Below are 56,159 nucleotides of genomic sequence, written 5' to 3' on the forward strand. Positions count from 1 at the left end.
CCGACCTCCCGCCCCGAGGCCGCACCGGCTGCGGAGCGCGCGGGAATCGTCTTCGTCGGACGCCTCACCGACAAGAAGGGCGTCCCGGATCTGCTCGAGGCGGTCGCCGCCCTCCCCGGACCAATCCGCGACGTCCCCCTGACCGTCGTCGGCGACGGCCACCTGCGGGGGGCGCTCGTCGAGCAGGCGGCGCGGCTGGGCCTGCAGGTGACCTTCACCGGCTCCCTGCCCCCCGCCAAGGTCGCCCGCATCCTCGCCGGCGCCGCGGTCTTCTGCGCACCGTCGCGGACCGCGGCGACAGGCGACTCCGAGGGCTTCGGCATGGTCTTCCTCGAGGCCGCGCTCGCAGGCGTCCCTGTCGTCTCGTACCGCCACGGCGGCGTCCCGGAGGCGGTCCAGGACGGCGTCACCGGGCTGCTCGTCCCGGAGGGGGACGTGCCCAGCCTGACCGGGGCGCTCGCCGCCCTGCTCCGGGACCCGGACCGCGCGGAGCGGATGGGCGCGGAGGGGCGGGAGCGCGTGCTCGCCTCGTTCGACCTCGCCGAGCGGATCCGCGACCTCGAGGACCTCTACGACCGGGCGGCCGGCCGATCGATGCCGACGACGACGGACGGAGATCGCGGATGAGCCGCGCCGAGCACCGCGCCGACGATCCGCGACCGGGCCTCCGTCCGGCCTCCGCCGGGCGGGAGAGGTGAGCCTGCGCCGGAGCACCGTCGACGCGACCGCCTGGACGGCGGTCTCGTTCGCCGTCGCGCTCGTCGTGCAGCTCGGGCAGTTCGCGCTCCTGGCGAGACTGCTGGACCCCTCCGAGATGGGGATCATCGCGATCGTCGCCCTGCTCAACGCGTTCGTCGACATCTTCCTCGGAATGGGGGTCGCCCAGGCGATCATCCAGCGCCGGAGGGCGACCAGCTTCGAGCTCTCGTCGGTCTTCTGGCTCAACCTCTCCGTCGGGCTCCTGGTCACCGTCGCCGTCCTCCTGGGCGCCGCACCGATCGCCTCCCTGCTCGGGTCCGCCGCCGCGGCGCCGGTCCTCACCGTCGCCTCGCTCGTGTTCGTGGGCAGCGCAGCCGGGCAGGTGCCGAGAGCGGTGCTCGAGAAGGGGATCCGGTTCCGAGCGGTCGCCGTGTCCGAGACGATCGCTCTCGTCGGCGGCTTCGCCGTGACGGTCTGCCTCGCGGTCTCGGGCGCGGGGGCGCTCTCCTATGCGTGGGGGCTCGTCGCGACCGCGGCTCTGCGCTCCGTGCTCGCCCTCGTGCAGGCCCGCCGCTGGTTCCGGCTGCGGTTCCGGTTCCGGATCCGCGAGACCGCCCGCTTCCTCTCCTTCGGCGTCTTCCAGACCCTCGACGGCATCGTCAACTACCTGGGCTCGAACGCCGGCTCGCTCGCGATCGGCCGCCTGCTCGGACCGGCCCAGCTGGGCGGGTACACCCTGGGATACAACCTCGCCGTGAACCTCCCCGCGCGGGTCAACCCGATCGTGACGCGGGTGATGTTCCCGGTGTTCTCCTCGATCCAGCACGACCGTGAGCGCGTCGCGCGGAACCACCTCCGCGTCACCGCGGTGCTCAGCATGGCGAGCATCCCGACGCTGATGCTGGTGGCGCTGCGCTCCGAGGAGATCGTGCGGCTGTTCTACGGACCCGGCTGGGGCTGGATCGCGGGCATGACGAGCGCACTGACGGTGGTGGGCGCGGTGCGGGCGATCGGCAATCCGGTCGGCTTCATCCTGATGGCGATGGACCGGGTGCGGTTCGGGCTGGTCGTGAACATCGTGAAGACCGCGATCACGGTCCCGATGATCGTCGGCGGGGGAGTGCTGTTCGGACTCGACGGCTTGATCGGCGGGCTGCTGCTCTCGAGCGCTCTCGGCTTCGCCGTCACCTGCGCCGTGCTGCGGGTGGTGCTCGGAGTGCGCCTCGGCGCGTTCCTGCGCGCGTGCGCCGCGGGGCCGCTGCTCGCCGCACCGATGGCGACCGTGCTGCTCCTGCTCCGCCTGCTCCCCGAGGGCGCGCCCCTGCGGCTGCTCCCGGTGGAGCTGGCGCTCGCGGGCCTCGTGTTGGGAGCGACCGCCCTCCTGGCGCCGGGGCGCGACATCGCCGAGGCGCGATCGCTCGTCCTGTCGCGACTGCCCGCCCGGCTCCGGCTCGGCTCCGCCGCCCCGGTCGAGGTCGCCGTGGTGCTGGCCGCCGAGGAGCGCTTCGACGGCAGCGGGGGAGCCGTGGCGACCTGGGTCCGCGAGACGGTGTCCCGGTCCTCGCTCCGGATCGCCGTGCACGCGCCGTGGTCGTCGGCGTCACCGGGCGTGGACGTCAGGCCCCATCGTCTGTACCGGCGGATCTACGCGGTTCAGCGGCGCGCGGCACTCCTCCTGGCGCATCGGCGCGACAGCGACCCGGGCGCCGAGCTGCGCCGGCTGTCCTTCGGCGGGCGCTTCTGGCTGCTGGTGCTCGCTCCGTCGCTGCGCCGTGTCCCGACGGTCTGGATCCACAACCGCCCCCGCTACGCCGTGCGCCTGCGCCGCCTGGGCTACCGGGGGCGGATCGTCGCACACCTGCACAACGACCTGCTCGATCACCTGCCACCCGATCCCGCCGCCGCACGGCGCTACCTCGACGCGGTCGACGAGTGGATCTTCTGCAGCGAGTTCCTGCGCGCCCGGGCGGTCGACCGGTACGGCCTGATCGCCACAGCCGTCCTGTACAACGGGGTCGTCCCTCCGCCCGAGGTCCCGCCGGCGCCGCTCGGCGGTACTGCGGAGGCGGTCTTCGCCGGGAGGCTGGTGGCCGAGAAGGGAGCCCGCGAGGCCGTCGAGATCGTGAGGCGGATGCGGACCGAGCACGGCGCCGATCTGCGACTGGTCATCGCCGGCGCATCGGGCCTCGGGGACGATGCGACGCCCACCCCGTACGTCCGAGCGCTCGACGAGGCGGTCGCCACCCTGCCCGGCGCCGTGCGCCGGCTCCCGTTCCTCCGGCACGAGGACCTGCTGGAGCTGTTCGGCTCCTCGGCGCTCCTGCTCTACCCCTGCCGCTGGAACGAGCCGTTCGGGATGGTGGTGGTGGAGGCGCTCTCGCGGGGGATCCCCGTCGTGACGGTCGAGCGCGGAGGCCTCCCCGAGATCCTGCGCACCTCCGACGGAGTGGTCGACGGATCCGTCCTCGTCCCGCCGGGCACGGAGGAGGAGGTCGCGGACGCCGTCCTCGCGGAGCTCCCCACCCTCATCGCCTCGCTGCGCGATCCCCGGCGGCGCGCGGAGGTCGCTGCTGCGTCGCGGCGTCGAGCGGAGGACTTCGGCTGGCCGGGCATCGCCCGCCGCGCGGACGAGCTGCTGGCAGACCCCCGTGGCTGAGGCGCGGGGCCGCCGCGCGCACGCGGATCGACGTTCCGCGCCAAGCCCGTCGAGGCTCGTGCCGCGCGATTAGTGTCGGCGCGACATGCCACCTGCATCCCCTCTCCCGCCCGCGTCCGCCGACGCCACCGCCTCTCCCGTGCTGCTCGATCCGCCTCCCGCCCCGGACCGGCGCCCGCGGACGACCCTCCCGCCGCGAGAGGTCGGCCCGTCGTCCCGGAATCGGCGCGCCGCTCCTCCGCTCCGCCAGACGGAGGCCGCCACCGGCACCTCCGCGGAACGGCTCTGACATGGGCCGCCACGCCGACGACGCCCTCCTCCGCCGCCCGACCGCCTCTCGTCCCTCCGTCATCGCCGCGACCCGCGTCACCGACGCTCCGGAGACCCGCGGGCGGCCGTCGCGCGCGCCGGCGGATCCCGCTCAGCGGCGGCACGAGCGGATCGTCCTCGTCTTCCTCGCGGTGCTCCTGGCGCTGAGCGTCGTGCAGCTCTACACCCTGGGCCCCGTCACCGCTCCGGTCGCCTGGAGCCTGCTCTTCCTCCCGTACTCCGTGGCGCGGCTGCGCGGCGGGCGGATCGACCGGTTCGTGGTCGTGGTCCTCCTCGTGATCGCCGGCACCCTCTTCGCGCTCACCTACTCCGGAGCACGCGCGGCCGCGCTGCGCGACGTGGTCTCCGTCGTCTCCTTCCTCACTCCGTACCTGGCCGTCCGCGGGCTCGGCGACGGCGCCTGGCGTGTCGTCGGCCGCGCCCTCAACTGGGCGGCGCCCGTGTTCCTCCTCCAGGTGACGCTCACGATCCTCTTCCAGCTCGATCCCGTGCAGGAGACCGCCTACCTCCGGTGGCCGGAAGCGGTGCTGTTCTCCGACATCTACGTGCGGGACATCTTCACGACGTCCTTCAACAACGTCCTGCAGGAGAAGTCGGGAGGGTTCTTCCTCAACGGCAACATCGCCTCGATGTACATGGCCACGACCGGCGCGCTGGCCTTCGCCGTCTGGAGACGGCAGCGGGGGAGGCTCCTCCTGCTCGTCGCCGTCGCCGGGCTGGTCGGCGCCCTCTTCACGCTGTCCAAGACCGCGATCGTCCTCGCGATCGTCCTGCCCCTGCTGGTCGCCGCGATCCGCGGACTCAAGGGACGCAGCCTCGGTCCGGTCGCTTGGATGATCACCATCCCCTCCGGGATCACGGCCGTGTACGCCGTCGCCGTGTCCTTCCCTCAGCTGGCGGAGGCGGGCCTGCTCACGCTCGGGGCCCGCGGCGACTTCCTGCGCCTGGCTGCGAGTGCGTTCCCCGACAACTGGCTGCTGGGGCTGGGGTACGGCGGATGGCAGGAGCTGTGGCTGGCGCGCGGGTCGCAGTTCACCCAGCACAGCGAGCCGCGCCCGCCTCACAACCTCCTCGTCACCGCGTGGACCAACGGCGGGCTCCTGATCGCGCTCCCCGTCATCGCGTTCCTCCTCCTCGCCACCATCGCCGTCGTGCGCCTGCTCCTCCGGGTCGCCCGGAACGAGGCCGTCGCCGTCGGGGCGCTCGCCGTCGCCGTCCTCTGGACGTTCCTGCACGGGATGGCCGACAACACCACCTGGTTCGGCGATCAGCACTCGCTCGCGACGCTCGCCGTCTCCGTGGCGCTCGTGGGCGTCCTGTCGGCGGAGGCGCCCGCCACGCCGGGCCGAGTGCCTCACGGAAGCGCTCCGGCGGCCTCGGCCGGCGCGGGTCGGGCGCCGCTGCGACGGCCGCCGAGCCCCGGCCTCGGGCGGCGCTGACGCGACCGCCGCGCCGCAGCCGGTCCGGACACGGACCGCGCCGGTATCATCGACCCGTTATGGCACGCATCTACGACTGCTCCGTCGACACGGACCTCCTGACCGGCACCCGTCTCGCGCGGACGGCCATCGGCCGCGGCGAGCTCGTGGTGATCCCCACCGACACCGTCTACGGCGTCGCGGCCAACGCGTTCGACGCCGCCGCGGTCCAGCGCCTGCTCGACGCGAAGGGACGGACGAGGCAGTCGCCGCCGCCCGTCCTGATCGGGGACGTGGCCGCCCTCGACGCCCTCGCCGAGAACGTGCCGGAGGCGGTGCGCGACCTCGCGCGCGAGTTCTGGCCCGGCGGGCTCACCATCGTCCTGCACGCCCAGCCCTCACTGGTCTGGGACCTGGGCGAGACGCGCGGGACCGTGGCGCTGCGCATGCCGGACAACCCGGTGACGATCGAGCTCCTCGCCGAGACCGGCCCGCTGGCGGTCTCCTCCGCCAATCGCACGGGGCAGCCCTCGGCCACGACCGCACAGGAGGCGTTCGACCAGCTCGGCGACTCCGTCGACGTCTATCTCGACGCCGGCGCCGCCGGATCGCGCTACAGCGACCGCCCCGCGGGCGCCAGCGAGTCCTCGACGATCGTCGACGCGACAGCGCTGAGCTTCGAGGGCGGCACCCTGCGCATCCTGCGCCAGGGCGTCGTGTCGGCCGAGCGGATCCGCGAGGTCGTCGGAGACCTGCTGCCGGATCCGGACGCGCCTCGTGCCGAGACGTCGGAGCCCGACGCCTCCACGGCCGGCGCGGCGCAGGCCGGGTACCAGCAGGAGCCCGCCGAGACCGCGACCGGCAGCGACCCGTACGCCTTCGAGCGGACCCCGACCGCGCGCCCCGACTGGGCCTCCGGCGCCCGCCTGCAGGACGACTCCGCGCCCGGCGACTCTGCGCCCGTCGATTCCGCCGATGCGCCGGACACGGGCTCGTCGAGCACGAACGCGCCGACGCCCAACACCGGCACCGGCGCCGCCCGCACCGACTCCGCTCCGGGTGAGTAACCGGTGATCACCTTCGCCCTCGTCTCGCTCGCGGTCGCGCTCGTGACCGGAGCGCTGTCGTGGGTCATCTGGAAGCTGAGCCTGAAGTACCGGCTCTACCCGAAGATCCGCGTCAGGGACATGCACACGCGGCCGACCCCCCGCCTGGGCGGCATCGCGATGTTCCTCGGGATCCTCGTCGGCTTCGGCATCGCCTCCCAGCTGCCCTACTTCCGGCTGGTGTTCGCCAATCCCGAGCCGATCCTCGCGATCCTCGGCGCGAGCCTGCTCATCGTCCTCATCGGCGTCGCCGACGACATCTGGGACCTGGACTGGACCACGAAGCTGGCCGGTCAGCTGATCGCCGCCGGCCTGATCGCCTGGAAGGGCGTGCAGATCGTCTCCCTGCCGATCGGCGGCCTGACCGTCGGCTCGCCGTGGATGTCGCTGATCATCACCGTGCTCGCGATCGTCCTGGTCACCAACGCTCTCAACTTCATCGACGGCCTCGACGGCCTCGTGGCGGGCGTCGCCCTGATCGCCAACGGGGTCTTCTTCCTCTACAGCTACCTGCTGGTGCAGCAGACCTCGCCCACCGACTACTTCAACCTGGCCTCGCTCATCGCGGTCCTGCTCGTCGGCGCCTGCGCCGGATTCCTCCCCATCAACTGGCGTCCGGCGCGGATGTTCATGGGCGACAGCGGCGCACTGCTGATCGGGATGCTGATGGCCACCTCCGCGATCGCGGTCACCGGCCAGATCGACCCGGCCCAGCTCGCGGCGAAGGAGCTCCTGCCCGCGTTCATCCCGATCATCCTGCCGTTCGCGATACTCGTGGTGCCGCTGATGGACTTCGGCCTCGCTGTGATCAGGCGCCTGCGCGCGGGAAAGTCGCCGTTCAGCGCCGACCGGAAGCACCTGCACCACCGCCTGCTCGACATGGGGCACTCCCACCTGCACGCCGTGCTGATCTTCTACGCGTGGACCGCCGTCGTCGCCGTCAGCTGCCTGCTGATGTTCGTGGTCGACGTGCTGTGGGTCCCGCTCGTCTTCCTCGGAGTCGGTCTGCTGGTCTGCACCGTCGTCACGCTCGCCCCGCTCAGCCGCCGCAAGCGGCTCGAGGCGGCGGCGCAGTCCGCGGAGGCCTCACCCGTCCTCGACCCCCTCGACCGCGCGTCCTCGACGGAGCTGCTCCGTCCGCCGGCCGGACTCCCGATCGACCGGGACACGACAGCGCCGACCACGGCGCGGAAGGAAGCATCATGACCGGAGCCTCCCCGGCCACCCCCCGTCCGCAGCCCGCGTCCGTCCCCGTCCTGCGCCGCGCGCTGGTCGTGGGCGGCCTCTTCGTGCTCGCCCTGGCCGTTCTCGGCACCGTCGTCGGCGGGATCGCCGCCGGGGGAGAGGGCGCGATCGGAGCCCTCCTCGGCGCGATCGTCGGCGGCGTGATGGTGCTCCTCACCGCCGCGAGCATCCTCGTCGCCAACCGCCTCGACATCGGCGGGTTCTTCGCCGTCGTCCTCGGCACGTGGCTCGCCAAGTTCGTGCTGTTCGTGATCGCCGCCCTGGTCCTGCGCGATCAGCCGTGGCTGAACAGCACCGCGATGTTCGTCACGATCATCGTCGCCGTCCTGGGGTCCCTGGTGATCGACGTCCTCGTCGTCTCGCGCTCGCGCATGCCGAACGTCAGCGACATCGCTCGATGAGGACGAGCCGAACGGTTCCTGAGAGGACCACGATTCGGCTCTCAGGCCGTTCTGTTGCTACAGTAGGGACGAATCCCGCAGGCGAACGTGTCCTCAGATCGTCTCATCGTTGATGGCGGTCGTCGAGCACGATCGCCGTCCGAGCGGAAAACCCCACCTTTCGTCGTCGCGAGAGCGTTGCGTCCGAATGATTCGATTCGGTCGGCTGCAACGTGCCACGCCCCGAATTCCAGGAGCTAGCGCTGTTTGCTAACGCTGTGACCCTGTTGGTCTCGTCCTCGACCGGTGAGAGTGACTTCCACACCCCGTCGATCTCCGAGTTCTTCCCGCCCGGTTTCCTCTTCGAGGGAACCCCTTTCGAGATCAACCGCGTCATGCTGGTCCGCTTCATCGCGGTCATCGCACTGATGCTGTTCTTCTGGCTCGGGACGCGCAAGCTGCGCCTCGTCCCCGGCCGCTTCCAGAACGTCGTCGAGCTCGCGTTCGACTTCGTCCGCGTCACCATCGCCAAGGACATCCTCGGCGAGAAGGACGCGCGCCGGTTCCTCCCGATCCTCGTGACGATCTTCTTCGCGATCATCTCGATGAACCTGACCGGCATCGTCCCGTTCCTGAACATCGCGGGGACCTCCGTGGTGGGCATGCCGCTCTTCCTCGGCCTGGTCGCCTACGTGACGTTCATCTACGCGGGCATCAAGGACCGGGGGATGGGCTTCTTCAAGAACGCCCTGTTCCCGCCCGGAGCGCCGTTCCTGATCTACTTCATCCTCACGCCGATCGAGCTGCTGCAGACGTTCATCATCCGTCCGCTCTCGCTCGCACTGCGGCTCGTGATGAACATGATCGTCGGCCACCTCCTGCTGGTGCTGTGCTTCTCGGCCACGCAGTTCTTCCTCTTCAGCTCCCAGATCGACCCGGGCTTCAAGCTCTTCGGCGTCGTGACCTTCGCCTTCGGCGGTGCGTTCACGCTCTTCGAGCTCCTCGTCGCCGTGCTGCAGGCCTACATCTTCACCCTCCTCGCTGCGGTCTACATCCAGTTGGCCGTCGCCGAGGAGCACTGACCCCACTACTCACGGGCTCCCGCCCGTTCTCACGATCACCCCACTGAAAGGACCCACTCGTGGACTCAGTCACCGTTCTCGCCGAACTCACCGGCAACATCGCGACGGTCGGTTACGGCCTCGCAGCGATCGGCCCCGGCATCGGTGTCGGCATCGTCGCGGGCAAGACCGTCGAGGCCATGGCGCGCCAGCCCGAGATGGCCGGCCGCCTCCAGACCACGATGTTCCTCGGCATCGCGTTCACCGAGGTGCTCGCGCTCATCGGCCTCGCCACCTACTTCATCTTCGCGGCGTAGTCGTGTTCAGCACCGCTGTGAACATCGCTGCGGAAGAAGGTGACGTCCCCGCGGTCATTCTGATCCCGGAGTTCTACGACTTCTTCTGGTCGGGGGTGATCTTCCTCATCCTGCTGTTCTTCTTCTGGAGGCTGGTCCTGCCGCGCCTGCAGAAGATGCTCGACGCGCGCTCCGCCGCGATCGAGGGGAACATCGCGAAGGCCGACGAGGCCCAGCGACAGGCCGAGGCCGCCCTCGAGAAGTACACCGCCCAGCTGGCCGAGGCCCGCGCCGAGGCCGGAGTGATCCGTGAGAAGGCGAACGCCGACGGCAACGCGATCGTGGCGGCGAAGAAGGAGCAGGCGCAGGTCGAGGCCGAGCGCATCCTCCACAACGCGCACGCCCAGATCGAGGCGGACCGTCAGGCCGCCGTGGTCTCGCTCCGCTCCGAAGTCGGAACCCTCGCCATCGACCTCGCCTCCGGCGTGATCGGCGAGAGCCTCAACGACGACGCGAAGGCGTCCGCGATCGTGGACCGCTTCCTCGCCGACCTCGAGGCCTCGGAGAAGGCGAACAACTGATGGGCAGCGCGTCCAGGCAGGCACTCGCATCGGCGAAGGCGGAGCTCTCCGCCCTCGCCGGTCAGGCGTCCCTCGACACGGCCCAGCAGCTCTTCGAGGCCGCACGGGTCATCGACGGCCAGGCGCAGCTGCGCGCGGCCCTCGCCGACCCGAGCGCCGACTCGAGCAGCAAGCAGGCTCTCGTCGCCCGCGTGTTCGGTCCCTTCGGCGAGCCGGCCAAGCGCCTGCTCACCGTGATCGTCGGCCACCGCTGGTCGAGGCCGAGCGACATGGTCGCCGGGGTCGAGGAGGTCGGGGTCCGCGCGATCGCGTCGTCCGCTCCGGAGGGCGTCAACCTCGAGAAGGAGCTCCACTCCTTCGGCGAGGTCGTCGCCTCCGACGCCCAGCTCGAGCTCGCGCTCGGCAGCAAGCTCGCCGCCGCCGACTCGAAGGTCGCGCTCGTGCAGCGCCTCCTCGAGGGCAAGGCCGCGGCCGAGACGCTGGCGATCCTCCGGCAGCTGATCGCGCACCCGCGCGGTCGCCGCATCCCGGAGCTCGTCCGCTTCGCAGCAGGCGTGGTCGCCGACCAGGGCGGGTTCATCCTCGCCACGGTCTCGGTCGCCGCACCGATCGCCCCCGAGCAGCTCGACCGGCTCCGCTCGGCGCTCACGCGCCAGTACAGCCGACCGGTCTCCGTCAACGTCGTGGTCGATCCCTCCCTCCTGGGCGGGATGCGCCTGCACGTCGGCGACGAGGTCATCGACGGAACCGTCTCCGCACGGCTGTCCGACCTGAAGCTCCAGCTCGCGTCCTGACGGGCGCACGTATCCTCAGAGGGCACTGCCCTCGACCCCCGCACCATCCAGGTCAGGCCCCGACGACCTCTTCGGCTCGCACGGACCCAACGAATAGGAATTCCCATGGCAGATATCACCATCAGCCCGGATGAGATCCGCGACGCGCTGAAGGACTTCGTCTCGTCGTACGAGCCGGGCAAGGCCTCCACCACCGAGGTCGGCTACGTCATCGACGCCGCCGACGGCATCGCCCACGTCGAGGGCCTCCCCGGCGTCATGGCCAACGAGCTCATCCGCTTCTCCAACGGTGTCCTGGGCCTGGCCCAGAACCTCGACGAGAACGAGATCGGCGTCGTCGTCCTCGGCGAGTTCTCCGGCATCGAGGAGGGCATGGAGGTCACCCGCACCGGCGAGGTCCTCTCGGTCCCCGTCGGCGACGGCTACCTCGGCCGCGTCGTCGACCCGCTCGGCAACCCGATCGACGGACTCGGCGAGATCGCCTCCGAGGGCCGCCGCGCCCTCGAGCTCCAGGCTCCCGGCGTCATGTCGCGCAAGTCGGTCCACGAGCCGCTGCAGACCGGCATCAAGGCCATCGACGCGATGATCCCGGTCGGCCGCGGCCAGCGCCAGCTCATCATCGGCGACCGCCAGACCGGCAAGACGGCCATCGCGATCGACACGATCATCAACCAGAAGGCCAACTGGGAGTCGGGCGACACGAACAAGCAGGTCCGCTGCATCTACGTCGCCATCGGCCAGAAGGGCTCGACCATCGCCTCGGTGAAGGGCGCGCTCGAGGACGCCGGAGCGATGGAGTACACGACCATCGTCGCGTCCCCCGCCTCCGACCCCGCCGGCTTCAAGTACCTCGCCCCCTACACCGGCTCGGCCATCGGCCAGCACTGGATGTACGGCGGCAAGCACGTCCTGATCATCTTCGACGACCTGTCGAAGCAGGCCGAGGCGTACCGCGCCGTGTCGCTCCTCCTGCGCCGCCCGCCGGGACGCGAGGCGTACCCGGGTGACGTCTTCTACCTGCACTCCCGTCTGCTGGAGCGCTGCGCGAAGCTGTCCGACGAGCTCGGCGCCGGCTCGATGACCGGTCTCCCGATCATCGAGACCAAGGCGAACGACGTCTCGGCCTACATCCCGACCAACGTGATCTCGATCACCGACGGCCAGATCTTCCTCCAGTCCGACCTCTTCAACGCCAACCAGCGTCCCGCGGTCGACGTGGGCATCTCGGTCTCGCGGGTCGGCGGCGACGCGCAGGTCAAGTCGATCAAGAAGGTCTCCGGCACGCTGAAGCTCGAGCTGGCGCAGTACCGCTCGCTCGAGGCCTTCGCGATGTTCGCCTCCGACCTCGACGCCGCCTCGCGCCGTCAGCTCGCCCGCGGCGCCCGCCTCACCGAGCTGCTCAAGCAGCCGCAGTACTCGCCGTACCCCGTCGAGGAGCAGGTCGTCTCGATCTGGGCCGGAACGAACGGCAAGCTCGACGAGGTCCCGGTCCCCGACGTGCTGCGCTTCGAGCGCGAGCTCCTGGACTACCTGGGCCGCAACACCCAGGTGCTGAACACCCTCCGCGACACCAACGTGCTCTCCGACGACACCGTCGCCGAGCTCAACCGTGCCGTCGACGGCTTCAAGCTGGAGTTCCAGACCGGTGAGGGCAAGCCGCTCGCCTCGGTCGGGCGCGAGGAGCACCAGGCCATCGCGGCCGACGAGGTCGGCCAGGAGAAGATCGTCAAGGGCCGTCGCTGACCAGCGGCACCCCGACGATTCGCCACTTATAGGACAACAGGAGACACATGGGAGCGCAACTCCGGGTCTACCGGTCGAAGATCCGCTCGGCCCAGACGACCAAGAAGATCACTCGGGCCATGGAGCTGATCTCGGCCTCGCGCATCCAGAAGGCGCAGAACCGCGTCGCTGCCGCGGCGCCGTACTCGAACGCGATCACGCGCGCCGTGTCCGCTGTCGCGACCTACTCGAACGTGGAGCACCCGCTCACGACCGAGCGCGAGAAGCTGGACACGGCCGCGATCGTGATCTTCACCTCCGACCGCGGCCTCGCCGGCGCGTTCTCCTCGAGCGTGCTCAAGGAGGCCGAGGAGCTGGCCGCGCTGCTGCGCAGCGAGGGCAAGGAGGTCGTCTTCTACCTGGTCGGCCGCAAGGCGAACGCGTACTTCTCGTTCCGGAAGCGGGCCAGCGTCCGCGTCTGGACGGGCGGCACCGACCAGCCCGTGTTCGAGACGGCGAAGGAGATCGCGGACGCGGTCGTCGAGTCGTACAACCTCGATGACGAGGAGGGCGGCGTGGACGAGATCCACCTCGTCTACAACCGCTTCGTCAGCATGGTCACCCAGCAGCCGACCGTCGTCCGGCTGCTGCCGCTCGAGGTCGTCGAGGGCGCCGAGGAGCAGAACAGCGAGCTGTACCCGCTCTACGAGTTCGAGCCCGACCCCGAGACGGTCCTCGACCGCCTTCTGCCCGTGTACGTCGAGAGCCGCATCTTCAACGCGATGCTGCAGTCGGCGGCCTCGGAGCACGCGGCACGCCAGAAGGCCATGAAGTCGGCGAGCGACAACGCGGACACGCTGATCAAGACCTACACGCGTCTCGCCAACAACGCCCGCCAGACCGAGATCACGCAGCAGATCGCCGAGATCGTCGGCGGCGCCGACGCCCTGTCCTCCTCCAAGTAAGAGGGCTCCGCTCCACACAGTTTCGACTCCGCCCTCCGGGAGCGGTGAGACCACAGAAGGAAGTAGCAATGACACTGACCGCACCTGAGGCGGCGACCGGGACGTCGGGCGGGGCCATCGGCCGCATCGCCCGCGTCACCGGCCCCGTCGTTGACATCGAGTTCCCCCACGACGCGATCCCCGAGGTCTACAACGCGCTCTACACGCACGTCGAGGTCGAGGGCGTCTCGAGCAAGCTGACCTTCGAGGTCGCGCAGCACCTGGGCGACGACCTCGTCCGGGCCATCTCCCTGAACCCCACCGACGGACTCGTCCGCGGCCAGGAGGTCCACGACACCGGCCTGCCGATCTCGGTCCCGGTCGGCGACGTGACCAAGGGCAAGGTCTTCAACGTGATCGGCGAGGTGCTCAACGCCGACGCCGACGGGAAGATCAACGGAGAGTCGTTCGAGATCACCGAGCGCTGGCCGATCCACCGCAAGCCCCCGCAGTTCGACCAGCTCGAGTCCAAGACCGAGCTGTTCGAGACCGGCATCAAGGTCATCGACCTGCTCACTCCGTACGTACAGGGCGGCAAGATCGGCCTGTTCGGCGGCGCGGGCGTCGGCAAGACCGTCCTCATCCAGGAGATGATCCAGCGCGTCGCGCAGGACCACGGTGGAGTGTCCGTGTTCGCCGGCGTCGGCGAGCGCACCCGTGAGGGCAACGACCTCATCGCCGAGATGGAGGAGGCGGGCGTCTTCGACAAGACCGCTCTCGTCTTCGGCCAGATGGACGAGCCGCCGGGAACGCGTCTGCGCGTCGCCCTGTCGGCCCTGACCATGGCGGAGTACTTCCGCGATGTGCAGAAGCAGGACGTGCTGCTCTTCATCGACAACATCTTCCGCTTCACGCAGGCCGGCTCGGAGGTGTCGACCCTGCTGGGCCGCATGCCCTCCGCGGTGGGCTACCAGCCGAACCTCGCCGACGAGATGGGTGTGCTCCAGGAGCGCATCACCTCGACGCGCGGACACTCGATCACCTCGCTGCAGGCGATCTACGTCCCCGCCGACGACTACACCGACCCGGCGCCGGCGACCACCTTCGCCCACCTCGACGCGACCACCGAGCTCTCCCGCGAGATCGCGTCGAAGGGCCTCTACCCGGCCGTCGACCCGCTCACGTCCACCTCGCGCATCCTCGACCCCCGCTACCTGGGCGCCGACCACTACCGCGTGGCGACGAACGTGAAGCAGATCCTGCAGAAGAACAAGGAGCTGCAGGAGATCATCGCGATCCTCGGTGTCGACGAGCTGTCGGAGGAGGACAAGATCACGGTGTCGCGTGCGCGCCGGATCCAGCAGTTCCTCTCGCAGAACACCTACATGGCGAAGAAGTTCACCGGTGTCGAGGGATCGACCGTCCCGCTGAAGGACACGATCGAGTCGTTCGACGCGATCACCAAGGGCGAGTTCGACCACGTGGCCGAGCAGGCGTTCTTCAACGTCGGCTCGATCTCGGACGTCGAGGAGAAGTGGACCCAGATCCAGAAGGAGAACGGCTGATCATGGCCGGGACCCTGAAGGTCAGCGTCGTGTCCGCGAACGCCGAGGTGTGGTCCGGAGAGGCGAAGCAGCTCACGGCTCGCACGGTCGAGGGCGAGATCGGCATCCTCGCCGGCCACGAGCCGATGCTCGCGATCCTCGCCACCGGCGAGGTGCGCGTCACGGCCCTGGACGGCACGCGTCTCACCGCGCAGGCCGACGACGGCTTCCTGTCCGTCGAGAACGACGTGGTGACCGTGGTCGCCCGTCAGGCATCGCTGGTCTAGTACACCGCGGCTCGGAGGGGCCGGACGATCATCGCGATCGTCCGGCCCCTCCGTCGTGCCGCCCGTCCCTCTTCTCCGAAGGAGTCCTGTGCACGTCCTGCTGCCACCGTCCGAGACGAAGCGCGACGGCGGCGACGAGCCGTTCGTGCTCGAGTCGCTCGCCTTCCCCGAGCTCCACGCGAAGCGGCGCGAGCTGGCGGAGGCGCTGATCGCGCTGGCCGGGGACCCCGAGCTCTCTGCCCGGGCGCTGAAGCTCGGTCCGCGTCAGTTCGGCGAGATCGATCGCAACGCGGGGCTCGCGACCGCGGCAGGTCTCCCCGCGGTCGACCGCTTCGACGGGGTGCTGTTCGATGCGCTCGACGCGCGCAGCCTCGATTCCGGTGCACGGGAGGTGCTCGGTCGGACGGCGATCGTGCAGTCCGCGCTCTGGGGGCCGATCCGCGCCCTCGACCTGATCCCTGCATACCGTCTGTCCCACGACTCCCGTGTGCCGGGCAGACCGCTCAAGCGGTGGTGGGCGGCGGAGGCCGGGCGGGTGCTGAGCGCGCTCGACGGGCTCGTCCTCGATCTGCGGAGCGAGGCGTACGCGGCGCTCGGACCGGTCCCTGCGGGCGAGGGGCGGTTCTTCGTCCGCGTCCGCTCGCGCGGGGCCGACGGCGTCCTCCGGTCGCTGAACCACTTCAACAAGCAGGGCAAGGGACGCTTCGTCAGGGCGCTGGCGGAGGACCGGGTGGCGACGGAGTCGCTCGGCGAGCTCTCGGCGTGGGCGGCCGGGCGCGGGTTCCTGCTCGCCGAGAACCGGCACACGGGAGAGCTCGACCTCGTCGTGCCGGAGTCGTAGGCGTCAGCGTCGGCGCCAGCAGCCGGTGAGGTGGTCGTCGACGACTCCGGCCGACTGCATCAGCGCGTACGCGGTGGTCGGTCCGACGAAGCGGAGCCCAGCGGCCTTCAGCGCTCGCGCGAGCGCCGTCGACCCGGGCGTCGTCGCAGGGACGTCGGCGGCTCGGACCACCCGGTCCTCGACGTCCGGATCGTGGAAGGACCACACGAGCTCGTCGAGCGCGCCCTCGCCTCTCTGCTCCAGGAGCGCGAGCACGGCCCGGGCGTTGTCCCGGGTGGCGATGATCTTCGCGCGGTTCCGGATGATGCCGCTGTCCTCCATCAGCCGCTCGACATCGGTGTCGTCGTACCGGGCGACGCGGGCCGGATCGAAGCCGTCGAAGGCCTCGCGGAACCTCGGCCGCTTGCGGAGGATCGTGATCCAGGAGAGGCCGGACTGGAACGCCTCGAGGGAGACCTTCTCGAACAGCGGGCGATCTCCGTGCAGCGGGGTGCCCCATTCCTCGTCGTGGTAGCGGCGGTACTCCGGATCCGCGCCGCTCCAGGCGCAGCGGACCAGGCCGTCCTCTCCCTCGACGAGTCCGTCGGCCGTGCTCATCGGTGGGGGATCCCCTCGTGATCGAGAAGCCAGGCTTTCGTGGCGACGCCCTCGCCCGCGCTGAAGCCGGTGATCCGTCCGTCGCTCGCGAGGACGCGGTGGCAGCCCACGATGATCGGCACCGGGTTCGCACCGACCGCTCCGCCGATCGGCCGGCCCGCTCGGGGGCGACCGGCGGCCGTGCCCAGTGCGCCGTAGGAGGTGATCTCCCCGAAGCCCAGAGCCTGGAGCCGCTGCCAGATCTCGAGCTGGAAGGGCGTGCCGCGCAGAGCGACCGGCAGATCGAAGGAGCGGCGGGTCCCATCGAAGTACTCGTCCAGCTGCTCGACGGCCCGCAGGAGCACCGGGAGATCCGACTCCGGGAGGTGCTCGTGCGGGAGCAGACCGGCCTGCTCGATGGCGAGCGAGACGATCGCATCGCCGTCGCTGCCCACCTCGATGCGGCCGAGGGGGCTCGTCGTCCGTCGGACGTGAAGGGGAGTCGTTCTCATGCGTCGAGAGTATCCGCGGTACTCCCCGCCGACCGGCGGGAACCGGACACCGGTGCAGGACTCTGCCGATCGGGCCCTGTGGAGGGATTCCTGGCTCGAGGGCGCCATCCATGCGCCGGCGATTCGGTGTCGATGGGACCTCTTCCTCCACAGGCGACGATCTCGAGATCCTTCCGATGATCCCGGAGGACCGTCGCTCCCGGCGGGTGCGGTGGTCGGCAGGATCGCAGCATGACCTCCTCAGCGCTCCTCCTCCACCCCGCTCCCGCCTCGCGTGTCCCGGCTTCACCCGACGACGCCGCACTGTTCCATGCCGCTCACGGATCCCGGCGGGGTGCGGCGGAGGCGAGCCTCGTGCTCGTCCCGTTCCGGGCCGGCGCGCCGAGCGGCTCGCTCCGCTTCGAGCTGTCGGGGGCGGATCCGGCCCTGGTCGCGCGGGCCTGCCTCGGTGCGCTCGGCCGGTTCGGGCGGGTGCGGCGAGCACTCGCGCTGGTGCATCCCGGCGAGGCGGGTGCGGAGTCGTGCGAGGGACTCGTCGCCGCCCTCGAGGAGCGTGCGCGCCGGCTCCCCGATCTCGCCCTCCGGGTCGCCGTGCTCCCGTCGTCCGGCGGCGACGACGGGCTCGAGGCCGGCGACCGGGACGACCCGCGAGCGGTGGCCGCCGCGGTCGACCGTCTCCTCGACCGCCACCCGCGGGCCGAACTGCCCGACGTGCTGTTGCGCGGTGTCGACGACCTCGTCCGGCGAGCTCTCGCCGGTCCCGATCCCGAGGTCCGGCCGGCGGGCCTGGCTGCGCTCGTCGTGGCCGTGCAGCGCAGCCGCGGTGCGGACCGCGTGCTGCGGTCGGCGCGGAGCGGTGACCCCGGCGCGGCGGGAGCGCTCGCCCCGCTGCTCCGCCGTGCCGCCGTCGTCGCACCCCCGAGTGAGCGAGCCGGAGTGCTCGTCCTCCTCGCCCGGATCCTGGCCGGTGAGGGCCGTGCCGACGAGGCCGGACGGCTCGCCGACGAGGCCGTCGCTCTCGATCCGCACCACGCAGGTGCGCGCCGAGTCGCGGCCGCACTCGCCGCCGATCGGCGGGAGCGCGCCGCGTGAGGGCGCTAGAGCCGCGACCAGGCCTCGGTGAGCACGCTCCGGAGGATCTGCTCGATCTCGTCGAACTCGCGCGGGCCGATGGTGAGCGGCGGCGCGAGCTGGACGACGGGATCGCCGCGGTCGTCCGCCCGGCAGTACAGCCCAGCGTCGAAGAGCCCCTTCGAGAGGAATCCGCGCAGCAGCCGCTCCGACTCGTCCTCGTCGAACGTCTCCTTCGTCGCCTTGTCCTTCACCAGCTCGATGCCGAAGAAGTAGCCGTCGCCCCGGACGTCGCCGACGATCGGCAGGTCGAGCAGCTTCTCGAGCGTGGACCGGAAGACGGGCGAGTTCTCGCGCACGCGCTCGTTCAGGCCCTCCTCCTCGAAGATGTCGAGGTTCTCGAGCGCGACCGCGGCCGAGACGGGGTGGCCGCCGAAGGTGTAGCCGTGCGGGAAGACGACCTGACCGTGGCGGAAGGGCTCGTAGATCCGATCGCTGACGATCGTCGCGCCGATGGGGGAGTAGCCGCTGGTCATCCCCTTCGCGCAGGTGATCATGTCCGGCACGTAGCCGTACTCGTCGCAGGCGAACATGTGCCCGATGCGGCCGAACGCGCAGATCACCTCATCGGACACCAGCAGCACGTCGTGCTTGTCGCAGATCTCGCGGACCCTCTGGAAGTACCCGGGAGGGGGCGGGAAGCAGCCGCCCGAGTTCTGGACGGGCTCCAGGAACACGGCGGCCACCGTGTCCGGCCCCTCGAACTCGATCATCTCCTCGATGCGGTTCGCCGCCCACAGGCCGAACGCCTCCAGGTCGTCGCCGTGCTCGGGAGCCCGGTAGAAGTTGGTGTTGGGGACGCGGAAGCCGCCCGGCACCAGCGGCTCGAACATCGACTTCATCCCGGGGATGCCCGTGATCGCGAGCGCTCCCTGGGGAGTGCCGTGATACGCGACCGAGCGCGAGACGACCTTGTGCTTGCCCGGCTTGCCCTGCAGCTTCCAGTAGTGCTTGGCGAGCTTGAAAGCCGTCTCCACAGCCTCGCCGCCGCCGGTCGAGAAGAAGACCCGGTTCAGGTCGCCCGGCGCGTGGTCGGCGAGCCGGTCGGCCAGCTCGATCGCCGAGGGGGTCGCGTAGGACCACAGCGGGAAGAAGGAGAGCTCGGACGCCTGCTTCGCCGCGGCCTCCGCCAGTCGGCGCCGCCCGTGTCCGGCATTGACGACGAAGAGGCCGGACAGGCCGTCGAAGTACTTGCGCCCGGTGCTGTCCCAGATGTGGTGTCCCTCGCCGCGAGTGATGATCGGCACGCCCGCGCCCGAGTCCATCGTCGACTGACGGGTGAAGTGCATCCAGAGGTGGTCCTTCGCCTTCTTCTGCAGGGAGGCGTCGTCGGTCCCCCCAGGCGCGTCGGTCCCGCGGACGGGATCGCCCGACTCGAGGCCGGAGGTCGAGAAGGCTGTCTCGGTGGTCATCTTTTACCGCGTTCCCCAGTTGTAGAACTGCTTGTGGAGCTTCAGATAGACGAAGGTCTCGGTCGAGAGCACGCCGGGAAGCGACCGGATCTCCTGGTTGAGCAGGGCGATCAGATCGTCGTCGTTCTCGCACACGACCTCGGCGAGGATGTCGAAGGAGCCGGCCGTCAGCACGACGTAGTCGACGGCGGGGATGGAGGCGAGCCGGTCCGCGACGTCGCGGGTGTCGCCGGTGACGCGCACACCGATCATCGCCTGGCGGTAGAAGCCGAGCTGCATCGGATCCGTCACCGCGACGATCTGCATGACGCCCGACTCGGTGAGCTTCTGCACCCGCTGCCGGACGGCCGCCTCGCTCAGGCCCACGGCCTTGCCGATCTCGGCGTACGAGCGCCGACCGTCGGCCTGCAGCTGCTCGATGATCGCCTTCGACACCTCGTCGAGCTGGACAGGACGCTGAGAGGGCGGGCGAGACGGGGCCATGCGGCGATTCTGGCAGTCCACGGGTGCCCGGGCAAGTGGATCCGCACGTCGGAGCTCGATCCGGCATCGGATCCGGTGGTCGGAGCGTCGACCCGTCTGCGCGACGGACATCGGGCGACAGCGATGGCGGCCGGCTCGGCGGAGGGCCGTCAGCGACTACCATCGGGAGGCGGCCGGGCACCCCTGGCGCCGGCGGTCACGGGCCGTCGGACCGGACGACCGCGGGCCACGGGGATGCGAGGAGCAGCGATGACGCAGATCGGCCGCAGCCGCGCGTCCGTCACCGTCCCCGTCTCCGCCTGGAGCTCCGACGCACCCTCGGCCGAAGTCACCCTCGGCTGGGCCGCGCGCACCGAGACCGGCCACGTGCGCAGCGCGAACGAGGACAGCTACCTCGCCAAGAGCCCGCTCTTCGCTGTCGCCGACGGGATGGGCGGGCACGCGGCAGGAGAGGTCGCCAGCGACGCGGTCGTGTCGCGCCTGTCCACCGCGGCGCTCGGCGCGACCGTCGGAGCGGAGGAGATCGACCGGGCGCTTCGAGAGGCGGTCGGGGACATCGCCCGGCAGTCGCACACGGCCGACGTCGGCACCGGGACCACGGTCACCGGGATCGCGCTCACGGTGGTCGGGGGAGAGCCCTACTGGTCCGTCTTCAACATCGGCGACTCGCGCGTGTACCTGAGCGTCGCCGGGACCCTCGTGCAGCTCACCGTGGACCACTCCATCGTCCAGGAGCTTGTCGACGCGGGCCTGATCTCCCGCGACGAGGCCGACGTGCATCCGCACAGCAACGTGATCACCCGCGCGGTCGGCTTCCACGAGGCGCCCGTCCCCGACTACCGGCTCGTGCCCGTCCTCGCCGGATCGCGTCTGCTGATCTGCTCGGACGGACTCACGAAGGAGCTGACCGATGCCGGCGTCGGCCACCTGCTCAGCGGCACCGGCTCCGCTCAGGAGGCGGCCGACGCCCTGGTCGACGCCGCGCTGGACAACGGCGGGCGCGACAACGTCACCGTGATCGTCGTCGACGTCCTCGCGGTCACCGGCGACGAGGAGGCCGGCGCACCGGTCTGACGAGCAGAGCTCCGGCACGGGACGGCCGCGGTCGCGGTGCCGCCGGACCGCCCGCACGCGCCGAACGGCCGTACGACGGTCCTGCGCCTGCCGGTTCGCGTCGGGTTCGGCCGGCTCGAGGCTCCCCGCGCCGGCGCTGGGTACGATGGTGAGCGGAAGGGCGTTCTCGGTGATCTGCAGCACGTGTGGCTCCAACCTCGCTCCCGGGGCGATCCTCTGCGGCGAGTGCGGTTCGTCGGTGGCGGCGCATGCCACGACGGGTGCGTCCCGCCCCTCGTCCTCCGGCGACACGACGGTCCTCGACCCGTCCCGCCGTGCCTGGCTGCCGGGCCTGGCCCCCGGCCGGCACCGGCGTCCCGCCCCCGGCGCACCGATGGCGCCGCCCTCGCAGGGGCTCGTGCGCCTCAGCTTCGCGACCGGGCAGCACGCGATCGTGACCGGCAACGGCCTGATCGGACGCCAGCCGCTCCCGGACCCCAACGAGACGTTCCGGCACATCCTCGCGATCCCGGATCCGTCGCGATCCCTCTCCAAGACCCACCTCGAGTTCGGCTTCGACGAGGGCGGGCTCTGGGTCAGGGACCGCTGGTCGGCCAACGGGTCCGTGCTGGTCGCGCCGACCCAGGCGCCGCTCCCGCTCGAGGCCGGCCGCCGCTACCGCGCGAAGCTCGGCAGCCGGATCCTGCTCTCCTCCGTCGAGATGGCGGTCGAGCGCGTCGACGGGTCCCCCGGCGGCTCGGGACGCCCGCCCCTCACCCGCTGACGGCACGGCCTCCGGGGACTGAATCGGCGGTCGACACGGCCTCCGGGTGCGGAATTCGTGACGATCATGTTTCCGGATGAGCGTTCTCCTCCGTTCGCCGTGACAGGCGGATGAGCGCTGTGCCAGTATTTCCCCACGTTCGGCCCCCGAGGCACGAGCCCCGACGCAGTCAGGAGCGCCCGCCATGACCCGTCCCCTCCCGAGGGATCCCGTCCTCCGCCGGGCCGTCGCCGCGGCACGCTCGCACGAGCGCGAGCGCCGGGCGGTCCTCTCGCGTCGGGCGGTCCTCGGCGGGATCGGCCTCGGAGCGGGTGCCCTCGCCCTGGCCGCCTGCGCCCCGCAGACCCGTGCCGCTCCGACCGCCGCTGCCGACGGATCGGCCGGCGACCCGCGCCTGGTGTGGGACAACTGGCCCGCCTACATGGACGAGGACGACGACGGGAACCACCCCACGCTCCAGGGCTTCGAGGAGCAGACGGGCATCGCGGTGACCTACAACGTCGCCGTCGACGACAACAACTCGTACTACGGCAAGGTGAAGGACCAGCTCGCGCTCGGGCAGTACATCGGCGCCGACACGGTCTGCCTGACGGAGTGGATGGTCTCGCGCCTGGTCCGCCGCGGCTACGTGCAGGAGCTCGACCACGCGAACATTCCGAACATCGCCAACCTCACCCCCTCGCTGGCGAACCCCGACTTCGATCCGGGCCGCCGGCTCTCCCTCCCGTACCAGGCGGGGTTCTCGGGCATCTGCTGGAACAGGGAGAAGCTGCCGAAGGGCCTCTCGAGCATCGAAGATCTGTGGGATCCGTCGCTCCGCGGCCGCGTCGGCGTGCTGAGCGAGATGCGCGACACGATCGGGCTCATCATGCTCGCTCAGGGGACGGACATCGCCGGCTCCTGGGGCGACGACGAGTACATGAACGCGATCGACGTCTTCCGCGAGCAGGTCGACGCCGGACAGATCCGCAATATCAAGGGGAACGCGTACCTCAACGACCTGCAGAACGAGGACACCCTCGCGGCGATCTGCTGGTCCGGCGACATCACCCTGATCAACGCCGAGGCCGGCGACAAGTGGGAGTTCGCCTTCCCCGACTCGGGCGGCGCGCTCTGGAACGACACCTTCGTGGTCCCGATGGGCTCCGAGCGCAAGGCCAACGCCGAGGCCCTGATGAACTACTACTACGAGCCCGAGGTCGCCGCCGAGGTGGCCGCCTGGGTCAACTACATCACCCCCGTGGATGGAGCGAAGGACGTCATGGAGAGCATCGATCCGGAGCTGGCCGAGAACCAGCTGATCTTCCCCGACGAGGACACGCTCGCGCAGGCGCACGTGTTCCGGACCCTGACCGCCGCGGAGGAGAAGGAGTACCAGGCCGAGTTCCAGAAGGTGCTCCTGGGCATCTGATGGCGATCGGGACCTTCGCCGAGAGCGGCGCCGACCTCCAGCTGGTCGGGATCAGCAAGCAGTACCCGGGCTTCACGGCCATCGACTCCCTGGACCTCACCATCCCGGCGGGCTCCTTCTTCGCCCTGCTGGGCCCCTCGGGCTGCGGCAAGACGACGACGCTGCGCCTGGTCGCCGGGCTCGAGGAGCCCTCCGCCGGCCGGATCCTCATCGGCGGGCGGGACGTCACCGAGACGAAGACGTACCAGCGGCCCGTCAACACCGTGTTCCAGTCGTACGCGCTGTTCCCGCACATGTCGATCCTCGAGAACGTCGCCTTCGGCCTGAAGCGGCGGAGGATCGCCGACCCCGTCGGCAAGGCGCACGAGGCGCTCCGCCTGGTCGAGCTCGACCACCTCGCCCAGCGCCGCCCCGCGCAGCTCTCCGGTGGTCAGCAGCAGCGGGTCGCCCTCGCGCGCGCCCTCGTCAACCGGCCCGCCCTGCTCCTGCTCGACGAGCCGCTCGGCGCCCTCGACCTCAAGCTCCGCCGGCAGATGCAGCTGGAGCTCAAGTCGATCCAGGAGGAGGTGGGCCTCACCTTCCTCCACGTCACGCACGACCAGGAGGAGGCCATGACGATGGCCGACACCGTCGCGGTGATGAACAAGGGCAGGATCGAGCAGATGGGCGCGCCGGAGGAGCTCTACGAGCTCCCGCGCACCGCGTTCGTCGCGAACTTCCTCGGCCAGTCCAACCTCTTCACGGGCGAGGTGGTCGGCAGCACCGACCGCGCACTCACCGTCGACGCGGGCGGGCACCGGATCGTCGTGCCCGTCGCCCGCTGCGCCCGCACGAGCGGGGAGATCACCGTCGGCGTCCGCCCCGAGAAGCTCCTGCTGCTGACGCAGGAGCCGCCGCCGGACTCCGGCCGGAACGTGCTCGGGCCCGGCCGCGTGGTCGACGTCTCCTTCAGCGGGGTCAGCACCCAGTACACGATCCGGATGCCGGGCCTGGGCCCGGTGGTCGTCTTCGCGCAGAACATGGTCTTCGGGCCGGTCGTCGGCGAGGGAGCGGAGGTGTGGGTCGGCTTCAGCACCGAGCACGGCTTCGGACTCGCGGACGAACCGGGCTCGGTCCCGCGCTTCGAGGCGGACGACTCCACCAGCGCCATCGCCGTGCAGCGCCGGGGGCTCCTGGCCGGTCGCAGCGGAGGAGCGTAGGCATGGCCTTCGCCGCCTTCGCCACGGGGCAGGCGGATCCTCAGGACGCTCCGGTCCGCCGGCGGTCGACGATCGCGCTGGTCCTGCTGCTGCCGGGCATCGCCTACATGCTGCTGTTCTTCCTGGCACCGCTGATCTCGCTCGTGCTCACCTCGTTCCAGGCCGAGGTGCCGGACGGGGACATCGGCGAGTACGCCCCCGGGTTCGCCTGGCAGAACTACCTCGTGGTGATGGGCGACTACTGGCCGCACGTGCTCCGCTCCTTCGGCTACGCGCTGATCGCGACGGTGCTCGCGCTGGTGATCAGCTACCCGCTGGCCTACTTCATCGGAGTGAAAGCGCGGCCCTGGCCGCTGCTGCAGAACCTGCTCCTCACGCTGGTGATCGCGCCCTTCTTCATCAGCTTCCTGCTCCGGACGCTGGCGTGGAAGCAGATCCTCGCGGACGAGAGCCCGCTCGTGCAGGCGCTCAAGGCCGTGGCGGTCCTGCCGAGCGACGGCCACCTCACGGGGACGCCGATCGCCGTGATCTTCGGCATCACCTACAACTTCATCCCGTTCATGACGCTGCCGCTGTACACGACGCTCGAGCGCCTCGACGTGCGCCTCCTGGAGGCGGGGTCGGATCTCTACGCGCACCCCGCCTCCGTGTTCTGGAGCGTGACGGTCCCCCTGTCGATGCCGGGCATCGTCTCGGGCACGCTGCTGACGTTCATCCCCGCGGCGGGCGACTACATCAACGCGAGCCGGGACTTCCTCGGCTCGTCGCAGACCTCGATGGTGGGCAACGCGATCGAGGCGAACTTCCTCACGCTCGAGAACTACCCGGCGGCCGCCGCGCTCTCGATCGTGCTGATGGCCGTGATCCTGTTCATCGTCGGCTTCTACGTGAAGCGCAGTGGAACGGAGGACCTCCTGTGACCGCGACGGCCGACCGTCCGCTCGCGAGCGCCCAGGAGGCGCTCGGCGCGCCGCCCCCCGCCCCGATCCGGCGCCGCCGCCGCTTCCGGGGCCTCGGGCTCGGCGTGTACACGGCGCTGGCGCTGCTCTTCCTGCTCATCCCTATCGGGTACACCTTCGTCTTCTCCTTCAACGACTCGGGGAAGAGCAACCTCGCCTGGCGCGGTTTAACCCTCGACAAGTGGGTGTCGGCCTGGACCAGTGAAGAGGTGATGACCGCCTTCGGGAACAGCCTGCTGGTCGGTGTGATCGCCACCGTGCTGGCCACTGCGCTCGGCACCATGATCGCCATCGCGCTCGTGCGGTTCCGCTTCCGGTTCCGGTCGGCGATCAGCCTGCTGCTGTTCCTCCCCATGGCGACTCCGGAGGTGGTGCTCGGAGCCGGCCTCGCCGCGCAGTTCCTCAGCGTGGGCGCCGAGAAGGGACTGGTCACGATCGTGCTGGCGCACACGATGTTCTGCATCAGCTTCGTCGTGGTCACCGTGAAGGCGCGGGTGGCGAGCCTGGATCCGAAGCTGGAAGAGGCGGGACGCGACCTCTACGCGTCGCCGAACCAGGTCTTCTGGCGGATCACCTTCCCGCTGCTGCTGCCCGGCATCCTCGCCGCGGCGCTGCTCTCGTTCGCGCTGAGCTTCGACGACTTCATCATCACGAACTTCAACTCCGGATCGGTCACCACGTTCCCGAAGTACATCTACATCGCGGCGGCGCGCGGCATCCCGGCGGAGGCGAACGTCATCGCATCGGCGGTGTTCGTCCTGGCGATCCTCGTGGTGGTGATCACGCAGGTCTCCGCGGCGGCCCGGGCGAAGCGCCTCGCGCGCGAGCAGTAGCTCAGGGCGTGCCGGGACGTGCGGTCAGACGTAGGAGGCGCGGATCGCGCCGACCGGGCGCCCGCCGCCCGACACGACCGGGTTCAGCCGCACCAGCACGTCGTTCGCCGCGGTCCGGTCCACCGCGTCCGCCTCGACCAGAAGCTTCAGCGCGACCACTGTCGCGGCGCGCAGGCTCCCGTCGAGGATCTTCAGGGCGACGGTGGTGCCGTCGGGCGAGGCCATCACGAGCACGCCCTCGGCGCCGAGCTTGGCGACCAGGCCCAGGCGCTCGATCACGACGGTGTTGTCCCGGCCCGGGCCGTCGATCGCCCACGCGTTCTCGAGGATCGCGGCCGTGAGGACGCCGGCCTGGCGGTAGAGGCCGAACGGTGAGGCGGGGGAGGAGGACACGATCCGCGAGACGCCCTTCGCCAGCGCGGTCAGAGGAAGGGCGTGCACGGGAGCTCCGCAGCCGTCGATCCCCGAGGCCACGACGCGCTCGCCGGTGAGGCGCTCGATCGTGTCGACGATGTGCTGCTGCAGCGGGTGCGTCCGCTCGAGGTAGTCCTCGGTGCTCCAGCCGTTCTGCACGCAGGCCAGCAGCATCGCCGCGTGCTTGCCCGAGCAGTTCATGTAGAGCGGGTCCGGAGTCGCGCCCGCCCGCAGCAGCTGAGCGCGGGTCCCGGAGTCGCCGGGCCAGTCGGCCGGGCACTGCAGGGCGGTGTGGTCCAGGCCGGCGCGGAAGAGCAGGTTCTGCACCAGCGCCACGTGCTGGGGGATGCCGGCGTGGCTCGCGGTGGCGATGACCGCCTCCGCGCCGTTCAGCTCGACTCCGGCGGTCATCACCGCGAGGGCCTGGAACGGCTTGAGGCAGGAGCGGGGGAAGACGGGAGCCGTCGGGGTGCCGAGGCTGCGGGCGACGCGGCCCTCGGAGTCGAGGAGGACGGCGGAGCCGGCGTGGCGCGACTCGACGAACCCGGATCGCTCGACGACGGCCAGCTCGACGGACTCGGCAACGGTGAAGGTTCCTGCTGGCATCCCCCCCATCCTGCCCGATGCGCCGACCGGTCCCGCGCTCCCGGAGACGCCGAAGGCCACCGGGGAGCGCCTCGGCGCCCGCGGTGGCCTTCGGAGGATCGCGCCTAGAGGGTGGCGAACGCGTCGGCGATGACCGACACGGCGTCGTCGAGCAGCTCGTCGGTGAGGGCGAGGCTCGGCAGGAAGCGGACCACGTTGCCGTAGGTGCCGGCGCTCAGCACGAGGACCCCGTGCTGGGCGGCGTAGTCGATGATCGCCTGGACCGCGACGGCGTTCGGCTCCTTCGTGGTGCCGGCGGTGCCGGGCTGCACGAGCTCCATCGCCATCATCGCGCCGATGCCGCGGACGTCGCCGATGATGTCGTAGCGCTCCTGCAGGCCTCGCAGCGCCGCGCCCAGGCGGGCGCCGATCCGGTCGGCCTCGGCGAGGAGGCCCTCGCGCTCGATGCGCTCGAAGACCGCGACGGCGGCGGCGGCGGCGACGGGGTTCCCGCCGAAGGTGCCGCCCAGTCCGCCGGCCTGCGCCGAGTCCATGATCTCGGCGCGGCCCGTCACACCCGCGAGCGGCAGGCCGCCGGCGATGCCCTTGGCCGAGAGGACGAGGTCGGGGACGAGGCCCAGGTGCTCGCTGGCGAACCAGGCGCCGGTGCGGGCCATGCCCGACTGGATCTCGTCGGCGACGAAGACGATGCCGTTGGCCGTGCACCACTCCTGCAGTGCCGGGAGGAAGCCGTCGGCGGGGACCATGAAGCCGCCCTCGCCCTGGATGGGCTCGGCGACGAGGCAGGCCAGGGCGGACGCGCCGACGGTCTTCTCGAGGTACGAGATCGCGCGCTGGGCGGCCTCGGCTCCCGACAGGCCGTCGTGGTACGGGTACGAGCTCGGCGCACGGTGGACGTCGCTGGCGAAGGGTCCGAAGCCCAGGCCGTAGGGCAGCGCCTTGAAGTTCATGGCCATCGTGAGGTTCGTGCGTCCGTGGTACGCGTGGTCGAGCACCGCGACGCCGGGGCGGCCGGTGTGCTTGCGCGCGATCTTGACGGCGTTCTCGACCGCCTCGGCACCGGAGTTGACCAGGACGGTCTTCTTGGCGAAGTCGCCGGGGGTGTGCTGGGCCAGCAGCTCCGCGACGCGGATGTAGGGCTCGTACGGAGTGACGGTGAAGAGGGTGTGCGTGAGGCGCGCGAGCTGCTCCGCGGCGGCCGCGACGACGGAGTCGTCGGTGTGCCCGATCGTCGTCACGCCGATGCCGGCGCCGAGGTCGATGAAGCTGTTGCCGTCGACGTCGACCAGGATCGCGCCGTGCGCGCGGTCGATGTAGACGGGGAGCGCGGTGCCGACGCCGGTGGGCACGACGGCGAGGCGGCGCTCGTGCAGGGCCCGGGATCGCGGCCCGGGGATCTCGGTCGCGACGCGCCGCTCCTGGGGGACTGCGGACGTGGGAACCTGGGGGGCGAGCGTGTCTGTCATGGTCCTCGGAGTCTACCCGCGGGGGTTCCGCGTCCAGAGGTCCAGACCGGCGCGACCGGCCTGATCCACCGCCGTCGAGGAGGAGCCCGATGAAGTCCGAGCACGAGTACGCGGTGTCCGTCGTCTGGGAGGGCGATCGGGGCACCGGCACGAGCGGCTACCGCGAGTACGGGCGCCAGCTGACCGTCACGGCGGAGGGCCCGGCGCCCATCCTCGCCTCGGCCGACACGCCCTTCCGGGGCGACGCCGACCGCTGGAACCCGGAGCAGCTGCTCCTCGCGGCGCTCGCGCAGTGCCACCTCCTCTCCTACCTGCACGTGGCGGTCAAGAACGGAGTCGTCGTCACCGGCTACACGGACGACGCGGTGGGCTCGATGCTGCAGGAGGGGGAGAGCGGCCGCTTCACCTCGGTGACCCTCCGGCCCCGCGTCACTGTCGCCGAGGAGTCGATGGTGGCGATCGCCCAGACGCTGCACGCCGAGGCCTCCCGGCTCTGCTTCATCGCCAACTCGGTGAACTTCCCCGTCTCCCACGAGCCGGAGGCGTCCGCGCGCTGAGGCTCAGCGGCGCTCGTGCGGGAGCGCCCGGCGGATGCGCTCGACCGTGGTCGTCGGCGGCGACTCGTTGTACGCACCGGCGAGCTCCTGCCCGGAGAGCGCGTGGACGGCCGCCATCACCTCGTCGGTGGCGTGGCGTCGGGCGCGGCCGGAGTCGGCGGAGCCGTGCCGCGAGAGGTCCAGCGGAGCCCCGAAGCGGACCGTGATCCGGTGCAGGCGCGGCACCCTCGTGCCCACCGGCTGGAGCTCCTGCGTGCCGATCATGCCGACGGGGACCACCGGCGCGCCCGTGGTGAGGGCGAGCCACGCCACTCCGGTGCGGCCCTTGTAGAGGCGCCCGTCGCGGGAGCGGGTGCCCTCGGGGTAGACGGCGAACGCCTCGTCCCGCTCGAGGATCGCCCGGCCGAGGTCCAGCGCCTCCTGAGCGGCCTGGCCGGCGCCGCGCTCGACCGCGACGGCTCCGACGCTCGTGAAGAAGGCGCGCGAGAGGGCGCCCCGCACGCCGGTCCCCGTGAAGTAGTCCGACTTGGCCAGGAACTGCACCGGCCGCGGGGCGAGCAGCGTCAGCACCGGGGAGTCGATGAACGAGAGGTGGTTGGCCGCCAGGATCACGCGTCCCTCGGCCGGGACGTTGTCGCGCCCCTCCACGATCGGCCGGTAGACCAGCCGGCCGACGCCGCCGATGGACAGGCGCGCCAGACGCGCGGAGAGGCCGATCCCCGGGGGAGTCGGCCTCTCGTGGTCGTCGTCGATCCGCATTCCGACGAAGCTACCGGGGCGTCCATGCCGCTCCGGTCATGCGGCGGATCAGCCGAACTGGGCGAGCGCCTCCTCGATGACCGTCGCGGCGTCGTCGATGAGCTCCTCGCTGATGACCACGCTCGGCATGATCCGCAGCACGCTGTCCCAGCTGCCCGCGTCGAGGACGATCACGCCGTTCGTGGTGGCGTGCTTCAGGATCGCGGTGAGCGCCTCCGGGTACTGCTTCTTCGTGCCCGGGTGGACGAGCTCGACGCCCCACATCGCGCCCTTGCCGCGGACCTCGCCCACGACCGCGAAGCGCTCGGCCCAGTCGCCGATCCGCGCCTGCAGCAGGCGCTCGACCTGCTGCGCCTCCTCCAGCAGGCCCTCGGACTCGATCGCCTCGAACGTCGCGAGCGCCGCGGCGGTGGAGACGGGGTTGCCGCCGAACGTGCCGCCGATGCCGCCGGGCTGCACGGCGTCCATGATCTCGGCGCGGCCGGTGACGGCGGCGAGCGGGAAGCCGCCGGCGATGCCCTTGGCCGTCGTGATGAGGTCCGGGACCACGCCGTGGTGCTCGATGGAGTACCAGGTGCCGGTGCGGGCGATGCCGGCCTGGATCTCGTCCGCGACGAAGACGATGCCGTTCTCGGTGCAGAACTCGGACAGGCGGCGGAAGTAGCCCGGCGCCGGGATGATGATGCCGCCGTCGCCCTGGATCGGCTCGACGAAGAGCGCGGCCAGCTCCTGCGCGCCGATGTGGGTGGTGATGTAGTCGATGGTGCGCTCGGCCGCCTCCTCGCCCGTCATGCCCTCGGGGTCGCGGAACGGGTAGCTGATCGGGAGGCTGTAGATCTCTCCCGGGAAGGGGCCCATGCCCGCGCGCTCCGGCCAGGGGCGGTAGGTCATCGCCATCGTGAGGTTGGTGCGGCCGTGGAAGGCGTGGTCGAGCGTCGCGATGGCGCGGCGGCCGGTGAACTTCCGCGCGATCTTGACGGCGTTCTCGACCGCCTCCGCGCCGGAGTTGACCAGGATCGAGTGCTTCTCGAAGTCCCCGGGGGTGATCTCGGCGAGCTTCTCGGCGACCCGGACGTAGTTCTCGTACGGAGTGACGGTGAAGAGGGTGTGCGTCAGCTTCTCGGCCTGCGCGGCGGCCGCCGCGGCGACCGCGGGGTGCGCGTGGCCGATGGTGGTCACTCCGATGCCGCAGCCGAGGTCGATCAGGCGGTTGCCGTCGACGTCGACCAGGACCGCGCCCGACGCGTGGTCCATGTAGATGTTCGCGAGCGTCCCGGCGCCGCGGGAGACGCTGGCGACGCGGCGCTCCTGGAGGGCGACGGAGCGCGGGCCGGGGAGCTCGGTGACGAGCTCTCGGGACTGGGGGACCGAGAATTCACGCATGCCCCGATGGTAGGCCTGGGACCGTTCGAGGACCCGCACCCAGCGCGTTGCGAGGCGCGCCGTGCAGGATGGAGGCGATCCCCGAACGTCTACCGGCCGCCGCCGGTCACGAAAGGTGCCCCTGTGCGCAGAACCCTCGCGATCCTCGCCGTCCTCGGCGCATCCCTGAGCCTGGCGGCCTGCACCCCCGGGGAGCCGGATGCAGCGCCGTCCGCCTCCGCGACTCCGCTCGGCTGCGCGACCGAGGGCGACGCGACCGCCGCGGTGCAGACCAGCGGCGACTTCGCCACCAAGCCGGTCACCGTGTTCCCCAGCCCGGTCAGCGTGGACGCCACCGAGCGCTCGGTCGCGATCGAGGGCACCGGCGAGGAGGTCGCCGAGGGCGACACCGTGCTGGTCGACTACACGCTCTACAACGGGACGAGCGGTGCCGAGTTCTCGGCGAGCAGCTACGCGTCCGGTGGCCGCGCGGCCTTCGAGGTCGACACCGACCAGTACCTCGCCGGCCTCGTGAAGGCCGTCAACTGCGCGACCGTCGGCTCGCGCGTCGTCGCCGTCGTTCCCCCGGCCGACGCGTTCGGCGACGCCGGGCAGAGCCAGTTCGGCATCGCCGCGACCGACTCGATCGTCATGGTGATCGACGTCGAGCAGATCGTGCCGACCGCCGCCGACGGCGAGCCGCAGCCCCCGGTCGACGGCCTGCCGACGGTGGCGCTCGCCGAGGACGGGGCGCCCACCGTCACCATCCCCTCGACCGACCCGCCCGCCGACCTGCAGCTCGCCGTCCTCAAGAAGGGGAGCGGCGCGACCGTGGCCGACGGCGACCAGCTGATCGTGCAGTACCAGGGCGTGGTCTGGGGCACCGGCGAGGTGTTCGACCAGAGCTGGGGGAAGCCCGCTCCCGCCGCCTTCGGCACCGGCGACGTGATCGAGGGCTTCAAGGAGGCCGTGGTCGGCCAGACCGTCGGCTCGCAGGTGCTGGTCACCATCCCGCCGTCGAAGGGCTACGGCGACCAGGGCAACCAGAACGCGGGGATCAGCGGGACCGACACCCTCGTCTTCGTGGTCGACATCCTCGCCATCAGCTGACCGGGAGGCGCTGGCTGCTCCGTGCCAGGATGGGCGGATGCGCAGGGTCATCATCCTCGGCTCGACCGGGTCCATCGGCACGCAGGCTCTCGACGTCATCGGCGCGAACCGCGAGCGGTTCGAGGTCGTCGGCCTCGCCGCCGGCTCGAACCGGGCGGCGGTCGCCGAGCAGGCGTCCGCGTTCGGCGTCGAGCACACGGCGTTCGGCGCGGAGGAGGCCGAGCAGCTGATCCGCTCGGTCGACGCGGACGTCGTGCTGAACGGGATTACCGGCTCGGTGGGGCTCGGCCCGACGCTCGCGGCGCTCGAGGAGGGCAGGACGCTCGCCCTCGCCAACAAGGAGTCGCTGATCGTCGGCGGCGAGCTCGTCACCTCGCTCGCCGGTCCCGGCCAGATCGTGCCGGTCGACTCCGAGCACTCCGCGATCGCCCAGGCCCTCCTCGCGGGTGAGCACCGCGAGGTCCGCCGCCTCGTGCTGACCGCGTCCGGCGGGCCGTTCCGGGGACGCGACCGCGCCTCCCTCCGCGACGTCACCCCGGCGCAGGCGCTCGCGCACCCGACCTGGGACATGGGCCTGGTCGTCACGACCAACTCCTCCACTCTGGTCAACAAGGGGCTCGAGGTGATCGAGGCGCACCTGCTCTTCGACGTGCCCTACGACCGGATCGACGTCACCGTGCATCCGCAGTCGGTGATCCACTCGATGGTCGAGTACGTCGACGGCTCGACGATCGCCCAGGCCTCGCCGCCGGACATGCGGCTCCCGATCTCGCTCGGCCTCGACTGGCCGCACCGTGTCGCCGGGGTCGGCGTCCCGCTCGACTGGACCCGCTCCCACTCCTGGACGTTCGAGCCGCTGGACGAGGAGGCGTTCCCCTCGGTCCGTCTCGCGAAGCGCGTCGGGGAGGCGGGCGCCTCCTACCCGGCCGTGTTCAACGCGGCGAACGAGCAGGCCGTCCAGGCGTTCCACGCGGGGCGGATCGGCTACCTCGACATCCTCAAGACGGTGGAGGCGGTGGTCGACGCGCACAGCGTCGACGGCACGCTGACCCGCGAGTCGCTGGCCGCGGCGGAGGAGTGGGCGCGCCGCACGGCGGACGAGCGGATCGCCGGAGTCTGACCAGGGGTCATCCGGACGGGCTCCGTCTCCGCGGATCCGTGTCGGCGGACGTCGCGCCGCTGATCCGCTCGGCCGCGGAGTTCATCGGATCCGTGCAGGCGCACCCCAGCGTGGACGGGCGGGCCCGGCCTACAGTGTGTCGGTGGAATCCGTGCTGCTCTTCGTCCTCGGCGTCGTCATCATCGCCGTCGGCGTCGCCCTCTCCATCGCCCTGCACGAGGTCGGGCACCTGCTCCCCGCCAAGCTGTTCGGGGTCAAGGTCACGCAGTACATGATCGGGTTCGGGCCGACCCTCTTCTCCCGGCGACGCGGCGAGACGGAGTACGGCGTCAAGGCGATCCCGCTCGGCGGCTACATCGCCATGATCGGCATGTACCCGCCGAAGCACCCGGGGGACCGGCCCACGGAGTCGAGCACAGGCTTCTTCAACGGCCTGGCGTCCTCCGAGGCCCAGCTCGAGGAGCCCCGGCGCGGCGCCTACGCCACGATGATCGACGAGGCCCGCGCCGCCAGCGCCGAGACGATCGGCGACGGCGAGGACCACCGCGCGTTCTACCGGCTCCCCGTGTGGAAGCGCGTGATCGTCATGGCCGGCGGCCCCTTCATGAACCTCGTGATCGCCACGGTCCTCTTCACCGTCCTCCTCTGCGGCATCGGGATCCCGCAGAGCACCAGCACCCTCGCCGCGGTCTCGCAGTGCGTGGTCCCGGAGTCGCAGCGCGCGACCGCGACCTGCACCGCCGACGACCCGCTGGCACCCGGAGCCGCGGCCGGCCTGCTGCCGGGCGACACGATCACGGCGATCGACGGCACTCCGGTGAGCACCTGGAACGACCTGACCCCGATCATCCAGCGCTCCGCGGGCGTCCCGCTCAGCGTGTCCGTCCAGCGCGACGGCGCCCCGCTGACCCTCACGATCACCCCCGCCGAGAACGAGGTCGCGGTGACCGACGCGAACGGCGCCCCCGTCACCGACGCCTCCGGTGCGATCGAGACGCAGACGGTCGGCTTCATCGGCATCTCGCCCACGTCGGCCCTCGCGCAGCAGCCGATCACCGCGGTGCCCGAGACGGTCTGGTCGAACATCACCAGCGTCGCCCACGTCATCCTCAACCTGCCGCAGCGCCTCATCGACGTCGCCCAGGCGGCGTTCGGCTCGGAGGCGCGCGACGCCAACGGCCCGATCAGCGTCGTCGGAGTGGGCCGGATCGCGGGCGAGATCGCCGCCTCCGACCAGCTCCCCGTCGTGTCCAAGGTGCAGACGATGGTCGGCGTCCTCGCCTCGCTCAACGTCGCCCTCCTCGTCTTCAACCTGGTGCCGCTGCTCCCCATGGACGGCGGCCACATCGCCGGCGCCCTCTGGGAGGGCCTGCGCCGCCGGATCGCCAAGCTCTTCGGACGCCGCGACCCCGGCCCCGTCGACATCGCCCGCCTGCTCCCGCTCACCTACGTCGTCGTCCTCGTCCTCGGCGGCATGAGCGCCCTCCTCATCTACGCCGACATCGTCAAGCCGATCACGCTGTTCTGAGTTGGATTCCACGCCGGGCCTCGCCCGGCGTGGCGCGGTCGGCTTCTCGGGGTGGGGGCGTGGGTGGAGCGGGGTGCGGACGGCTGGGGCGAATCGCTGGGACGCGATTCACCCGTTCGCCTCGCGGGTGGGAGCACGGGCCTCGCCCGGCGTGGCGCGGTCGGCTCTGCGAGGTGGGGTGTGGGTGGAGCGGGGTGCGGGCGGCTGGGGCCGGTCGCTCGGACGGGATCGGCGGTTCGGCTCGGGAGCGAGGCGACCGCGGATCGTCCTGCGGTCTCGGGCTGAGAGCAGGTGCGGTGGGCGGGTTCCGAGGCCCGCAGGAGGGGCGGCGGCTGGGAAGGTGCGGCGAGCGGACGAGGGGTACCGCGGCGCGCGTACGATGGGGCGCGTGCCAGCAGTGAATCTGGGTCTTCCCAAGGTCCCCATGACCCTCGCCCCCCGCCGCAAGTCCCGCCAGATCAAGGTGGGCAAGGTGCTCGTGGGCGGTGACGCGCAGGTCAGCGTCCAGTCGATGTGCACCACACCGACGACGAACATCAACGCGACCCTCCAGCAGATCGCCGAGCTCACCGCGTCCGGCTGCGACATCGTCCGCGTCGCGGTGCCGAGCCGCGACGACGCGGAGGCGCTGCCGATCATCGCCAAGAAGAGCCAGATCCCGGTCATCGCCGACATCCACTTCCAGCCCAACTACGTCTACGCCGCGATCGACGCCGGCTGCGCCGCGGTCCGCGTGAACCCCGGCAACATCCGCAAGTTCGACGACCAGGTCGGCAAGATCGCCGCCGCCGCGAAGGCCGCCGGCGTCTCGATCCGCATCGGCGTCAACGCCGGCTCGCTCGAGCCGAGCATCCTGCAGAAGTACGGCAAGCCCACCCCCGAGGCCCTCGTCGAGAGCGCCGTCTGGGAGGCCAGCCTCTTCGAGGAGCACGACTTCCACGACTTCAAGATCTCGGTCAAGCACAACGACCCCGTCGTCATGGTGAAGGCCTACCGCCAGCTCGCCGAGCGCGGCGACTGGCCCCTCCACCTCGGCGTCACCGAGGCCGGCCCCGAGTTCCAGGGGACGATCAAGTCCGCCACCGCCTTCGGCATCCTCCTCGGCGAGGGCATCGGCGACACCATCCGCGTGTCCCTCTCGGCCCCGCCCGCGCAGGAGGTCAAGGTCGGCCTGCAGATCCTCCAGTCGCTGAACCTCCGCGAGCGCAAGCTCGAGATCGTCTCCTGCCCCAGCTGCGGCCGCGCGCAGGTCGACGTCTACACGCTCGCCAACGACGTCACCGCCGGCCTCGAGGGCATGAGCGTCCCGCTGCGCGTCGCCGTCATGGGCTGCGTCGTCAACGGACCCGGCGAGGCCCGCGAGGCCGACCTGGGCGTCGCCTCCGGCAACGGCAAGGGCCAGATCTTCGTCAAGGGCGAGGTCATCAAGACCGTCCCCGAGGCCGAGATCGTCCAGACCCTCATCGAGGAGGCCAACCGCCTGGCCGCCGAGATGCCGGCCGACGACACCTCGACCGGAGCCCCGGTCGTCACCGTCGGCGCGAACTGACGGCGCGGGGCGGATCGACGTGGTCCGCCCCGCACTGCGCCTCGCGCTCGTGGTCGTCGCCGCCGCGCTCCTCGCCTCCGGTGTCGCCGCGCTCCGCAGCGGCCCGTCCTCCGAGGCCGGCGAGTGCATCGACAGCCGCAGCCCGCAGGACCCCTTCGGCTGCGACCGCTGGGTGCTGACCGCGGCCGAAGGGGAGACCCCGTACACGGCCTGGGTCGAGGACGCCCGCGTCCGCCTCCGCTCCGAGAGCGTCGGGGGTGCGCCGACCCTGGTCGTCGGCACCGGCTGCCTCGTGGTCAGCGCCGCCTACCGGATCGACGACGGCGTGCTGATCCCCGGCGACGAGGTGATCGGCTCCGACACCTGCTCCGACACGCCGAGCCCCGAGGCCATCCGGCTCCGGGCGCTCCTCTCCGGCCCGATGACGATCGGCGGCACCCCCGACGACGTGCTGCTGGACGGCACGGGCGGAGCGGTCGTCTTCTCGCGGATCCCCGACTGAGGCTCCCGGCGCCCTCGCGAGCCGGGGGAGCGCAGCGGATAGGATCGTCCCTCGTGGTCACCCGTCTCTCGCATCTGTTCGTCCGCACGCTCCGGGAGGATCCCGCCGACGCCGAGGTCGCGGGCCACCGCCTCCTCGTCCGCGCGGGCTACATCCGCCGTCAGGCGCCCGGCGTCTTCGCCTGGCTGCCGCTGGGACTGCGCGTCAAGCGCCGCATCGAGCGGATCATCCACGAGGAGATGGAGGCCGCCGGCGCCCAGGAGGTGCACTTCCCCGCGCTCCTGCCCCGCGAGCCCTACGAGCTCTCGGGCCGCTGGACCGAGTACGGCGACGGCGTGTTCCGCCTGAAGGACCGCAAGGACGCCGACTACATGCTGGCTCCCACGCACGAGGAGTTCTTCACGCTGCTCGTGAAGGACCTCTACTCCTCCTACAAGGACCTGCCCCTGTCGATCTACCAGATCCAGGACAAGTACCGGGACGAGGCGCGGCCCCGCGCGGGCCTCCTGCGCGGCCGCGAGTTCACGATGAAGGACGCGTACTCCTTCGACTACACCGACGCCGGCCTCGACGCGAGCTACCAGCGCCAGCGCGACGCCTACGAGCGGATCTTCGCCCGTCTGGGCCTGGAGTACGTGATCGTGCAGGCCGACGCCGGAGCGATGGGCGGCTCCCGGAGCGAGGAGTTCCTGCACCCCACCCCCGTCGGCGAGGACACCTTCGTCCGGTCGGCGGGAGGGTACGCGGCGAACGTCGAGGCGTACCGCACGCCCGTCCCCGCGGCGCTGCCCGTCGAGGGCCTGCCCGAGGCGCGCGTCTTCGACTCGCCCGACACCCCGACCATCCAGACCCTGGTCGACCTGGCGAACGCGACGCAGCCCCGCCCCGACGGCCGCGCCTGGACCGCCGCCGACACCCTGAAGAACGTCGTCCTCGCGCTCACCGCGCTCGACGGCACCCGCGAGCTCGTGATCGTCGGCCTGCCCGGCGACCGCGACGTCGACCTCAAGCGCGCCGAAGTGGCGTTCGCCCCGGCCGAGGTCGAGGCCGCCACGGCGGAGGACTTCGCGAAGCACCCCGGACTGGTCAAGGGCTACATCGGACCCTGGTCGGCCGAGGGAGCCGTCCTGGGCGAGGAGTCGGCGACCGGCGTCCGCTACCTGCTCGACCCGCGCGTGGTCGACGGCACCGCCTGGATCACCGGGGCCAACGTCTCCGGGCAGCACGTCCTCGACCTGGTCGCCGGCCGCGACTTCCACGGCGACGCCACCGTCGAGGTCGCGGACGTCCGCACCGGCGACGAGGCGCCCGACGGCTCGGGCCCGATCGAGACCGCCCGCGGCATGGAGATCGGCCACGTCTTCCAGCTCGGCCGCAAGTACGCCGACGTCCTCGGGCTGAAGGTGCTCGACGAGAACGGGAAGCTGGTCACCGTCACGATGGGCTCCTACGGCATCGGCGTGACCCGCATCCTCGCCATCATCGCCGAGGCCACCCACGACGACCGCGGACTGCTGTGGCCCGCGAACGTCGCGCCGTTCGACGTGCACGTCATCGCGACCGGCAAGGACGCGGCGGCTCTCGAGCTCGCCGAGTCGGTCGGCGCCTCCCTCGAGGCCGCCGGCCGCGACGTGCTGATCGACGACCGCCCGAAGGTCTCGCCCGGCGTCAAGTTCGGCGACGCCGAGCTGATCGGGGTGCCCGTGATCGTCATCGCGGGGCGAGGAGCGGCAGACGGGATCGTCGAGCTGTGGGACCGCCGGTCCGGCGAGCGCGAGCAGCTCCCGGTCGCCGAGGCGCTCGCCCGGCTGGGCGCCTAGACCCGACACGCCGAGGGCCCCGCCACCGCTTCCCGCGGCAGGCGGGGCCCTCCGTGCCTCGGCAGGAACCGCGGGTGGAACCCCGGGCCGCGTCGGGTACCCTTGAGGGCTGATCCGGGTGAGAGCCCGGCAGGCGAACGACCGCGGTCACCACCGCGGCATCCAAGTGAATAGAGAGAAAGGCCCGCCCGTGGACATCGACCTGAGCGTTCTGCGACTCATGGAGCGCGAGCGCGAGATCCCCTTCGAGGAACTCGTGCAGATCATCGAGCAGGCGATCCTGACCGCCTACCTCAAGCACATCGGCCAGGCCGACGACGCCGACAAGGCCACCGCCGTCGACGCGCGAGTGCACCTCGACCGCAAGACCGGTCACGTCTCGGTCTTCGTGCCCGAGCTCGACGAGGAGGGCGCCGTCGTGGGCGAGGCCGAGGACTCCCCGCGCGACTTCGGCCGCATCGCCGCCTTCGCCGCGAAGCAGGTCATCAACCAGCGCCTGCGCGACATCGCCGACGAGCACGTGCTCGGCGAGTTCAAGGGCCGCGAGGGCGACATCGTCGCCGGCGTCATCCAGCAGGGCCCCAACCCGCGGATGATCCACGTCGACCTCGGCTCCATCGAGGCGATCCTCTCGCCCGAGGAGCAGGTGCCCGGCGAGGACTACAGCCACGGACGCCGCATCCGCGTCTACGTCACGAGCGTCGGCCGCGGACCCAAGGGCCCGTCGGTCCAGGTGTCCCGCACCCACCCGTCGCTGGTGCGCAAGCTGTTCGCCCTCGAGGTCCCCGAGATCGCGTCCGGCGTGGTGGAGATCGTCTCCCTCGCCCGCGAGGCCGGCCACCGCACCAAGATCGCGGTGCGCGCGACCGAGCCCGGCGTGAACGCCAAGGGCGCCTGCATCGGCGAGCTCGGCCAGCGCGTGCGCGCGGTGACCGCCGAGCTCAACAACGAGAAGATCGACATCGTCGACTACTCCTCCGACCTGCCGACCTTCGTCGCCAGCGCGCTCTCGCCCGCCAAGGTGACCAGCGCGTTCGTGATCGACCAGAGCCTCAAGGCCGTCCGCGCGCTCGTCCCCGACTACCAGCTCTCGCTCGCCATCGGCAAGGAGGGCCAGAACGCCCGCCTCGCCGCCAAGCTGACCGGCGCGAAGATCGACATCCAGCCCGATTCGGTGATGGACGGGGAGTGATCCCCGAGCATCGGCCGTGCGGGGGAGCGGTCCCGGAGGGGAGGGAGTAGAGTGGAAGCCGTCAGAACGTGCGTCGGCTGCCGTCTGCGCGCCCCCCGGGCCTCTCTTCTGAGGCTGGTCCTCCACTCGAACGTCCTCGCGGTAGACCCGCGTGCCGTCCGTCCTGGTCGGGGAGCGTGGCTCCACGACACAGCCGACTGCTACGAGCTCGCGGTCAAGCGCCGCGCGTTCGGAAGAGCGTTCCGGACACGCGAGAGCGTGGACGCGAGCGAGCTGGAGCAGTACATCGCACGATCCGACCGGCTCGGCCCCTCGACCGGAGGGGCCGGAGCAGCGCACGATCACACCATAGAGAACAGGCAGAACGGCCCGTGAACTGATCATGAGCGAAGACTGATGAGCGGCTCGAAATGAGACCCGTCCGTTCGTGACGCCTGCCCCCGTCTTGGGTGCAGGCCCAAGACAGGAGAGAAGTGGCAAAACCACGCGTACACGAGATCGCATCCGAACTGGGTGTCGATAGCAAGGTCGCACTTGCGAAGTTGAAGGAGCTCGGCGAGTTCGTCAAGGGCCCGTCCTCGAGCATCGAACCCCCGGTGGCGCGCAAGCTCCGCCAGGCCCTCCAGGGCCAGGGCGGTTCCTCCGCGGGAGCGTCGGCGACCCCGGCCGCCCCCGCCGCCGGCGCCCGTCCCGGGGCCCCGCGCCCCTCCGGCGCGCGTCCGTCCGCGCCCACGCCCGGACCGGCCAAGCCGCCCGCTCCGGCGCCGGCACCGCCGATGTCGGTCGCCGAGCGCCAGGCCCAGGCTCAGGCCGCCCAGGAGGCCGCGGCCGCTCAGCGCGCTCAGGCAGCCAAGGACGCGCCCGCCGAGGCCGCCGCTCCGGCTCCGACCGAGGCCCCCGCGGCTCCGGCCGCCGCCGAGAAGCCGGCGTCCGGCGCGACCCCCGGCGGACCCAAGCCCGTGACCCCGCGTCCGGCTCCCGCCGCGAACACCCCGCGCCCCGGCGGCGCCTCGGGCGGCTCCAACCGCCCCGGCGGCACCCCGCGCCCGGGCAACAACCCGTTCGCCAGCAACCAGGGCATGGGACAGCGTCCCGCCGCCCCGCGCCCCGGCAACAACCCCTTCGCCAGCTCGCAGGGCATGGGATCGCGTCCGACCCCGGGCAACATCCCCCGCCCGGCTGCTCCGCGCCCCGGCGCGCCCCGACCCGGCGGACCCGGCATGGGCCAGCGCCCCGCCGGCTTCGGCCAGCGTCCCGGCGGACCCGGCGGCGGAGCAGGACGTCCCGGCGGTGCCGGTCGTCCGGCCGGCGGCGGCTTCCAGCGCCCCGGCGGCGCTCCCGGTGCCGGTGGCGGCTTCGCCCCGCGTCCCGGTGGCGGCGGCGGTCGCGGTCGCGGTCCCGGCGGTGGAACCGCAGGAGCCTTCGGTCGCGGCGGCGGCAAGAGCAAGGCCCGGAAGTCCAAGCGCACGAAGCGTCAGGAGTTCGAGCTCAGGGAGGCCCCGTCGCTCGGCGGCGTCAGCGTCCCCCGCGGCGACGGCAGGACGGTCATCCGTCTGCGCCGCGGCGCGTCGATCTCGGACTTCGCCGACAAGATCGAGGCCATGACCGGCGTGCCGGTGCCCCCCGGCAACCTGGTCACCGTCCTCTTCGCCCTCGGCGAGATGGCGACGGCGACCGAGTCGCTCGACGAGGCCACCTTCGAGGTGCTCGGCTCCGAGCTCGGCTTCAAGATCCAGGTCGTCTCGCCCGAGGACGAGGACAAGGAGCTCCTCGAGGGCTTCGGTCTCGACCTCGAGCAGGAGCTCGACGACGAGACGGACGAGGACCTCGAGATCCGTCCGCCGGTCGTCACCGTCATGGGTCACGTCGACCACGGAAAGACGCGCCTGCTCGACGCGATCCGCAACGCCAACGTCGTCGCCGGCGAGGCGGGCGGCATCACGCAGCACATCGGTGCGTACCAGGTCGTCGCGGAGCACGAGGGCATCGAGCGCCCGATCACCTTCATCGACACCCCGGGTCACGAGGCGTTCACCGCCATGCGAGCCCGCGGTGCCCAGGTCACGGACATCGCGATCCTCGTGGTCGCGGCGGACGACGGCATCATGCCGCAGACCATCGAGGCGCTGAACCACGCCCAGGCGGCCAACGTGCCGATCGTGGTCGCGGTGAACAAGGTGGACAAGCCCGACGCCAACCCGGCCAAGGTGCGCCAGCAGCTCACCGAGTTCGGGCTCGTCGCCGAGGAGTACGGCGGAGACGTCATGTTCGTCGACGTGTCGGCTCGCGCGGGCACCGGCATCCAGGACCTCCTGGACGCCGTGCTGCTCACCGCGGACGCCGGTCTCGACCTGCGCGCCAACCCCAACAAGGAGGCGCGCGGAGTCGCGATCGAGGCGAAGCTCGACAAGGGACGCGGTGCGGTCGCGACCGTGCTCATCCAGTCGGGAACGCTGCGCGTCGGAGACGCGATCGTCGCCGGAACGGCCTACGGCCGCGTCCGTGCGATGGCGGACGAGAACGGCAACGCCGTCCTCGAAGCCGTGCCGTCGCGTCCGGTGCAGGTGCAGGGACTCTCGTCCGTGCCCCGCGCCGGCGACACCTTCCTCGTCACCGAGGAGGACCGCACGGCCCGTCAGATCGCCGAGAAGCGCGAAGCCGCTCAGCGCAACGCCCTGCTGGCCAAGGCCCGCAAGCGCATCTCGCTCGAGGACTTCACCCGTGCTCTCGAGGAGGGCAAGGTCGAGTCGCTCAACCTCATCATCAAGGGCGACGTGTCCGGTGCCGTCGAGGCGCTGGAGGAGTCGCTCGTCAAGATCGAGGTCGACGACTCGGTGCAGCTGCGCATCATCCACCGCGGTGTCGGTGCGATCACGGAGTCGGACGTCAACCTCGCGACGATCGACAACGCGATCATCGTGGGCTTCAACGTCCGCCCCGACCCGAAGGCCCGCGAGCGCGCTGCTCGAGAAGGAGTGGACATCCGCTTCTACTCGGTCATCTACAACGCGATCGAAGAGGTCGAGAACTCGCTCACGGGCATGCTCAAGCCCGAGTTCGAGGAGGTCCAGTCCGGTGTCGCCGAGATCCGCGAGGTGTTCCGCTCCTCCAAGTTCGGCAACATCGCGGGTGTCATCGTCCGCTCCGGCACGATCACCCGCAACTCGAAGGCGCGCGTCATCCGTGACGGCGTCGTGGTCGGGGACAACCTGGCCATCGAGTCGCTGCGTCGCTTCAAGGACGACGTCACGGAGGTCCGTACGGACTACGAGGCCGGTATCGGACTCGGAAAGTACAACGACATCCAGATCGGCGACGAGATCGAGACGATCGAGATGAAGGAGAAGCCGCGAGGCTGATCCGCTCCACTGGAAGGCCCGGGTCCGCCCGGGCCTTCCGGCGTCTCACGGCGCTGTTCGTGCGGAATCGGGAGGGGACTCTCGTCCTCTCGCGCCCTGCGGGAGGAATCGGGGGCCGCCCGTGTCCCGGAGGTGCGCACCCTCCAGCGTGCGCTTCCGCACCTCCGGGCGTGGGAGGCCGGCCCCGATCAGACGTTCTTGCAGCGGTGACTGCGCCCGCTGAGCGAGCAGCGAGCCTGCGGGCGACGTCCGGCTCCCGATCCAGCACCTGAGCCTTCCCGCCCCCCCCGATCCCCGAGGATCAGGGAGCCGCGAGGAGGCACCCCACCCGCGCCGTCGCAGACGCGCCCCACCCGCGCCGTCGCAGACGCGCGGTCGAGGGGCATCACGCCCCAGAAGCAAGGCCCCCTCGGACGCGACCGGTCGTCCGGGCGGAGAGTGGTTGAATGGCGAGCTGAACGGTTCGCCGAGAGAGATGTGAGGACCAGCCATGGCAGATCCGGCCCGGGCGAGGAAGCTCGCCGAACGTATCCAGGTGATCGTCGCGAAGCGGCTCGAGCGCGGTCTCCGCGACCCGCGCCTCGGCTTCGTCACCATCACCGATGTCCAGGTGACCGGCGACCTGCAGCACGCCTCGGTGTTCTACACGGTCTACGGCACCGATGAGGAGCGCGCCGATTCGGCCGCGGCCCTCAAGGCCGCCACCGGCATGCTCCGCACCGAGGTGGGCAGGAACATCACGTCCCGGCTCACGCCGTCGCTCGAGTTCATCCTCGACGCGGTGCCCGAGAACGCGAAGCACATCGAGGATCTGCTCGCCGCCGCGCGCAGCCAGGACTCGCAGGTGCAGTCGCTCGCCGCTCAGGCGGACTACGCCGGCGACGCCGACCCCTATGTGAAGCCCCGCGAGGACGACGAGGACTAGGCGCCGAGCCCGAACACCGCGGAGCCCGTGGCGACGTCGACCGATTCCAGGACGACGACGACACGGGCTCCCGGCGTGAGCGGGGCCGGGACGTCGACGGTGATCTCCGGGTCGAGCAGCTGGACCGAGGAGCGGGTGCGCGCCGAGGAGACGACGATCCCGCTGAAGGAGGCTCCTTCGCGGCCGCGGAGGACGGCGGCCTCGACGATCGCGGTCGCCGCACGGGAGGCGGCTCCGGCCCGGCGGTCGCTCGCGGCGAGGAGCGGCGGGAGCAGGGGCAGCGCCTCGCGCAGCTGCGACGGGATCGTTCCGCCGCGGGACACCGCGAGGCAGACGGCGAGGCCGAACCGGTCGACCAGGCGCCGCAGCGGCGCGGTGACGTGCGCGTACGGCGCGGCGAGAGCCGCCTGCTCGGGATGCTCCGGCGGGGCGCCGTCGAAGGCGGTGTAGCCGGCGCCGCGGAACAGGCTCGCCGCGGCGTACATGATGGCGAGCTGGGCGGGGTCGGCGGTGTCGAGGCGGCGCAGGTAGGCGCCGTAGGCCTCCTCCTCGGGCCACGGGACGCCGAGCGCCGCGGCTCGGGAGCGGAAGGCCGCGACGGTGGCGGGGTCGGCCTCGGGCATGGTCCGGAGGATGCCCACCCCCGCGTCGAGCATCATCGTCGCCGCCGCCATACCGGTCAGCAGCGAGACCTGGGCGTTCCAGCCCTCGACGGCCAGGGGAGCGCGGCGCTCGACCCGGTAGCCGCCGTCGGCGGCGACGATCTCCTCCTCGGGCAGCGTCAGGCTCGCTCCTCCACGCTCGGCCTCGCGCGCCAGGCGCTCGCGTCCGAACCAGGGGAGCAGGGCGAGGGAGGGGTGCGGATCGCCCGCGTCGACGCTGCGCTGCACGCCCTCGTAGTCGAGCCGGGCCACGCTGCGGACGAGCGCCCGCTCGAGGTGCACCGAGCGCGGCTCCGCCCGCTCGTCGAGGGTCAGCGTCCAGACCAGCGCTCGGCGCGTCTCGTCCGGCAGGAGCGACGCGGTCCCCTCGGAGAGGACCGCGGGGTGCAGCGGGACGCGGCCGTCCGGGAGGTAGTAGGTCTGGCCGCGGCGGCGCGTCTCGGCGTCGAGCGCTCCGCCGGTGCGGACGACCGCGGGCACGTCCGCGATGGCGTAGCGGAGGACGACGCCCTCCGACGTGCGCTCCAGGTGGAGGGCCTGGTCCAGGTCGAGCGAGCCGGGCGGGTCGATCGTCACGAAGGGGAGGTCCGTCCGGTCGACGCGGTCCTCGTCGTCCGCTCCGGCGTCCGCGTGCTCGGCCTCGGCCAGCGCGGCCGGCGGGAACGGGCCGGGCAGGTCGTTCTCGACGCGGACCGCGGCGAGGGCGCGCTGGACGTCCAGGGCGAGGTCGACGTCGAGGGCGCGCTCGACGGCGGCGTCGGGGCGGGGGAGGCGGAGGCGGCGACCGGTCACGGCGCCGACCCTACCCGCCTCCTCCGACGCGGACGGCGGTCGACGGGCCCTCAGGAGCCGGGGAGGAGGTAGCCGTCCTCCGGGCCGCCCGTCGCCAGGCCGTCGGCGAGGAGCCCGGCCAGGGCGCGACCGCGCTGGTCGGCGTCCGGCCAGAGAGACTCCACCTCGGCCGCGGTGACCGGGCCGTGCGCGGCGCGCAGCTCGGCGAGGATGAAGCCGCGGACCTGGCGGTCCGAGCCCTCGAACCGCTTCTGCTTCGCCTTCACGGGCCCGGTGTGCTCAGGGTACCCCTCCGCCCGCCAGCGGCAGAGGTCGCGGATCGGGCACTCGTCGCAGCGCGGAGCGCGGGCGGTGCAGACGATCGCCCCCAGCTCCATCGCGCCCGCGTTGAAGGCCGCCGCCTCGGAGAGCGACTCGGGCAGCAGCGCCGACATCGCGGCGAGGTCGGCCCTCGCGCGGGGCGGGCCGGGCTCCGCCGCTCCGTCGACCGCGCGCGCGAGGACCCGGCGGACGTTGGTGTCGACCACGGGGTGCCGCCTCCCGTAGGCGAACACGGCGATGGCGCGGGCGGTGTAGTCGCCGATGCCGGGCAGCGCGAGGAGGGTCTCGACGTCGTCGGGGACCACGTCGCCGTGCTCCTCGGCGATCGCCACGGCGCAGGCGTGCAGGCGCAGGGCCCGCCGCGGGTAGCCCAGGGACTGCCAGGCGCGCACCGCCTCGCCGGGCGGGACGGCGGCGAGCGCGGAGGGTGTCGGCCAGCGCTCCAGCCACTCCGCCAGACGCGGGACGACGCGGACCACCGGGGTCTGCTGCAGCATGAACTCGCTGACGAGCGTGCCCCAGGCGGGGAAGCCCTCGCGGCGCCACGGCAGGTCGCGGGCGCTCGTGCGGAACCAGGCGGTGATCGCGTCGGCGAGAGGGTCGGAGGGCATCAGCCCACACTAGGCGGCGGCGCGTATCGTGGGCGGATGACCAGGTGGGCTCCGCAGAAGGCCGATGTGCTCGACGCTCTCGCGGCGGAGGTGCTGCACAACTACGGGCGCGGACGGGTCAAGGTCGGGATCGACGGCGACGACCCCGCGGTGAGCGCGGCGTTCGCGGTCGACCTCGCGGAGGCGCTCCGCCGGGCCGGCAAGGACGCGATCGTCGCGCACCTCGCCGACTTCCGACGTCCCCGCGCCGATCGGGACGACCCCGCCGTGCCCGACGAGCAGCGCTCCTACGCGGCCGGGTACGACTACGAGCTCCTGCGCCGCGTGCTGCTCGATCCGTTCACCCTCGGCGGCAGCACCGGGTTCGTGCTCGCGGGCTTCGACGCAGTGCGCGACGAGGCGCGGCAGGCGCGCTGGCGGACCGCCGGCCGCGACGCGGTGCTGCTCGTCGACGGCGAGTTCGCCCTCCGGCCGGAGCTGCGCGGCGCGTGGAGCACCAGCATCCGCCTCGACACGCAGGAGCCACCGGTGGACGCGGCGTACCGCGCCACGACGGACCCGCGCCGGCCGGCGGGGATCCTCGTCGACATCCGCGATCCGGAGCAGCCCCGGCGCCTCTTCGCCGACTCCTGCTGAGCCTCGGGACGGAGGCCGCCGCCGCGGGCGGCGTCCGTCCGACAGGGCCGCGGGCTCAGACCAGGGCGGCGCGGCGCACGACCTCCGCCGGCGGCACGAAGGCGCCCGCCCGCTCGACCTCGTGCACCAGGTCGACCAGCAGCTGGTTGACCGGTGCCTCGCGCCCGCCGCGGTGAGCGGTGCGGACCACGGCCCCGGCCAGGTGGTCGATCTCGCTCGGCACTCCGCGGCGGACGCTCTGCAGCGTCGACCCGGGGTTCGGCACCTCGCCCATCCGCGCGGCCATCCGGCGGGGGAGCAGCTCGACCAGGGGCAGGGGAGCGGCGGCCAGGGCGCGGACGGACGTGTTCGAGAGTCCCTGCAGCGAGCCGAAGCGGACGCCAGACGCGAGGCCCGTCCGGGCGGCCTCGCGCATCGACCGGGCGAGGACGCGCCGCAGCCCCGGATCGTCGATCGTCTCCTGGACCGAGAGCCCGGTGATCGCGGGCAGGGCGTTGACCTCGTTGATCAGCAGCTTCGTCCACTGCGCTCCGGTGAAGTCGTCGGTGACGGCGGTGGGGACCGCCTCGCCGAGCACGGCGGCGGCCCGTCGGACGTCGTCGTCGGCCGGGCGGCCGGGGACGCCGAGCGTGGTCGTGGCAGGAGCCGTGACGGTGACGCGGCCGGGTTCGAGGTGGCTCGCGGCGAAGAGGGCGAGAGCACCCACGAGCCGGGCGTCGCGCACCTGCCGGGCCGCCGCGGTGAGTCCGTCCAGTCCGTTCTGGACGACGACGACGAGGGTGCCGTCGACCGTGCGGCGGTTGGTGCGCAGCGCGTCCTCGGCGTCCTGCGCTTTCGTGCAGACGAAGGCGAGATCGGGTGCCAGATCGAGGGACTCGCCGCAGCGGACCCAGGCGGTGTGCTCGCCCCACGCCCCGTCGAGCCGGATCCCCGACCGGCGGATCGCGGTGAGGTGGTCGCCTCGGGCGGTGACCTCGACGTCGTGCCCGGCGCGGTCGAGAAGGGCGGCGATGGTGCCGCCGACGGCGCCTGCTCCGAGTACTGCGATCCTCATCCGGACAGCCTAGGACGGGCGGGCGAGGGCTCCGGCTGCACCCCGGGGGTCCTCCCGATCCGTCCGTGTATCCTCGCACCCGTGCTCGAGACCCCCGCCCCGGCTCCGAACGGGATCCTCCTGCTGGACAAGCCCGGCGGCATCACCAGCCACGACCTCGTCTCGCGGACCCGCCGCCGCGCGGGGACCCGCAAGGTCGGCCACGCGGGGACGCTCGATCCGATGGCGACCGGGCTGATGATCCTCGGTCTCGGCCCCTCGACGCGCCTGCTCACCTACCTCGTCGGCCTCGACAAGCAGTACGAGGCGACGATCCGGCTGGGCTCCTCCACCACCACCGACGACCAGGAGGGCGAGGTGCTCGCCTCGGCGGAGCCCGCCCTCGTCGCGGCCCTCGCCCCGGAGTCGGTGTCCGACGCGATCGCGGCCCTCACCGGAGCGATCGAGCAGGTCCCGAGCACGGTCAGCGCGATCAAGGTGGACGGCCGCCGCGCCTACGCCCGCGCCCGCGACGGCGAGGAGGTCGTGCTCGCCTCCCGCCCCGTGACCGTCTCGGAGTTCGCCGTCCTGGCGAGCCGCCAGGTCGAGGGGTTCCTCGACCTGGACGTGCGCGTCACCTGCTCCTCCGGCACCTACATCCGCGCGCTCGCCCGCGACCTGGGCGCGTCCCTCGGAGTCGGCGGCCACCTGACCGCGCTGCGGCGCACCGCGGTCGGCCCCTTCTCCGTGGCCCAGGCCGGCGAGATCGACGAGCTCGACGTCCCCGCCGCGCTCCTGCCGCCGACGCTCGTGGCGGGCGAGCTGTTCCCCCTGCTGCGCCTCGACGCCCAGGAGGCGGGCGATCTCGCGAACGGCAAGCGCATCCCGGCCCCGGAGGCGGTGGCGGGCGCGAAGGGCCTCCTCGCCGCGGTCGGCCCGGGGGAGCGGCTGATCGGCCTCGCCGAGCGGCGCGGCACCCAGCTCAAGAGCGTCGTCAACTTCCCGACCGAGGACCTGCGGACGGCCGCCTCGTGATCGAGTGGTTCACGATCCTCCAGGTGGGGATCGCCGTCGCGGCCGGCCTGCTCTGCCTCGTGCTCGGGCTGCTCGCCCGCCGTCCCTCGGACGTCTCGGTCGGCGCGACGGCGATCGTCGAGCTGCTGCTGATCGTCCAGCTGGCGGTCGCGATCGTGTCGCCGCTGGTCGGCAACCGCCCGTCGGGGAGCCTGCCGGAGTACTACATCTACCTGATCTCGGCGCTGCTCCTGCCGCTCGCTGCCGGGTTCTGGGCGCTCATCGAGCGGAGTCGCTGGAGCACCGTGATCCTGGGCGTCGCCTGCCTCTCGATCGCGGTCATGGTCTACCGGATGCACCAGATCTGGTTCTTCCAGAGCGCCTGATCGGGCCCGCCACCGGGCCCGGCCCGGCGAGCGCCTAGCATGGACGTGCGATGTCGAAACCAGCCAGCGATGCGTCCGGACGGGCCGCTCACGACCCTTCAGTCCCCTCGGCCCCCGGGAGCGGAGAGCCGACCCGTTCCGCCCGCTCGCGCGGGATCGGCAGCCTCCTGGTCGTGGTCTACGGGATCCTCGCGCTCGCCGCGACGGGGCGCTCCGTCTTCCAGATCATCGACCGGTTCGACGAGGCGCCGCTGGCGTTCTCGCTCTCGGCGCTCTCGGCCGTCGTGTACATCGTCGCGACGGTCGCCCTGATCGTCCCGGGCCGCGCCTGGCAGCGCGTCGCGTGGGTGACGATCACCTTCGAGCTGGTGGGCGTGCTCGTGGTCGGCGCGCTCAGCCTCCTCGCTCCGCAGCTCCTCGGGCTCGCGAGCGCCGACCCGTTCGGGCGCCAGTCGACGGTGTGGGCGGCCTTCGGCGCCGGCTACCTGCTCATCCCGCTCGTCCTGCCCGTGCTCGGCCTCTGGTGGCTCCGCGTGCAGGGGCGGCGCACGCCCCGGGCGGCCGCCTGATGCGCGTCGAGACCCGCCCCGGCGACCTGGCCGGGATCGGACCCTCCGCCGTCACGATCGGCAAGTTCGACGGCGTCCACTCCGGGCACCGGGCCGTCATCGGCCGGCTGCACGAGCGGGCCCGCGAGCAGGGGCTCGCCGCCGTCGTCGTCACCTTCGACCGCAATCCGCTCAGCGTGATCGCGCCGGAGAAGTGCCCGCCCGTCCTGGTCGGCAACGAGCAGAAGCTCGAGCTCCTCGCCGGGACCGGCGTGGACGCGACCCTGCTGCTCACCTTCGACGAGGCGTTCCGGGCGCTCTCGCCCGAGCAGTTCGTCGAGCAGGTGCTGGTGGAGGCACTCGAGGCCCGCGTGGTCCTCGTCGGCGCCGACTTCCGCTTCGGCGCCCGGGGAGCGGGCGACGTCGACCTGCTGCGCGTGCTCGGCGGGCAGCACGGATTCGAGGTGGAGCTGATCGACGACGTGCGGCCCGAGGACGGGCGCCGCGTCTCCTCCACCTGGATCCGCGAGCTGCTGGCCGAGGGCGACGTGGAGCACGCGACGCGCCTGCTCGGGCACGAGCCCGTCGTCCGCGGCGTGGTCGTGCACGGAGCGAAGCGCGGCCGCGAGCTGGGCTTCCCGACCGCGAACCTCTCGCCGCAGTCGCAGGGCCTGATCCCGGCCGACGGCGTCTACGCGGGCCGGCTCACCACCGACGGCGTCACGCATCCCGCCGCGATCTCGGTCGGCAGCAACCCCACCTTCGTCGGGGTGCCGCCCAAGCAGGTCGAGGCGTACGTGCTCGATCAGACGCTCGACACCCTCGACCTCTACGACCGCGTGGTCGACGTGGCGTTCGTCGGCCGGATCCGCGGCCAGGTCGCCTACGAGGGCGTCGAGCCCCTCATCCGCCAGATGAACCACGACGTGGTGCAGGTCCGCGAGGTCCTCGGCATCGACTGAGCGGGATGCCGGCCGCCGCCTAGCAGGGGCCGCGGGCCCGCACCAGCGGGAGAGGTCCCGGGGCCATCGGCGTACCGTGGCCGCATGAGCGAAACCCCCTCCGACTCGGCGCGCCCCCTCGCGCTCGTCACCGGCGCGACCGGCTACATCGGCGGCCGGCTGACGCCGCGCCTCCTCGAGGCGGGCTTCCGGGTGCGCGTCCTGGTGCGCGACCCGCGCAAGCTGGTCGACGTGCCGTGGGCGGAGGAGGTCGAGGTCGCCCAGGGCGATCTCGGCAATCCGGAGTCGCTGGAGGCCGCGGTCGAGGGCGTCGACGTCCTCTACTACCTCGTCCACTCGATGGGCTCGGGCAACGACCACGCCCACTTCGAGGAGGTCGAGAGCCGCGCCGCGCAGAACGTCGCCACGGCCGCGAGGTCGGCCGGCGTCGGCCGCATCGTCTACCTCGGCGGCCTGCACCCCGAGGGCCAGGAGCTCTCGAAGCACCTCCGCTCGCGCGCTGAGGTGGGCCGGATCCTGATGGAGTCGGGAGTGCCGACGATCGCCCTGCAGGCGGGCGTGATCATCGGCTCCGGGTCGACCTCGTTCGAGATGGTGCGCCACCTCACCGACGTGCTGCCGTACATGCCCGCGCCGCAGTGGGTGCGCAACTTCATCCAGCCGATCGCCGTGCGCGACGTGCTGCACTACCTGATCGGCTCCGCGTCGCTCGAGGACGCCACGCTCAACCGCACCTTCGACATCGGCGGGCCCGACGTGCTCCGCTACGGCCAGATGATGAACGGCTACGCGGTCGAGGCCGGGCTCCCGCAGCGGCCGATCGCGTCCCTGCCGGTGTTCACCCCGTGGCTGGCCTCGCAGTGGGTCAACCTGGTCACGCCGATCCCGCGCTCGCTCGCGGTGCCCATCATCGCCTCGCTGCAGTACGACTGCGTCGTGCACGAGCAGGACATCCGCGCGCTCATCCCCGACCCCGAGGGCGGGCTGACCTCCTACCGCCGCGCCGTCCGGCTCGCGCTGGGAAAGATGCAGGCGGGCGAGATCGAGACGAGCTGGCAGAACGCGGAGGTCGTCGGCGCTCCCAGCGATCCGCTGCCGAGCGACCCGGAGTGGGCCGGCCACACGGTCTACGTGGACCTCAAGGAGCGCCGCACCCAGGCCGACCCGGCCAAGCTCTGGCGCGTCATCGAGGGCATCGGCGGCACCAACGGCTGGTACTCCTTCCCGCTCGCATGGGTGATCCGCGGCTGGATGGACCGCCTCGTCGGGGGAGTGGGCCTGCAGCGCGGGCGCCGCGACTCCGCGCGCCTGCACGCCGGCGACGCCCTCGACTTCTGGCGCGTCGAGGAGATCGAGCGGCCGAAGCTCCTGCGCCTGCGCGCCGAGATGAAGGTGCCCGGCGGGGCCTGGCTCGAGATGCGCGCCGAGCCCTCCGGAGACGGCGGCTCGGTCTACACGCAGCGCGCGGTGTTCTTCCCGCAGGGCCTCGCGGGCAGGCTCTACTGGTTCGCGATCCTGCCCTTCCACGGCATCATCTTCAACGGCATGGCCAACCGCATCACGGCCACCGCGGCCGACCTGCCGGACTCCGGCGACGAGCGCTCCCCTGGCGGGCGCCGGGCGCAGCGGTGACAATGGAGGGGTCCGACGGCGGCGAGGCCGCCCGGGACGCCGACGAGAGGAGCACGATGAGCGAACGGTCGAGTACGGACGCGGGGCGCGGACTCCAGCTGGGGAAGGTCCTCTTCATCGGGGACAGCATCATCCAGGCGGGAGCCTGGGGCGAGTGGCTGACGGAGTCGACGGTCGTCGACGAGGGAGTCGGAGGGGCCACCACGGCGGACGTCGTCGCGCGGCTCGCCGAGCTAGTCGCGCAGGAGCCGGACACGGTGGTGCTGCTGATCGGCACTAACGATCTCGCCTGGCACCGCACGACGGAGCACGTCGTGCGCAACATCGAGACGATCGTCGCGACGTTCCGGCGCGATCTTCCGGACGTGCGCATCCTGGTGACCTCGGTCCTGCCGCGCGGACACAAGTTCGCACCGCAGATCCGCGAGATCAACCGCCACCTGTGGCAGTTCGCGCCCACGGCGCACGCGGGCTACCTCGACCTGTGGCCGGTGCTCGCGGGGGAGGACGGCGGACTGCTCGAGCAGTACTCGCCGGACGGCCTGCACCTCAACGAGGACGGCTACCGCGCGTGGCGCGAGGCACTGGGCCCGGCGCTCGAGGCGGTCGTGCGGATGCCTCCGCGGACCCGCCCGATCACGCTGCCCTACGACGAGTTCGCGCGGCCGAAGACGGCCTAGCGCAGCACCGTGGAGGGGGAGTCGACCGCAGGGTCGGCTCCCCTTCCGTCATTCCGCGGCCAGGGCGGCCTCGAAGGCCGCGAGGGCGTCCGCGGAGAAGAGGACGAACCGGACCTCGTCGAGTGCGCCGTCCGCGGTCGCCTCGCGGACCGTCTCCACCGCGATGCGCGCCGCGTCGTCCATCGGCCAGCCGTAGACGCCCGCCGAGACGGCCGGGAAGGCGAGCGTCCGCGCACCGAGACCGACGGCGGTGCGCACCGACTCGCGGTAGGCCGAGGCGAGGACGGCGCTGCGGTCCTCCCACCGCGAGTGGACGGGACCGACGGTGTGCACGACCCAGCGGGCAGGGAGGCGGCCGGCGGTCGTGGCGACCGCGGAGCCGGCGGGCAGACCGTCCGGCAGCTCGGTCCCGCGGAGCCGGCGGCACTCGGCGAGGATCTCCGGTCCGCCCGCGCGGTGGATCGCGCCGTCGACGCCGCCGCCGCCGAGGAGCGACGAGTTCGCCGCGTTCACGATCGCGTCGACGTGCTCGCGGGTGAGGTCGCCGCGCACGGCTCTCAGGGTGGTCACGACTCCTCCTCCAGGCTTCGTCCGAGGGCAGCGATCGCCGCAGGTCCCACGCGGCAGCAGCCGCCGATCAGATCCGCTCCCGCCGCGCGCCAGGAGGCGACCAGCGCGGGGTCGAAGGCCGCGTCGCCTGCCCAGCGACGCTCGACGGCGTCCCACTCCTCGCCGCTGTTCGGGTACACGACGACCAGCTTGCCGGTGACGGAGCGGGCGATGCGGACCGCCTCGGCGACGTCGCCGGGCGGGCAGCAGTTCACTCCCACGCCGACGACCTCCTCGGAGGCGGCGGCGACGGCGAACGCCTCGGCCAGGGGCTCGCCGGCCGCGGTGCGGCCCGAACGGCCGCTCACGCAGATCCAGGCGGGGACCGAGGAGCCCGCGAGGGCCTCCACGACGGCCCGCACCTCCCGCACCGACGGGATGGTCTCGACGGCGAGCAGGTCGGGCCCGGCCGCGGCCAGGGTCTCCAGGCGCGGGCGGTGCCAGGCGGCGAGCTCGCCGACGGTGAGGCCGTCGTCGCCGCGGTACTCGGAGCCGTCGCCGAGGCTCGCACCGAAAGGGCCGACGGAGGCGGCGACCCAGCCGCTCTGCGCGCGCCGGGCCAGGTCGACGCTCTCCCGGAGGGCGCGCTCGACGAGGCCCGGGGCCAGCCCCGCGGCTGCGAATCCGCTCGCGGACACCTGGTAGCTCGCGGTCACCGCGACCCGGGCGCCCGCCTCGGCGAAGGCGCGGTGCGCGGCGACGACCCGGCCGGGCTCCTCCAGCAGGACCCGGGCGCTCCAGAGCGAGGAGTCCACCGCGGCGCCCTGCGCCTCCAGCTCCGTGCCCAGGCCCCCGTCGAGCAGCAGCGGGCGCACCCGCGCCGCGGCGACGAGGCCGGCGGTCACGAGCGGTTGTTGGAGAGCTCGAAGATCTTCACGAGCTCGGCGATGGCCGCCTCGCGGGCGTCTCCGCCCTCCTCGAACATCGCGGTGATGTGCGTGCGGAGGTGGTTCTCGACGATGAGCTTGTTGAGCGAGCCGAGCGACTTCTGGATCGCGAGGGACTGCGTGACGATGTCGACGCAGTAGTCCTCGTTCTCGATCATCCGCTCGAGGCCGCGCATCTGGCCGCCCAGGATCCGGGCACGGTGCAGCGAGCGCTTCTTGAGGTCCTCGATCACTCCTCCAGCCTACGCGCCGCAGGCGGTACCCGGGCGGGGTATGCGCGCCTACGATCGAGGGGTGAGCACCCGCAAGCCGTCCCGCGCGACCGCCGCCCGCTACCCCTCGCGCGACCGCGCCCGCATGGCGCTCGCGCCCGGGATCCTCGGCGCGATCGTGCTGCTGGCCGGGCTCGCCCTCGTCGGCTCCGACGCCTACGACTTCATCCGCTACCCGGTCGCGATCCTCGCGGCGGTCATCGGCTGGTTCGCGATCCAGGCGCGCGCACTCCTCTGGCTGATCGGGCTCATCCCCGTGCTCGTGCTGTGGAACCCGGTGCTGCCGTTCGCGTTCCCGGACGCGATCTGGTTCTCGCTGAGCCTCGCCGCGGTCGGCGTCTTCGTGGCGGCGGGTCTCGTGATCCGCGTCCCGACCCCGGAATGACGACGAGCGCGACCGTCCGCGCGGCGGAGCGCCGACCGGACCGCCCCGAGGAGTAGACTGGCGCCGCACCCGCACGCCGGGGATGCTGCGACCGGGTCCCAGACCCGTTGCTCGGAGCTCCCGACGGCCACCGGATGCACCGACGCCCGACGCCTCCCCGGAGGCGATCCGGCGGATGCACGGCGACGGCAGCGCGCGGGAAC

General features: G+C 71.9%; 55 protein-coding genes (1 of these 55 cut by a window edge). 41 read left to right on the forward strand and 14 right to left on the reverse strand.

The features are described 5' to 3' along the window. From C5C35_RS02660 to C5C35_RS02730, 15 genes are all read left to right on the forward strand, one after another. On the forward strand, positions 1–627 hold the 3' portion of the coding sequence (locus C5C35_RS02660) for a glycosyltransferase (RefSeq protein ID WP_104262493.1). It extends 582 nt beyond the left edge of the window; 627 of the gene's 1,209 nt are visible here — the last part of the coding sequence; the start codon falls outside the window, past its left edge; its stop codon occupies positions 625–627. Between the two features lie 67 nt (positions 628–694). Then, complete coding sequence (locus tag C5C35_RS02665; protein ID WP_104262494.1) at positions 695–3,355, forward strand: MOP flippase family protein; 2,661 nt, start codon at positions 695–697, stop codon at positions 3,353–3,355. A 290-nt stretch (positions 3,356–3,645) separates the two neighbouring features. Continuing rightward, the gene (locus C5C35_RS02670) at positions 3,646–5,124 is read left to right on the forward strand and encodes an O-antigen ligase (RefSeq protein WP_104262495.1); all 1,479 of its coding nucleotides are present in this window, start codon (positions 3,646–3,648) and stop codon (positions 5,122–5,124) included. Between the two features lie 59 nt (positions 5,125–5,183). Continuing rightward, entirely contained in the window at positions 5,184–6,170 is a 987-nt protein-coding gene (locus tag C5C35_RS02675) for an L-threonylcarbamoyladenylate synthase (RefSeq protein ID WP_104260103.1), read from the forward strand. Between the two features lie 3 nt (positions 6,171–6,173). Then, positions 6,174–7,415, forward strand: a complete 1,242-nt coding sequence (locus C5C35_RS02680) for an MraY family glycosyltransferase (RefSeq protein WP_181065442.1) — start codon at positions 6,174–6,176, stop codon at positions 7,413–7,415. Further along, entirely contained in the window at positions 7,412–7,855 is a 444-nt protein-coding gene (locus C5C35_RS02685) for a hypothetical protein (RefSeq protein WP_104223021.1), read from the forward strand. Before C5C35_RS02680 ends, C5C35_RS02685 begins: the two co-directional genes overlap by 4 nt. 257 nt (positions 7,856–8,112) lie before the next feature. Beyond that, positions 8,113–8,916 (forward strand): F0F1 ATP synthase subunit A, encoded by an 804-nt coding sequence (gene atpB, locus C5C35_RS02690; protein ID WP_068254016.1) that lies wholly within the window; start codon positions 8,113–8,115, stop codon positions 8,914–8,916. Between the two features lie 59 nt (positions 8,917–8,975). Further along, positions 8,976–9,212, forward strand: coding sequence for an ATP synthase F0 subunit C (locus C5C35_RS02695; RefSeq protein WP_055794702.1), 237 nt, complete (start codon positions 8,976–8,978; stop codon positions 9,210–9,212). A gap of 2 nt (positions 9,213–9,214) precedes the next feature. Next, on the forward strand, positions 9,215–9,772 hold the full coding sequence (locus tag C5C35_RS02700; RefSeq protein WP_244229449.1) for a F0F1 ATP synthase subunit B: 558 nt from the start codon (positions 9,215–9,217) through the stop codon (positions 9,770–9,772). Further along, entirely contained in the window at positions 9,772–10,566 is a 795-nt protein-coding gene (locus C5C35_RS02705) for a F0F1 ATP synthase subunit delta (protein WP_104262496.1), read from the forward strand. Before C5C35_RS02700 ends, C5C35_RS02705 begins: the two co-directional genes overlap by 1 nt. A gap of 105 nt (positions 10,567–10,671) precedes the next feature. Further along, complete coding sequence (gene atpA, locus C5C35_RS02710) at positions 10,672–12,309, forward strand: F0F1 ATP synthase subunit alpha (RefSeq protein WP_104223023.1); 1,638 nt, start codon at positions 10,672–10,674, stop codon at positions 12,307–12,309. A gap of 47 nt (positions 12,310–12,356) precedes the next feature. Beyond that, a complete protein-coding gene (locus tag C5C35_RS02715; protein WP_104223024.1) occupies positions 12,357–13,253 on the forward strand; it encodes a F0F1 ATP synthase subunit gamma in 897 nt (298 codons plus the stop codon). A gap of 68 nt (positions 13,254–13,321) precedes the next feature. Continuing rightward, positions 13,322–14,797, forward strand: a complete 1,476-nt coding sequence (gene atpD, locus C5C35_RS02720) for a F0F1 ATP synthase subunit beta (protein WP_104223025.1) — start codon at positions 13,322–13,324, stop codon at positions 14,795–14,797. A gap of 2 nt (positions 14,798–14,799) precedes the next feature. Further along, positions 14,800–15,063 carry a F0F1 ATP synthase subunit epsilon gene (locus tag C5C35_RS02725; protein WP_104223026.1) on the forward strand — a complete coding sequence of 88 codons (264 nt, stop codon included), beginning with the start codon at positions 14,800–14,802 and terminating at the stop codon, positions 15,061–15,063. An 88-nt stretch (positions 15,064–15,151) separates the two neighbouring features. Next, the gene (locus C5C35_RS02730) at positions 15,152–15,904 is read left to right on the forward strand and encodes a YaaA family protein (RefSeq protein WP_104223027.1); all 753 of its coding nucleotides are present in this window, start codon (positions 15,152–15,154) and stop codon (positions 15,902–15,904) included. A gap of 3 nt (positions 15,905–15,907) precedes the next feature. On the opposite strand, the gene C5C35_RS02735 is transcribed toward C5C35_RS02730, so the two are convergent. Beyond that, positions 15,908–16,501: a DNA-3-methyladenine glycosylase I gene (locus tag C5C35_RS02735; RefSeq protein ID WP_104262497.1), complete on the reverse strand. Its 594-nt coding sequence runs from the start codon at positions 16,499–16,501 to the stop codon at positions 15,908–15,910. After that, positions 16,498–16,992: a methylated-DNA--[protein]-cysteine S-methyltransferase gene (locus tag C5C35_RS02740; protein WP_104223029.1), complete on the reverse strand. Its 495-nt coding sequence runs from the start codon at positions 16,990–16,992 to the stop codon at positions 16,498–16,500. Before C5C35_RS02740 ends, C5C35_RS02735 begins: the two co-directional genes overlap by 4 nt. A 231-nt stretch (positions 16,993–17,223) precedes the next feature. Between C5C35_RS02740 and C5C35_RS16670 the strand changes: the two genes are divergently transcribed. Next, entirely contained in the window at positions 17,224–18,084 is an 861-nt protein-coding gene (locus tag C5C35_RS16670; protein ID WP_146084556.1) for a hypothetical protein, read from the forward strand. Positions 18,085–18,089: 5 nt separating this feature from the next. On the opposite strand, the gene C5C35_RS02750 is transcribed toward C5C35_RS16670, so the two are convergent. Together C5C35_RS02750 and C5C35_RS02755 are read right to left on the reverse strand one after the other, a co-directional pair. Then, positions 18,090–19,535, reverse strand: coding sequence for an aspartate aminotransferase family protein (locus C5C35_RS02750; protein WP_104262499.1), 1,446 nt, complete (start codon positions 19,533–19,535; stop codon positions 18,090–18,092). 3 nt (positions 19,536–19,538) lie between these two features. Next, complete coding sequence (locus C5C35_RS02755; RefSeq protein ID WP_104223032.1) at positions 19,539–20,018, reverse strand: Lrp/AsnC family transcriptional regulator; 480 nt, start codon at positions 20,016–20,018, stop codon at positions 19,539–19,541. 249 nt (positions 20,019–20,267) lie between these two features. On the opposite strand from C5C35_RS02755, the gene C5C35_RS02760 reads away from it, so the two are divergent. From C5C35_RS02760 to C5C35_RS02785, 6 genes are all read left to right on the forward strand, one after another. After that, positions 20,268–21,092 (forward strand): PP2C family serine/threonine-protein phosphatase, encoded by an 825-nt coding sequence (locus tag C5C35_RS02760; protein WP_104225583.1) that lies wholly within the window; start codon positions 20,268–20,270, stop codon positions 21,090–21,092. A gap of 238 nt (positions 21,093–21,330) precedes the next feature. After that, entirely contained in the window at positions 21,331–21,855 is a 525-nt protein-coding gene (locus tag C5C35_RS02765) for a hypothetical protein (RefSeq protein WP_104262500.1), read from the forward strand. 184 nt (positions 21,856–22,039) lie between these two features. Then, positions 22,040–23,266 (forward strand): PotD/PotF family extracellular solute-binding protein, encoded by a 1,227-nt coding sequence (locus C5C35_RS02770; RefSeq protein ID WP_104223035.1) that lies wholly within the window; start codon positions 22,040–22,042, stop codon positions 23,264–23,266. Beyond that, the gene (locus tag C5C35_RS02775) at positions 23,266–24,465 is read left to right on the forward strand and encodes an ABC transporter ATP-binding protein (protein ID WP_104262501.1); all 1,200 of its coding nucleotides are present in this window, start codon (positions 23,266–23,268) and stop codon (positions 24,463–24,465) included. The genes C5C35_RS02770 and C5C35_RS02775 overlap by 1 nt, the downstream gene beginning before the upstream one ends. 2 nt (positions 24,466–24,467) lie before the next feature. Beyond that, positions 24,468–25,385, forward strand: a complete 918-nt coding sequence (locus C5C35_RS02780; RefSeq protein WP_104262502.1) for an ABC transporter permease — start codon at positions 24,468–24,470, stop codon at positions 25,383–25,385. Positions 25,386–25,489: 104 nt separating this feature from the next. After that, a complete protein-coding gene (locus tag C5C35_RS02785; RefSeq protein ID WP_374953112.1) occupies positions 25,490–26,257 on the forward strand; it encodes an ABC transporter permease in 768 nt (255 codons plus the stop codon). A 24-nt stretch (positions 26,258–26,281) separates the two neighbouring features. Here the strand turns inward: C5C35_RS02785 and C5C35_RS02790 are convergent, their stop codons facing one another. Together C5C35_RS02790 and gabT are read right to left on the reverse strand one after the other, a co-directional pair. After that, positions 26,282–27,277, reverse strand: a complete 996-nt coding sequence (locus C5C35_RS02790) for an asparaginase (RefSeq protein WP_104223039.1) — start codon at positions 27,275–27,277, stop codon at positions 26,282–26,284. Between the two features lie 104 nt (positions 27,278–27,381). After that, on the reverse strand, positions 27,382–28,743 hold the full coding sequence (gene gabT, locus C5C35_RS02795) for a 4-aminobutyrate--2-oxoglutarate transaminase (RefSeq protein WP_104223040.1): 1,362 nt from the start codon (positions 28,741–28,743) through the stop codon (positions 27,382–27,384). Positions 28,744–28,832: 89 nt separating this feature from the next. On the opposite strand from gabT, the gene C5C35_RS02800 reads away from it, so the two are divergent. Next, positions 28,833–29,300 carry an OsmC family protein gene (locus C5C35_RS02800; protein WP_104232692.1) on the forward strand — a complete coding sequence of 156 codons (468 nt, stop codon included), beginning with the start codon at positions 28,833–28,835 and terminating at the stop codon, positions 29,298–29,300. A 3-nt stretch (positions 29,301–29,303) separates the two neighbouring features. Here C5C35_RS02800 and C5C35_RS02805 read toward each other — a convergent pair whose 3' ends face one another. Next, positions 29,304–30,059 (reverse strand): 1-acyl-sn-glycerol-3-phosphate acyltransferase, encoded by a 756-nt coding sequence (locus C5C35_RS02805; protein ID WP_104223042.1) that lies wholly within the window; start codon positions 30,057–30,059, stop codon positions 29,304–29,306. A 48-nt stretch (positions 30,060–30,107) separates the two neighbouring features. After that, positions 30,108–31,442 carry an aminotransferase class III-fold pyridoxal phosphate-dependent enzyme gene (locus C5C35_RS02810; protein ID WP_104262504.1) on the reverse strand — a complete coding sequence of 445 codons (1,335 nt, stop codon included), beginning with the start codon at positions 31,440–31,442 and terminating at the stop codon, positions 30,108–30,110. Positions 31,443–31,565: 123 nt separating this feature from the next. Between C5C35_RS02810 and C5C35_RS02815 the strand changes: the two genes are divergently transcribed. From C5C35_RS02815 to rbfA, 10 genes are all read left to right on the forward strand, one after another. Next, on the forward strand, positions 31,566–32,531 hold the full coding sequence (locus C5C35_RS02815) for an FKBP-type peptidyl-prolyl cis-trans isomerase (protein WP_181134069.1): 966 nt from the start codon (positions 31,566–31,568) through the stop codon (positions 32,529–32,531). Between the two features lie 37 nt (positions 32,532–32,568). After that, the gene (gene dxr, locus C5C35_RS02820) at positions 32,569–33,651 is read left to right on the forward strand and encodes a 1-deoxy-D-xylulose-5-phosphate reductoisomerase (RefSeq protein ID WP_104262506.1); all 1,083 of its coding nucleotides are present in this window, start codon (positions 32,569–32,571) and stop codon (positions 33,649–33,651) included. A gap of 142 nt (positions 33,652–33,793) precedes the next feature. After that, the gene (locus tag C5C35_RS02825) at positions 33,794–35,179 is read left to right on the forward strand and encodes an RIP metalloprotease (protein ID WP_258061194.1); all 1,386 of its coding nucleotides are present in this window, start codon (positions 33,794–33,796) and stop codon (positions 35,177–35,179) included. A 388-nt stretch (positions 35,180–35,567) separates the two neighbouring features. Next, entirely contained in the window at positions 35,568–36,728 is a 1,161-nt protein-coding gene (ispG, locus tag C5C35_RS02830; RefSeq protein WP_173244694.1) for a flavodoxin-dependent (E)-4-hydroxy-3-methylbut-2-enyl-diphosphate synthase, read from the forward strand. Positions 36,729–36,747: 19 nt separating this feature from the next. Further along, the gene (locus C5C35_RS02835) at positions 36,748–37,230 is read left to right on the forward strand and encodes a hypothetical protein (protein ID WP_104262507.1); all 483 of its coding nucleotides are present in this window, start codon (positions 36,748–36,750) and stop codon (positions 37,228–37,230) included. 53 nt (positions 37,231–37,283) lie between these two features. Then, a complete protein-coding gene (locus C5C35_RS02840; protein WP_104225179.1) occupies positions 37,284–39,050 on the forward strand; it encodes a proline--tRNA ligase in 1,767 nt (588 codons plus the stop codon). A gap of 190 nt (positions 39,051–39,240) precedes the next feature. Further along, complete coding sequence (nusA, locus tag C5C35_RS02845; RefSeq protein ID WP_104225180.1) at positions 39,241–40,242, forward strand: transcription termination factor NusA; 1,002 nt, start codon at positions 39,241–39,243, stop codon at positions 40,240–40,242. Positions 40,243–40,293: 51 nt separating this feature from the next. Beyond that, the gene (locus C5C35_RS02850) at positions 40,294–40,617 is read left to right on the forward strand and encodes a YlxR family protein (RefSeq protein WP_104225593.1); all 324 of its coding nucleotides are present in this window, start codon (positions 40,294–40,296) and stop codon (positions 40,615–40,617) included. 98 nt (positions 40,618–40,715) lie between these two features. After that, positions 40,716–43,601, forward strand: coding sequence for a translation initiation factor IF-2 (infB, locus tag C5C35_RS02855; RefSeq protein WP_104246572.1), 2,886 nt, complete (start codon positions 40,716–40,718; stop codon positions 43,599–43,601). A 490-nt stretch (positions 43,602–44,091) separates the two neighbouring features. Continuing rightward, positions 44,092–44,526: a 30S ribosome-binding factor RbfA gene (gene rbfA / locus C5C35_RS02860; protein WP_104246571.1), complete on the forward strand. Its 435-nt coding sequence runs from the start codon at positions 44,092–44,094 to the stop codon at positions 44,524–44,526. On the opposite strand, the gene C5C35_RS02865 is transcribed toward rbfA, so the two are convergent. Beyond that, on the reverse strand, positions 44,523–45,980 hold the full coding sequence (locus C5C35_RS02865; RefSeq protein ID WP_258066304.1) for a ribonuclease catalytic domain-containing protein: 1,458 nt from the start codon (positions 45,978–45,980) through the stop codon (positions 44,523–44,525). The two genes, rbfA and C5C35_RS02865, sit on opposite strands and share 4 nt — an antisense overlap. 50 nt (positions 45,981–46,030) lie before the next feature. Then, the gene (locus C5C35_RS02870) at positions 46,031–46,912 is read right to left on the reverse strand and encodes an A/G-specific adenine glycosylase (protein ID WP_104262508.1); all 882 of its coding nucleotides are present in this window, start codon (positions 46,910–46,912) and stop codon (positions 46,031–46,033) included. A gap of 36 nt (positions 46,913–46,948) precedes the next feature. Between C5C35_RS02870 and C5C35_RS02875 the strand changes: the two genes are divergently transcribed. Next, the gene (locus C5C35_RS02875) at positions 46,949–47,548 is read left to right on the forward strand and encodes a hypothetical protein (RefSeq protein WP_146084557.1); all 600 of its coding nucleotides are present in this window, start codon (positions 46,949–46,951) and stop codon (positions 47,546–47,548) included. Positions 47,549–47,603: 55 nt separating this feature from the next. Here C5C35_RS02875 and C5C35_RS02880 read toward each other — a convergent pair whose 3' ends face one another. Then, positions 47,604–48,602 (reverse strand): ketopantoate reductase family protein, encoded by a 999-nt coding sequence (locus C5C35_RS02880; protein WP_104262510.1) that lies wholly within the window; start codon positions 48,600–48,602, stop codon positions 47,604–47,606. A gap of 81 nt (positions 48,603–48,683) precedes the next feature. On the opposite strand from C5C35_RS02880, the gene truB reads away from it, so the two are divergent. The 6 genes from truB to C5C35_RS02910 all read left to right on the forward strand — a co-directional run bounded on the left by truB (position 48,684) and on the right by C5C35_RS02910 (position 53,803). After that, the gene (gene truB, locus C5C35_RS02885) at positions 48,684–49,616 is read left to right on the forward strand and encodes a tRNA pseudouridine(55) synthase TruB (protein WP_104262544.1); all 933 of its coding nucleotides are present in this window, start codon (positions 48,684–48,686) and stop codon (positions 49,614–49,616) included. Then, positions 49,613–49,981, forward strand: a complete 369-nt coding sequence (locus C5C35_RS02890; RefSeq protein ID WP_104223058.1) for a hypothetical protein — start codon at positions 49,613–49,615, stop codon at positions 49,979–49,981. Before truB ends, C5C35_RS02890 begins: the two co-directional genes overlap by 4 nt. 50 nt (positions 49,982–50,031) lie before the next feature. After that, the gene (locus C5C35_RS02895; protein WP_258064086.1) at positions 50,032–50,550 is read left to right on the forward strand and encodes a hypothetical protein; all 519 of its coding nucleotides are present in this window, start codon (positions 50,032–50,034) and stop codon (positions 50,548–50,550) included. Continuing rightward, positions 50,550–51,491, forward strand: coding sequence for a bifunctional riboflavin kinase/FAD synthetase (locus C5C35_RS02900; RefSeq protein ID WP_104262545.1), 942 nt, complete (start codon positions 50,550–50,552; stop codon positions 51,489–51,491). Before C5C35_RS02895 ends, C5C35_RS02900 begins: the two co-directional genes overlap by 1 nt. A gap of 84 nt (positions 51,492–51,575) precedes the next feature. Next, positions 51,576–53,123 carry an SDR family oxidoreductase gene (locus tag C5C35_RS02905; protein WP_104262511.1) on the forward strand — a complete coding sequence of 516 codons (1,548 nt, stop codon included), beginning with the start codon at positions 51,576–51,578 and terminating at the stop codon, positions 53,121–53,123. A gap of 56 nt (positions 53,124–53,179) precedes the next feature. Then, positions 53,180–53,803 carry a GDSL-type esterase/lipase family protein gene (locus C5C35_RS02910; RefSeq protein ID WP_104262546.1) on the forward strand — a complete coding sequence of 208 codons (624 nt, stop codon included), beginning with the start codon at positions 53,180–53,182 and terminating at the stop codon, positions 53,801–53,803. Between the two features lie 48 nt (positions 53,804–53,851). Here C5C35_RS02910 and C5C35_RS02915 read toward each other — a convergent pair whose 3' ends face one another. The 3 genes from C5C35_RS02915 to C5C35_RS02925 are packed head-to-tail and all read right to left on the reverse strand — an operon-like array spanning position 53,852 to position 55,532. Next, on the reverse strand, positions 53,852–54,373 hold the full coding sequence (locus C5C35_RS02915) for an O-acetyl-ADP-ribose deacetylase (RefSeq protein WP_104246566.1): 522 nt from the start codon (positions 54,371–54,373) through the stop codon (positions 53,852–53,854). Next, positions 54,370–55,257 carry a homocysteine S-methyltransferase gene (gene mmuM / locus C5C35_RS02920; RefSeq protein WP_104260940.1) on the reverse strand — a complete coding sequence of 296 codons (888 nt, stop codon included), beginning with the start codon at positions 55,255–55,257 and terminating at the stop codon, positions 54,370–54,372. The genes C5C35_RS02915 and mmuM overlap by 4 nt, the downstream gene beginning before the upstream one ends. Next, positions 55,254–55,532 carry a metal-sensitive transcriptional regulator gene (locus C5C35_RS02925; RefSeq protein WP_104223062.1) on the reverse strand — a complete coding sequence of 93 codons (279 nt, stop codon included), beginning with the start codon at positions 55,530–55,532 and terminating at the stop codon, positions 55,254–55,256. Before C5C35_RS02925 ends, mmuM begins: the two co-directional genes overlap by 4 nt. A gap of 61 nt (positions 55,533–55,593) precedes the next feature. Here C5C35_RS02925 and C5C35_RS02930 point away from each other — a divergent pair, with 61 nt between their 5' ends. After that, positions 55,594–55,956, forward strand: a complete 363-nt coding sequence (locus tag C5C35_RS02930; RefSeq protein WP_258066305.1) for a DUF6804 family protein — start codon at positions 55,594–55,596, stop codon at positions 55,954–55,956. Positions 55,957–56,159 lie beyond the last annotated feature (203 nt).

Origin of the sequence: Rathayibacter sp. AY1F8 (assembly GCF_002932165.1) — a bacterium.
Taxonomy (GTDB): domain Bacteria; phylum Actinomycetota; class Actinomycetes; order Actinomycetales; family Microbacteriaceae; genus Rathayibacter.

Bases quoted from the DNA above. Each gene is read 5' to 3' on its own strand.
- C5C35_RS02670 (WP_104262495.1), top strand. From the start codon at position 3,646: ATGGGCCGCCACGCCGACGACGCCCTCCTCCGCCGCCCGACCGCCTCT.
- C5C35_RS02675 (WP_104260103.1), top strand. From the start codon at position 5,184: ATGGCACGCATCTACGACTGCTCCGTCGACACGGACCTCCTGACCGGC.
- C5C35_RS02685 (WP_104223021.1), top strand. From the start codon at position 7,412: ATGACCGGAGCCTCCCCGGCCACCCCCCGTCCGCAGCCCGCGTCCGTC.
- C5C35_RS02705 (WP_104262496.1), top strand. From the start codon at position 9,772: ATGGGCAGCGCGTCCAGGCAGGCACTCGCATCGGCGAAGGCGGAGCTC.
- atpA (WP_104223023.1), top strand. From the start codon at position 10,672: ATGGCAGATATCACCATCAGCCCGGATGAGATCCGCGACGCGCTGAAG.
- C5C35_RS02715 (WP_104223024.1), top strand. From the start codon at position 12,357: ATGGGAGCGCAACTCCGGGTCTACCGGTCGAAGATCCGCTCGGCCCAG.
- atpD (WP_104223025.1), top strand. From the start codon at position 13,322: ATGACACTGACCGCACCTGAGGCGGCGACCGGGACGTCGGGCGGGGCC.
- C5C35_RS02725 (WP_104223026.1), top strand. From the start codon at position 14,800: ATGGCCGGGACCCTGAAGGTCAGCGTCGTGTCCGCGAACGCCGAGGTG.
- C5C35_RS02735 (WP_104262497.1), bottom strand. From the start codon at position 16,501: ATGAGCACGGCCGACGGACTCGTCGAGGGAGAGGACGGCCTGGTCCGC.
- C5C35_RS02740 (WP_104223029.1), bottom strand. From the start codon at position 16,992: ATGAGAACGACTCCCCTTCACGTCCGACGGACGACGAGCCCCCTCGGC.
- C5C35_RS16670 (WP_146084556.1), top strand. From the start codon at position 17,224: ATGACCTCCTCAGCGCTCCTCCTCCACCCCGCTCCCGCCTCGCGTGTC.
- C5C35_RS02750 (WP_104262499.1), bottom strand. From the start codon at position 19,535: ATGACCACCGAGACAGCCTTCTCGACCTCCGGCCTCGAGTCGGGCGAT.
- C5C35_RS02755 (WP_104223032.1), bottom strand. From the start codon at position 20,018: ATGGCCCCGTCTCGCCCGCCCTCTCAGCGTCCTGTCCAGCTCGACGAG.
- C5C35_RS02760 (WP_104225583.1), top strand. From the start codon at position 20,268: ATGACGCAGATCGGCCGCAGCCGCGCGTCCGTCACCGTCCCCGTCTCC.
- C5C35_RS02770 (WP_104223035.1), top strand. From the start codon at position 22,040: ATGACCCGTCCCCTCCCGAGGGATCCCGTCCTCCGCCGGGCCGTCGCC.
- C5C35_RS02775 (WP_104262501.1), top strand. From the start codon at position 23,266: ATGGCGATCGGGACCTTCGCCGAGAGCGGCGCCGACCTCCAGCTGGTC.
- C5C35_RS02780 (WP_104262502.1), top strand. From the start codon at position 24,468: ATGGCCTTCGCCGCCTTCGCCACGGGGCAGGCGGATCCTCAGGACGCT.
- C5C35_RS02790 (WP_104223039.1), bottom strand. From the start codon at position 27,277: ATGCCAGCAGGAACCTTCACCGTTGCCGAGTCCGTCGAGCTGGCCGTC.
- gabT (WP_104223040.1), bottom strand. From the start codon at position 28,743: ATGACAGACACGCTCGCCCCCCAGGTTCCCACGTCCGCAGTCCCCCAG.
- C5C35_RS02800 (WP_104232692.1), top strand. From the start codon at position 28,833: ATGAAGTCCGAGCACGAGTACGCGGTGTCCGTCGTCTGGGAGGGCGAT.
- C5C35_RS02805 (WP_104223042.1), bottom strand. From the start codon at position 30,059: ATGCGGATCGACGACGACCACGAGAGGCCGACTCCCCCGGGGATCGGC.
- C5C35_RS02810 (WP_104262504.1), bottom strand. From the start codon at position 31,442: ATGCGTGAATTCTCGGTCCCCCAGTCCCGAGAGCTCGTCACCGAGCTC.
- dxr (WP_104262506.1), top strand. From the start codon at position 32,569: ATGCGCAGGGTCATCATCCTCGGCTCGACCGGGTCCATCGGCACGCAG.
- rbfA (WP_104246571.1), top strand. From the start codon at position 44,092: ATGGCAGATCCGGCCCGGGCGAGGAAGCTCGCCGAACGTATCCAGGTG.
- C5C35_RS02870 (WP_104262508.1), bottom strand. From the start codon at position 46,912: ATGCCCTCCGACCCTCTCGCCGACGCGATCACCGCCTGGTTCCGCACG.
- C5C35_RS02875 (WP_146084557.1), top strand. From the start codon at position 46,949: ATGACCAGGTGGGCTCCGCAGAAGGCCGATGTGCTCGACGCTCTCGCG.
- C5C35_RS02880 (WP_104262510.1), bottom strand. From the start codon at position 48,602: ATGAGGATCGCAGTACTCGGAGCAGGCGCCGTCGGCGGCACCATCGCC.
- C5C35_RS02895 (WP_258064086.1), top strand. From the start codon at position 50,032: ATGTCGAAACCAGCCAGCGATGCGTCCGGACGGGCCGCTCACGACCCT.
- C5C35_RS02900 (WP_104262545.1), top strand. From the start codon at position 50,550: ATGCGCGTCGAGACCCGCCCCGGCGACCTGGCCGGGATCGGACCCTCC.
- C5C35_RS02905 (WP_104262511.1), top strand. From the start codon at position 51,576: ATGAGCGAAACCCCCTCCGACTCGGCGCGCCCCCTCGCGCTCGTCACC.
- C5C35_RS02910 (WP_104262546.1), top strand. From the start codon at position 53,180: ATGAGCGAACGGTCGAGTACGGACGCGGGGCGCGGACTCCAGCTGGGG.